This is a genomic window from Pseudomonas sp. dw_358 (assembly GCF_018449655.1).
Taxonomy (GTDB): Bacteria; Pseudomonadota; Gammaproteobacteria; order Pseudomonadales; family Pseudomonadaceae; genus Aquipseudomonas.
Window position 1 is genome coordinate 226,571 of the sequence record NZ_JAAVUX010000006.1, and the last position, 57,671, is coordinate 284,241.

The following is a 57,671-nucleotide window of genomic DNA, read 5'->3' on the forward strand; positions in this document are numbered from 1 at the left end:
TGCATCCTTTGCATGCTGCCATGCAACCGCTGCAGAACAGCTGGATGGGGCCCCAGGGCATCGTCCGCAAGAACCCCCACGCCGTCGGTTTCATCGGCCCCAACGGGGTCAAGCGCATCGACCGCAGTGGCGCCCAGCAGGGCGGTGCCGTCAAGCGCGGGGCCGCTGCCGAGGTGCAATTGCCCCTGCATGTGGTCGCGCAACCGGCGTTCATCATTGCCGTGGTGCCCGACATGGTCGGTGGCCGCCTGAGCAGCCACGACCGCGACCTGCTGGGCCTCGCCCATCGGCTTGCGGGCGGCGACGGCGCCGTGCTGGCCGTGGTGTTTGGCGAGCACAAGGAAAACGCCTTTGACACGGCTGGCGTGGACCGCTTGCTGGTGTTGCAGGGTAGCGAATTCGACGGTTATTCGCCGGAGCAGCGAATCCAGAGCCTGCGGGCTGTGGATAATCAATTCACCCCGCGTCATTGGTTGCTGCCCGACAGCCGCACCGGTGGTGGCGAGTTGGGGCGGCGCTTTGCCGCGGCCTCGGGCGAGCGCCCGGCGACCCGCGTCTGGCAAGTCAAGGACGGTCAGTGCGTCAGCCGCGCCGGCGCCGGTCAGCAAGACATCAGCCAGGCGTTGCCACGGCTGGTCCTGGCGGCCGCCGAATGCGCCGAGCCTGTGGATGAAACCCGGCATGAAGTGCTGCCGGTGGAGTTATCCACAGCGGCAGCGCGCAGCCTGCCACGGACAGAAGACCTGGGCGCGGTCGCGGTGGACCCGTCGGTGATCCCCATGGCCGAAGCGGAGTTCATTCTCTCCGGCGGCAACGGTGTCAAGGACTGGGCGCTGTTTCACGAGGCCGCACAGGCGCTGGGCGCCACCGAAGGCGGTTCGCGGGTGGCCGTGGACGATGGCTTCATGAGCCGCGACCGCCAGGTCGGTGCCAGCGGCACCTGGGTCACCGCGCGGGTCTATGTGGCCGTCGGTATTTCCGGGGCCATCCAGCACCTGCAAGGCATTGGCGCCTGCGACAAGGTGGTGGCGATCAACCTCGACCCGACCTGCGACATGATCAAGCGGGCCGACCTGTCGGTGATTGGCGAAAGCGCCGAGATCCTCTCGGCGTTGATCGCGGCCATCGCCGCCTACCGTAACCAGGCGCAGCGCGACGCTGCCTAGGGACTCACTATGAACACCCACGTCATCAGCCTGGTTTCCATCGGCGCCCACCCCACCTCGGGCCGTGCGCGCCGCGCCGAACAGGATTCGCGCGCCGTCGAGCTGGGCCTGCAACTGGCCGGCGAGCACCTGCAAGTGCTGCATGCCGGCGATGTCGCAGAGCCTGCCCTGCGCGCCTACCTGGGCATGGGGCTGGACCAGCTGCATGTGCTCGAACAACCCCAGGGCGCCGATGCATTGCCTGCGCTGGGTGATTACCTGCGTACTGCTGGCGCTCAGGTCGTATTGACCGGCAGTCAGGCAGAAACCGGCGAAGGCTCGGGCATGCTTCCCTTTCTCCTGGCCGAGCGTCTGGGCTGGCCGATCATCGTCGGCCTGGCCGAAGTAGAGTCGATCAAGGACGGCGTCGCCCAAGTGCTGCAAGCCCTGCCTCGCGGTCAGCGACGCCGCCTCAAGGTACGCCTGCCGATGCTCGCCACTGTGGACAACGCTGCACCCAAGCCGCGCCAGAGCGCGTTCGGCCCCGGCCGGCGCGGTGTACTGGACGTGGAACAGGTCGAAGTCATCAACGACGACTTATACACAAGCGCTGAATTACAACCAGCCAAGCCACGGCCCAAGCGTTTGAAAGTGATCAAGGCCAAAAGTGGCGCCGATCGCATGAAAGCCGCGACGGCCAAGGCCAGCGGTGGGTCGGGGCAGGTGTTGAAGGGTGTGAGTGCTGAAGAGGGCGCGCAGGCGATATTGAGATTGTTGGTGGAGGAAGGGGTGGTGCGTTGAGTTACACACAATCCCTGTGGGCGGGGCTGTGGATAAGATGTTTGTCCATTGGTGCAACCCCCGAGCCATAAGGCTTACATCGGGCTGATCACTATTTGATCAGCTTTTTTTATGGCTTTTCAACAGCTTGTAGCACCCCCGGTCGGTCCTGCAGGGTTAGCGATGAGGTAGAGGTTACACACAGTCTCTGTGCATCCGCCTGTGGATAAGGTGTTAGGTACCTGCTGTACCCTATATAAATCAAGCTCTCCCGCAGATTGGTCAAATACTGAACAGTCCGCCCATAGATACGGTCCCGCGCATAACCTTCTCAATTTCTTGAGTTTTTTTCTTTTTTCACACATTTACTGTGCGCCACCCTGTGGATAACATGTTGACGCAATGACAAAGGCCGCGCAGCTATTAGGCTGCGCGGCCTTCGGTTGTTTTTTGTACAGCTCAAGCGATTACTCGTGTACAGCCACACCTTTCAGATAAGCAGCCGGCTCTGCCCCCAGGTTGCTCAACATCCGCTCGCTGTACCAGTCGATGAAGTTGACCACGCCAAACTCATAGGTCTTGGAGTACGGACCTGGCTGGTAAGCCGTGGAGTTGATGCCTTTCTGGTTCTCTTCGGCCAGGCGACGGTCCTGGTCGTTGGTGGCGTCCCACACCTGGCGCATGCGGGCCACGTCATAGTCCACGCCTTCAACCGCATCCTTGTGCACCAGCCACTTGGTGGTGACCATGCTTTCCTGTGCGCTGATCGGCCATACAGTGAACACGATCACGTGGTCGCCCATGCAGTGGTTCCACGCGTGGGGCAGGTGCAGGATGCGCATCGAACCCAGGTCCGGGTTCTTGATGCGGCCCATGAGTTTTTTGCAGCCGACCTGGCCGTCGAGGGTCATGGACACGGTGCCCTTGAGCAGTGGCATGCGCACGATGCGGTTACGCAGGCCGAAGCTGGCGTGAGCGTAGGGGATCTTTTCGGCTTCCCAGGCAGCGGCAGAGGCAGCGACGTGGTCCTTGAACGCCTGGTCGGCGCGCGGATCGGTGACGTCATCCCATTCCAGCAGGGTTTTCAGCAATTCCGGATGGGAGCCGCCGCAGTGATAGCACTCGCGGTTGTTCTCCAGCACCAGCTTCCAGTTGGCTTTTTCGATCAAGGTGGTTTGCACCGCCACCTTGGTGTTTTCCATGTCGTACGGTTCCATGTAATGGTTCAGCGTACTGAGGAAGTTGTCGATTGCCGGCGGGTTGGCCGCCAGGCAGATCATGATGTAGCCACCGGAAACCTTGACGTTGACCGGCTTGAGGCCGTATTGCTTCATGTCGAAGTCGGCGCCCATTTCGGTGCCGGCGAACAGCAGGCGGCCGTCCAGTTCATAGGTCCACTGGTGGTAGCCGCACACCAGCTTGGCGACCTTGCCCTTTTCGGCGGTGCACAGACGCGAGCCACGGTGACGGCAGACGTTGTGGAAGGCATGCACGACGCCCTCGGCGCCGCGCACCACGATGATCGGGTTCTTGCCCACTTGCAGGGTCAGGAAATTGCCCTTGGCGGGGATTTCTGCCGTCATGCCGGCAATCAGCCACTCCTTGTGGAAGATTTCCTGCATGTCGATTTCGTGCAGGCGCTCATCGGTATAGAAGGGCTGCGGCAACGAAAACGTCCGTTCGCGACTCTGCAGCATCTCGGCCGTGGCCTTGCGTGCAGATTCCAGCGGGTCGCCCAGGCTCAGAGTGGTGGTGCTGTCCATCGTGTGTGTCCTCATGGCCATGCAGTGTGGCCGAGAAAAGTGGCTGATACGGTCGTAACGTAAAACAGTTGTAAGCATGAACTGATGGGTGCGAGTGTGCGACCCGGCGCGGGCAGATCCTTATCCATGGGCGACATGGCCCAATCCATTCCCGACGCGCCAGCCCTTGTCCGATGGGCTGGTCGCCATAAGCATGTGAATGTCGCTGATAGGTAAATGGCCCATCGCGCCCTTACGCAGAATCGCAGCCATTAGGGCCGACAGTCGGCCGCGGAGAACAGCATGTCCGAAAGTTACCTGATGCCGGTGAACACCCAGACCTGGGCCAACGGCCGCCACATCGTGCGGTGCGTCAAGGTCATCCAGGAAACCTGGGACGTGCGCACCTTCTGTTTCATGGCCGACCAGCCGATTCTGTTCTTCTTCAAGCCGGGGCAGTTCGTCACCCTGGAGCTGGAGATCGACGGCCAGCCGGTGATGCGCTCGTACACTATTTCCAGCTCGCCCTCAGTGCCCTATAGCTTCTCGATCACCATCAAGCGCGTGCCGGGCGGTCGCGTTTCCAACTGGCTGCACGACAACCTGCACGAAGGCCAGGAGCTGGCGGTGCATGGCCCGGTGGGTCTGTTCAACGCCATCGACGCGCCGAGCCCGAAGATTCTCTACCTCAGTGGCGGCGTCGGTATCACCCCGGTGATGTCCATGGCGCGCTGGTTCTACGACACCAACGCCAACGTCGACATGGTCTTTGTCCACAGTGCGCGGTCGCCCAAGGACATCATTTATCACCGCGAGCTGGAGCACATGGCCTCGCGGATCGATAACTTCAGTTTGCACATCATTTGCGAGAAGCACGGGTTGGGCGAGCCGTGGGCGGGCTATCGCGGTTACCTGAACCAGAAGTTGCTGGAGATCATCACGCCGGACTTCATGGAGCGCGAGGTGTTCTGCTGCGGCCCGACGCCTTACATGACGGCGGTCAAGCGTCTGCTGGAAGCCAACGGCTTCGACATGAGCCGCTACCACGAAGAATCTTTCGGGGCGACGCCGCCCGAAGCCCGGGCCGACGCCGTGGAACAGGCCGAACAGGCCGCTGACGCGCCGGAAGTGGACGCCAGCGAGCTCCACCAGGTGGAGTTTATCAATGCGGGCAAGAGCATACGCGTGGCGCCAGGCGAAACCGTGCACGCCGCCGCCGCCAAACTCGGGCTGATGATTCCCAAGGCCTGCGGTATGGGTATCTGCGGCACCTGCAAGGTGCTCAAGGTGGCCGGCGAGGTGGACATGGAGCACAACGGCGGCATCACCGAGGACGACGAGGCCGAGGGTTACATCCTTTCGTGCTGCAGCGTGCCCCGTGGGGATGTGCGGATCGAGTATTGATCTCCACACAACACACGCGGCGTAGGAGCCGACCTTGGTCGCGATGGGTTTGACGCGGTGCAACGGGTGCACCGCAATGCCTGCATCGCGAGCAAGCTCCGCTCCTACGCCGTTGTTTGTTGCCTGGTCACACCCGAAACTTCGCTACCATTGCGCTCAAATCCACCGCCAGGCGCGACAGCTCGCTGCTGGCCGCGCTGGTCTGGTGCGCTCCGGCGGCGGTCTGGGTCGACAGGTCGCGGATGTTCACCAGGTTGCGGTCCACTTCCCGGGCCACTTGAGCCTGTTCCTCGGCAGCACTGGCGATCACCAGGTTGCGCTCATTGATACCGACGATGGCGGTGTTGATAGTGTCCAGCGCGAGGCCTGCACCTTTGGCAATGTTCAACGTGGATGAAGCGCGGTCGGTGCTGTTGCGCATCGAATCGACGGCTTTTTCCGTGCCGCCTTGAATGCTGCCGATCATCCGCTCGATTTCACTGGTTGATTGCTGGGTGCGATGGGCCAGCGCGCGTACCTCATCGGCCACCACGGCAAAGCCACGGCCCGCTTCACCGGCACGGGCCGCTTCGATCGCGGCGTTCAGGGCCAGCAGGTTGGTCTGGTCGGCCAGGCCGCGAATCACGTCCAGCACCTTGCCGATGTCACGGGACTGGGTGGCCAGATCTCCCACCAGTTCGCCGGTGCTTTGCACGTCGAGGGTCATGCGCTCGATGGCCGCTACGGTTTCCTGCACCAGATCTCGACCGTCGCCCGCTGAACGGGTGGCTTCAATAGAGGCTTCGGAGGTGCTCACCGCATTGCGCGCCACTTCTTCCACCGCGCTGGTCATCTCGTTGACCGCCGTCGCGGCCTGTTCAATTTCGTTGTCTTGTTGCACGAGGCCGCGCGCGCTTTCTTCGGTGACGGCGTTCAGCTCTTCCGCCGCCGACGCCAACTGCGTGGCCGAGCCAGAGATGCGCTGCACGGTGTCGCGCAGGTTGTTCTGCATGCGGCTCATGGCTTCGAGCAGGCGCGTGGCTTCGTCGTTGCCGTCTACTTCGATGCGGTGGGTCAGGTTGTTGTCGGCAATGTTCTGGGCGGCCAGCACCGCTGAACTGATAGGCCGCGTGATGCTGCGGGTCAGCAGCCAGGCACACAGGCAGGTCAGCACACTCGCGATCACCAGCAGCGCCACGACCATCACAAAGGCGGAATGGTAGTTGTCTGCGGCTTCCTGATCGGAGACCACACTCTGGTCCTTGTTGATTTTGACCAGCTTGTCCAAGGCCACATTGAGGGCGTCAGAGGTGCTCGTCAGGTCGCTGTTGATCAGCGTGCGCATGGCATCCAGATCGTTGGCGCTGGACAACGATTTCAGCTGGGCCTCCAGTTGCGCGAACTGAGCCAGCAGGCGCTTGAAGTCTTCATAGGTGGATTTTTCTTCAGGGCTGTCGATCAGGGGTTCGTAGACAGTCTGGGTCTTGGCAATCAGGTCATGGCGCATGCCGAGCTTTTCGTTCACGGCGGCGAGGGAAGCCGGGCTGCGGTCCCCCAGCAACTGGAATTGCAAGACGCGCAGACGAATCGTCTGGATCTGCAACTGATCAATGCTCGAGATGCTCGGCAGGCTGTTTTCCGAGACGTCTTCGCCATTGGCACGAATGCTCTTCATCTGCATCAGCGAAAACACGCCGAGGATGATCATGAGTACGCCGATGCTGGCAAAGCCGAGCAGGGCCCTAGGCGCGATGTTCATGCTGCGTAATGACATGGGTAGTTACCAGATAGGTGACGGCGGCCGGCCGGGCAGAAAGTGAGGGTCTTGACCGGGCTAACGGCCCAATCGCCCCAGACTTGAGCGCGCGAGTTAAGGTCCGCGACGAACAGGTGGAACCGAAGGCTGAAAACGCAGTCCATGGGGGCCCGATAAGCCTGGCTTGCACGCGCGCTTTTCTTTATCGTGTGCGCCCTTCTTTTTCACCTCAAAACATCGAGAATTCAAAATGTTACAAGCATCCCTGAGTCAATTGGAGCAACTGGTCGGCGAACTGGTCGAGCGCAATCGCGCCCTGGCTGAAACCAATCAGCAACTGAGCGGCGACTTGACCCGTGCCCGCGAAGAAAATGACACGCTGCAACTGAGCCTGATGGAGCAGGAGGAGCTTCACGGCAGCACCGCAGCACGTATCCAGGCGATGGTCGAGCGTGCCAGCGCCGTTAGCGCATGAGTGACGCGTTGATCGAGCTTGTCTCGATTCTGGGGACGCCCTATTCGATCAAGGTGCCAGCGGGGCAAGAGCAGAAATTGCGCGACGCCAGCGCGTTGCTCAAGACGATTCTCAACGACACCAAGCGCCAGTTTCCCAACCTGATGGGCGACAAGTTGCTGGTGATCGCGGCACTCAATCTGTGTTCCCGGCAGCTGGATCAGCAGCGCGAACATCAGCTCCAGCTCGGCCGTTACCAAGAGCAAGTCAGCGCCACGGTCGAGCGCATCTCCCGAACCATCGCCGAAACCTGATCGGCGGGCCTCTTCCATTGGAAGGGGCTGCCGATAGGCAATCAAGACACAGCCATGTGTGACGTTTGCCTGTCAGGTTGTGTCGTATTGATTGTCTATTTGTATACAATCGGCATGACTGTTGCAGGTATCAGGCCTCAACACTTCGGGAGTTCACCATGCAGTTCTGGCGGCGCAGTATCCAATGGCAGTTGATCTTGAGCATGGGCACAGCCTTGCTGGTCAGTATCTTGATTGTGGTGGGCATCTACACGATGGTGGTCAATCGCCTCGCCCAACGTTATTTGCTGGAGACGGCCATGCCGGCCAGCATCGAGGCGACGCGTAACGATATCGAACGTATTCTGGTGCAGCCCTTGACGGCTGCGCGAGGGATAACCAGCAATACCTTGGTGCGCGATTGGTTGGCCAGTGGCGAAAACAGTGCGCAAGCGCCACAATTTGTCAGCTACCTGGGCGGTGTGCAGCAAGACCAGAAGGCCTTCAGTGCTTTCATCATTTCTTCGGCGACCAACAACTACTACACCCAGAAGGGCACCGAGCGCACCCTGAGCCGCAACGACCCCAAGGACAGCTGGTTCTATTCATTTCTGCAGAGCGGCCAGCAGCGCGCATTGGAAATTGACAATGACCTGACCACCGGCGACCTGACCCTGTTCATCGACATGCGCCTGGAGCAGAACGGCAAAGCCTTGGGCATCGCCGGCATGGGCTTGAGCATGACCGAGTTGTCGCAGTTGATTCATAACTACAGCTTCGGCGCGCGGGGCAAGGTCTATCTGGTACGCAACGACGGCTTGATCCAGGTGCACCCGGATTCGGCGCTCAGCGGCAAACAGCAGTTGGCGAGCGAGGTCGGGCCGACGGCAAGCGCCGCCATTTTGGGCCAGAGCAAACTGGCCACCGCGCGCTTCCAGCGCAACGGCGAGGATTTCCTGGCCCTGAGCCTGCCGCTGCGTGATCTGGGCTGGACCCTGGTGGCCGAGGTGCCCGAATCGCAGATCTATGCCGAAGCCGACAAGGCGCTGTGGATGTCCAGCCTGATCGGCCTGGCCGTGGCCTTGGTGTCGCTGTTCTTCGTGGTGTTACTGGCGCGGGGTCTGGTACGGCCGATCCGTCAGGTGACCACGGCGCTGGTGGCCATCGGCAGCGGTGGTGGCGACCTGACTCACCGCCTCAACGATGCCCGCGCCGATGAACTGGGCGATCTGGCCCGGGGTTTCAACCGTTTCCTGGGCAGTCAGCGCGATATGATCGCTGAAGTCTTGAGCACCAGCGAACGGTTGCGCACCAGTGTGGGCCATGTGGCCAAAGTGGTGGACAACACCGCCAATCGCGCGGTGCGTCAGCAGGAAATGACCGACATGGTGGCCACGGCGGTGCACGAAATGGGTTTGACCGTGCAGGAAATCGCACAGAACGCTGGCAACGCGGCGCTGGCCTCGCAATCGGCCAAGGATGAAGCGGCTGATGCACGCAAAGTCGTCACTCAATCCATCGCTCATATCGAAGGCATGTCCACCGAAATCGGCAATGCCGCCGACGCCGTGGGTGAGCTGGCAACCCAGGTAGGCAACATCGACCAAGTGCTGGCAGTGATCCGAGGCATCTCCGAGCAGACCAATCTGCTGGCCCTCAACGCCGCCATCGAAGCGGCCCGGGCCGGGGAGATGGGCCGTGGCTTTGCCGTCGTCGCCGACGAAGTGCGGACGCTGGCACGACGGACCCAGACCTCCACCGATGAAATCCAGGCGATGATCTTCAACCTCAAGTCCGGCGCACAGAACGCCGTGTCGTCGATGCACACCGGCCAGGCTGCCACCGGCACCGGGGTGCAGGCCAGCCAGCGCACCGGCGCCTCCCTGGCGACCATCACCGAACAGGTCGAGCGCATCAGCGATATGAACAACCAGGTGGCCACCGCGACTGAAGAGCAGTCGGCGGTGACCGAGGAGATCAACCGCAACGTGCAGGGGATTTCCGACCTGGCGCGGGATACTTCGGTGGAGACGCGTACGTGTCGGGATGATTGCTTGACGTTGACCGGGTTGGCCGATGATCTGGCGCGTCAGATGGGGGGGTTCAAGCTCTAGGCGTTTTTTGGGAGCCGTGTGCCTGGCATGGCACGGGATCTCCTCACGCTGCAACATCGGCCGCCCCTGCGGCCGGTGGTGGGTCTTGATGTGATGTCCCGCCAGACGCCCCTTACCCCATCACCACCCGAATATCCGCCGCCAACTCCCGCACCCGTGCCTCTTCGGTGTCCCACGAGCACATGAACCGCGCGCCGCCGCTGCCGATAAAGGTGTAAAACCGCCAGCCTCGGTTGCGCAGAGCCTCCAACGCCGGCTCCGACATCTGCAAGAACACCCCGTTTGCCTGCACCGGAAACATCAATTCCACCCCCGGAATATCCGCAACCAACTGACTGAGCAATTGTGCACAATGATTGGCGTGATGGGCGTGGCGCAACCAGGCGCCATCTTCCAGCAGCCCGACCCAGGGCGCGGACAGGAAGCGCATTTTCGAGGCCAATTGCCCAGCCTGTTTGCAGCGGTAGTCGAAGTCTTCCGCCAGCTTGTGGTTGAAGAACAGAATGGCTTCACCTACCGCCATGCCGTTCTTGGTGCCGCCGAAGCACAGCACGTCCACGCCGGATTTCCAGGTCAGTTCGGCGGGGGTGCAGCCGAGAAAGGCGCAGGCGTTGGCAAAGCGCGCGCCGTCCATGTGCAGGTGCAGGCCCAGTTCCTTGCAGGTGGCGCTGATCGCCCGCAGTTCGTCGGGGCGGTACACGCTGCCCACTTCGGTGGCCTGGGTCAGGGTGACCACTCGGGGTTTGGGGTAATGAATGTCCTGGCGCTTGAGGGCCACCTCGCGGATCGACTCGGTGGTCAGCTTGCCGTTTTCGCTGCGGGCGGTCAGCAGCTTGGAGCCGTTGGAGAAGAACTCCGGCGCGCCGCACTCGTCGGTTTCGACATGAGCGGTTTCCGAGCAGATGACGCTGTGGTAACTCTGGCACAGAGAGGACAGCGCCAGGGAGTTGGCCGCCGTACCGTTGAAGGCGAAGAACACTTCGCAGTCGGTTTCGAACAATTGGCGGAAATGATCGGCGGCGCGGGCGGTCCATTGATCGTCGCCATAGGCGCGTTCGTGGCCATGATTGGCCTCGGCCATGGCCGCCCAGGCTTCGGGACAGATCCCGGAATAGTTGTCACTGGCAAATTGCTGGCTTTGATCTGTCATGGCCGTTCCTTGTGATCGTAGTGCAAACGTCAGAGCGCGTGCCTGAGGTGCAAGTATGCAACCTGTTGTCCCAACCAACCAACATCGCGATCACGGCCTGGACCTGCTCAAATGGCTGGCGATGCTGAGCATGGTGCTGGACCACTTGCGTTATGTGGGCTGGTCGCTGGATTTTCTCTACATCCCCGGCCGCATGGCTTTCCCGTGGTTTTGCCTGGCAATCGCCGCCAATGTTGCGCGCCGACCCGATACACCGCTGCGTCTGGCTTATCTGGGCTGGCTGGTGATGTTCTCGGTGCTGGCCGAATGGCCCTATCGGCTGTTCGTCGGCCCCGATGAGCCACTGAATGTGTTGCCGACCCTGGCCCTTGGCCTGCTGGTGGCTTCGGCCTGGCAGACACGCCAGCCACGGGCGCTGTGGTTGGGCGCCGGCGCTTTGCTGGCGGGCGCCCTGGCCTGGGATCAGCTGATGTTTGGCCTGCCCGGTGTATTGCTGCCGACGGTCTTTCTGGTGGTACTTGAGCGTCGGCCGGGATGGTCGATCCTGCCCGGGCTGGTCTGTCTGTTTGCCAACGAGTGGTATGTGATCATTCCCGCCGCCCGGCAATACAACTGGGTTGCCGCAGGCGGTGTACTGGCGTGCCTGATTGCGCCGTGGCTGGGCATGTCGCTAATGCGCAAGTGTCAGGGCCTGAAAGTACCGCCCATGCGCCGCTGGGCGTACCTCATCTACCCAGTTCATTTCATCCTGTTGCTGGGCTTGCGCTCAGTCATTTAGGGGCCTGCAGGGCTTTTCCACGAGGTTGTTCCCGGTGCGACAGGCGGCCATGTCGTAAACGCACCTTTGTGAGGCGTCCATAGGCATCTGAGTCGAACGCGCCAGCCCTACCATCGCGTTCAAAGGAGCACCGTGCCCACGGCTGCTTTGACCAGACATGCACAGGCGCCACGCCGCCGCAGGGAGAACCGCGATGTTCAGCAAACAAGATCAGATTCAGGGTTACGACGATGCACTGATGGCGGCCATCAATGCTGAAGAGCAGCGTCAGGAAGACCACATCGAGCTGATCGCTTCGGAAAACTACACCAGCCAGCGCGTGATGCAGGCCCAGGGCACCGGCTTGACCAACAAGTACGCCGAAGGCTACCCGGGCAAGCGCTACTACGGTGGCTGCGAGCACGTAGACAAGGTCGAAGCCTTGGCCATCGAACGCGCCAAGCAGCTGTTCGGCGCCGACTACGCCAACGTGCAGCCACACTCCGGCAGCCAGGCCAACGCCGCTGTCTACCTGGCGCTGCTGTCGGCCGGTGACACTGTGTTGGGCATGAGCCTGGCCCACGGCGGTCACCTGACCCACGGCGCCAAGGTCAGCTTCTCCGGCAAGCTGTACAACGCCGTGCAGTACGGCATCGACAACGACACCGGCCTGATCGACTACGACGAAGTCGAGCGCCTGGCGGTCGAGCACCAGCCGAAAATGATCATTGCCGGGTTCTCGGCCTACTCCAAGACCCTGGATTTCCCGCGTTTTCGCGAAATTGCCGACAAAGTCGGCGCTTATCTGTTCGTCGACATGGCCCACGTCGCCGGTCTGGTGGCAGCTGGCCTGTATCCGAACCCGCTGCCTTACGCCGACGTGGTCACCACCACCACCCACAAGACCCTGCGCGGTCCTCGCGGCGGTCTGATCCTGGCCAAGGCCAACGAAGCGCTGGAAAAGAAACTCAACGCCGCTGTGTTCCCCGGTGGCCAAGGCGGCCCGCTGATGCACGTGATCGCCGCCAAGGCCGTGTGCTTCAAGGAAGCGCTGGAGCCAGGCTTCAAGACCTACCAGCAGCAAGTGATCGACAACGCCCAGGCCATGGCTGGCGTGTTCATCAAGCGCGGCTACGATGTAGTGTCCGGCGGCACCGATAACCATCTGTTCCTGGTCAGCATGATTCGTCAGGGCATCACCGGCAAAGACGCCGACGCCGCGCTGGGCCGCGCTCACATCACCGTCAACAAGAACGCCGTGCCCAACGACCCGCAGTCGCCGTTCGTGACCTCGGGCCTGCGCATCGGCACCCCGGCGGTCACCACCCGTGGCTTCAAGGTGAGCCAGTGCGAAACTCTGGCCGGATGGATCTGCGACATCCTCGACCATCTGGGCGATGCCGACGTGGAAGCCAAGGTGGCCACCGACGTGGCTGCACTGTGCGCCGATTTCCCGGTTTACCGCTGAGAGTGGAGTAACGACTATGCAACGCTATTCAGGCTTCGGCCTTCTCAAGCACTCCCTCAGCCATCACGAGAACTGGCAGCGCATGTGGCGCACGCCGACTCCGAAGAAGGTCTACGACGTGATCATCGTCGGCGGTGGCGGCCATGGCCTGGCCACTGCCTACTACCTGGCCAAGGAACACGGCATCACCAACGTGGCCGTGGTCGAGAAGGGCTGGTTGGGCGGCGGTAACACCGCGCGCAACACCACCATCGTGCGCTCCAACTACCTGTGGGACGAGTCGGCTCACCTGTACGAACACGCCATGAAACTGTGGGAAGGACTGTCCCAGGACCTGAACTACAACGTCATGTTCTCCCAGCGCGGTGTCTACAACCTGTGCCACACCCTGCAAGACATGCGTGACTCCGAACGCCGGGTCAGCGCCAACCGCCTCAATGGCGTGGACGGCGAGCTGCTCAACGGCCAGCAGGTAGCGGACGAGATCCCGTACCTGGACTGCAGCAAGAACACCCGTTACCCGATCATCGGTGCCACCGTACAACGTCGCGGCGGCGTGGCCCGTCACGACGCCGTGGCCTGGGGCTTTGCCCGCGCCGCCGACGCCTTGGGCGTGGACCTGATCCAGCAGACCGAAGTGATCGGTTTCCGCAAGGAAAACGGTGTGTGCATCGGTGTCGAGACCAATAAAGGCTTTATCGGCGCCAAGCGCGTCGGCGTGGTCACCGCCGGTAACTCCGGGCACATGGCCAAGCTGGCCGGCTTCCGCCTGCCGGTGGAATCCCACCCGTTGCAGGCATTGGTGTCCGAGCCGATCAAGCCGATCATCGACAGCGTGATCATGTCCAACGCCGTGCACGGTTACATCAGCCAGTCCGACAAGGGCGACCTGGTGATCGGCGCCGGTATCGACAGCTGGGTCGGTTACGGCCAGCGCGGTTCGTACCCGGTGATCGAGCACACCATCCAGGCCATCGTCGAGATGTTCCCGGTGCTCTCGCGGGTGCGCATGAACCGTCAGTGGGGCGGCATCGTCGACACCACGCCGGACGCCTGCCCGATCATCTCCAAGACCCCGGTCCCGAACATGTTCTTCAACTGCGGTTGGGGCACCGGTGGCTTCAAGGCTACGCCGGGTTCAGGCAACGTCTTCGCCGCCAGCCTCGCCAAGGGTGAAATGCACCCGTTGGCCAAGCCGTTTTCCATCGACCGTTTCCACAACGGCGCCCTGATCGACGAACACGGCGCCGCCGCTGTCGCCCACTAACAGGAGAAATTCCCCATGTTGCATATCTTCTGTCCCCATTGCGGCGAATTGCGCTCCGAGGAAGAGTTCCACTGCTCCGGCCAGGCTCACATCCCGCGTCCTCTGGACCCGGGTGCCTGCACCGACGAACAGTGGGGCGACTACATGTTCTTTCGCGACAACCCGCGCGGGATTCACCACGAGCTGTGGATTCACGCCGCCGGCTGCCGCCAGTATTTCAACGCGACCCGCGACACGGTCACCTATGAAATCTACGAAACCTATCCGATCGGCAGCAAACCGCAAGTGACCGCCAAACCCGCGGGAGAAAACGCATGAGCCAGGTCAATCGCCTGTCCAACGGTGGTCGTATCGACCGCAGCAAAGTCCTGACCTTCACCTTCAACGGCCAGAGTTACAAAGGCTATGAAGGCGACAGCCTGGCCTCGGCATTGCTGGCCAACGGCGTCGACATCGTCGGGCGCAGCTTCAAGTACTCGCGCCCCCGCGGCATCTTCGCTGCCGGCAGCGAAGAGCCGAACGCGGTGTTGCAGATCGGCGCCACCGAAGCCACCCAGATTCCTAACGTGCGGGCAACCCAGCAAGCGCTGTATTCGGGCCTGGTGGCTACCAGCACCAACGGCTGGCCAAGCGTCAACACCGACATGATGGGGATTCTCGGCAAGGTCGGCGGCAAGCTGATGCCGCCGGGCTTCTACTACAAGACCTTCATGTACCCGCAGTCCTTCTGGATGACCTACGAGAAGTACATCCGCAAGGCCGCCGGTCTGGGCCGTTCGCCGACCGAAGTCGACCCGGACAGCTATGACAACATGAACCACCACTGCGACGTGCTGGTGGTAGGCGCTGGCCCAGCCGGCCTGGCCGCTGCACTGGCCGCTGGCCGCAGCGGTGCCCGGGTGATCGTGGCCGATGAACAGGAAGAGTTCGGCGGCAGCCTGCTGGACACCCGCGAAAGCCTCGATGGCAAGCCGGCCACCGAATGGGTCGCTGCCGTCGTCGCCGAGCTCAAGGGCCTGGATAACGTGATCCTGTTGCCACGGGCTACCGTGAACGGTTATCACGACCACAACTTTCTGACCATTCACGAGCGTCTGACCGACCACCTGGGTGATCGCGCGCCGATCGGCGTAGTACGTCAGCGCCTGCACCGTGTCCGTGCTGCCCGTGTGGTCCTGGCTACCGGTACGCACGAGCGGCCGCTGGTTTATGGCAACAATGACGTGCCGGGCAATATGCTGGCCGGTGCCGTTTCCACCTATGTGCGCCGTTATGGCGTGGCGCCGGGCAAAAAGCTGGTGCTCTCGACCAACAACGATTTCGCCTACCGCGTTGCGCTGGACTGGCTCGACGCTAGCCAGCAAGTGGTGGCCATCGCCGACGCGCGCCACAACCCGCGCGGCGCCCTGGTAGAAGAAGCCCGCGCCAAAGGCATCCGCATTCTGACCGGCAGCGCCGTAATCGAAACCCGTGGCAGCAAGCACGTCACCGGCGCCCGCGTGGCCGCCATCGACGTCCAGGCGCACAAGATCAGCAGCCCCGGCGAATGGCTGGACTGCGACCTGGTGGCCAGCTCCGGCGGCTACAGCCCGATCGTTCACCTGGCCTCGCACCTGGGTGGCAAGCCGATCTGGCGTGAAGACATCCTTGGTTTCGTGCCGGGCGATGCGCCGCAGAAACGCGTTTGCGTAGGCGGCGTCAATGGCGTCTACGCCTTGGCCGACACCTTGGCCGACGGCTTTGAAGGGGGCGTGCGCGCCGCTTCCGAGGCCGGCTTCAAACCGGTGGAAGGCGTGCTGCCCAAAGCCTTGGTCCGTCAGGAAGAACCGACCCTGGCCCTGTTCCAGGTGCCCCACGACAAAGCCACAGCCCGTGCGCCGAAGCAATTCGTCGACCTGCAGAACGACGTGACCGCTGCCGCCATCGAGCTGGCCACCCGTGAAGGCTTCGAATCGGTCGAGCACGTCAAGCGCTATACCGCGCTGGGCTTCGGTACCGATCAGGGCAAGCTGGGCAACATCAACGGTCTGGCCATCGCGGCCCGCAGCCGTGGCATCTCGATCACCGAGATGGGCACTACCATGTTCCGCCCGAACTACACCCCGGTAACCTTCGGCGCCATTTCCGGCCGTCACGCCGGTCACTTGTTCGAGCCGGTGCGCTACACCGCGCTGCAGTCCTGGCACGTGAAGAACGGTGCCGAGTTCGAAGACGTCGGTCAGTGGAAGCGCCCGTGGTACTTCCCGAAAACCGGCGAAAGCCTGCACACCGCCGTGGCCCGCGAGTGCAAGGCTGTGCGTGACAGCGTCGGCCTGCTGGACGCCTCGACCCTGGGCAAGATCGACATCCAGGGCCCGGACGCGCGTGAATTCCTCAACCGCATCTACACCAACGCCTGGACCAAACTGGACGTGGGCAAGGCGCGTTATGGCCTGATGTGCAAGGAAGACGGCATGGTCTTCGACGACGGTGTCACTGCCTGTCTCGCTGACAACCACTTCCTGATGACCACCACCACCGGCGGCGCCGCCCGTGTATTGCAATGGCTGGAGATCTATCAGCAGACCGAATGGCCTGACCTGAAAGTGTTCTTCACCTCGGTCACCGACCACTGGGCCACCCTGACCCTGTCGGGCCCCAACAGCCGCAAGCTGCTCAGCGAAGTCACCGAGATCGACCTGGACCGCGATGCGTTCCCGTTCATGACTTGGAAAGAAGGCCTGGTGGCCGGCGTGCCAGCCCGGGTGTTCCGTATCTCGTTCACCGGCGAGCTGTCCTACGAGGTCAACATCCAGGCCGACTACGCCATGGGTGTGCTGGAGAAAATCGCCGAGGCCGGCAAGAAGTACAACCTGACCCCTTACGGCACCGAGACCATGCACGTGCTGCGGGCCGAGAAGGGCTTCATCATCGTCGGTCAGGACACCGACGGTTCCATGACCCCGGATGACCTCAACATGGGCTGGTGCGTTGGCCGGACCAAGCCGTTCTCCTGGATCGGCTGGCGCGGCATGAACCGTGAAGACTGCGTGCGTGACCAGCGCAAGCAGCTGGTGGGCCTCAAGCCGATCGACCCGAACAAGTGGTTGCCGGAAGGCGCGCAGTTGGTGTTCGACCCGAAACAGTCGATCCCGATGACCATGGTCGGCCACGTGACCTCCAGTTATGCCAGCAACTCCCTGGGCTATTCGTTCGCCATGGGTGTGGTCAAGGGCGGTCTCAAGCGCATGGGCGAGCGGGTGTTCTCACCGCAGGCCGATGGCAGCGTGATCGAGGCCGAAATCGTTTCGTCGGTGTTCTTCGACCCGAAAGGCGAGCGGCAGAACATCTAACTACCCTGCCCCTACGAGGGGCAGTGGCAGCTTCAAAAGCATTCATGACAGGTGTCCAGCATGACCACAGTCAACGTATACCAGCAACGCCCGACTACCGGGGCCAAGGCCCAGGAGCCGCTGTTCCACTCCGACCTGGCGAGCCTGGTCGGCAAAGGCCGCAAGAACGCCGGCGTCATCCTGCGTGACAAGAAACTTCTCGGCCACCTGACCATTCGTGGCCACGGTACCGACGCCGCGTTCGCCAGTGCCGTGCAGCAAGCCACCGGCCTTGAACTGCCCAAAGCCCTGACCGTGGTCAGCAATGGCGATACCTCGCTGCAGTGGCTCGGCCCCGACGAGTGGCTGTTGATCGTTCCTGGCGGCGAAGAGCTGGCGGCCGAGCAGCGCCTGCGCGCGGCCTTCGGTGACCAGCACGTCGCCGTGGTCAATGTCAGCGGTGGCCAGTCCATCCTAGAACTCAGCGGCCCGAACGTGCGCGACGTGCTGATGAAGTCCACCAGCTACGACGTGCACCCGAACAATTTTCCTGTGGGCAAAGCGGTCGGCACCGTGTTCGCCAAATCCCAACTGGTGATTCGCCGCACCGGTGAAGAGACCTGGGAATTGCTGGTGCGCCGCAGCTTCTCCGACTACTGGTGGTTGTGGCTGCAGGATGCCGCCGCCGAATACGGCCTGGAAGTGCGCGCATGAGCCGCGCGCCGGATACCTGGATTCTCACGGCCGACTGCCCCAGTGTGCTCGGTACTGTGGATGCGGTGACGCGCTACCTGTTCGAACAGGGTTGCTATGTCACCGAGCACCACTCGTTTGACGATCAGCTGTCGGCGCGCTTTTTCATCCGGGTCGAGTTTCGTCAGCCCGACGGTTTTGACGAACAGACTTTCCGCGACGGCCTGGCCGAGCGCGGGTCGTTGTTCGGCATGGTCTTTGAACTGACGCCGCCGCAGTATCGGCCCAAGGTGGTGATCATGGTCTCCAAGGCCGATCACTGCCTCAATGACTTGCTGTACCGCCAGCGCATCGGCCAATTGGCCATGGACGTGGTGGCGGTGATCTCAAACCACCCGGACCTGGAACCCTTGGCCCGCTGGCATGAGATCCCCTATTACCATTTCGCCCTGGACCCCAAGGACAAGCCTGCCCAGGAGCGCAAAGTGCTCAAGGTGATCGAAAAAACCGGTGCCGAGCTGGTGATTCTTGCGCGCTACATGCAAGTGCTGTCACCGGAACTGTGCCGCCAACTCGACGGCCGCGCGATCAACATCCATCATTCCCTGCTGCCCGGTTTCAAAGGCGCCAAGCCTTATCACCAGGCCTATGACAAGGGCGTGAAACTGGTGGGCGCCACCGCTCACTACATCAACAATGATCTCGACGAAGGTCCGATCATCACCCAGGGCGTGGAAGTGGTGGACCACAGCCACTACCCTGAAGACCTGATCGCCAAGGGCCGCGACATCGAGTGCCAGACCCTGGCGCGTGCGGTGGGCTACCATCTTGAGCGTCGTGTGTTCCTCAATTCCAGTCGGACGGTGGTGTTGTAACGCTCCCACAACACCCTCGCCAGGCCGCACAGAAAACCGCAACAAAGCAGTAACCAAAGCTCATAAGAATAATCAGCGAGGTGAAAGCAATGTCAGGTAATCGTGGAGTGGTGTATCTCGGCTCCGGCAAGGTCGAAGTACAAGGTATCGAATTTCCGAAAATGCAGGACCCCCGAGGGCGACGTATCGAACACGGCGTGATCCTGCGGGTGGTGTCCACCAACATCTGTGGCTCCGACCAGCACATGGTACGCGGCCGTACCACGGCTCAAGTGGGGCTGGTGCTGGGCCACGAAATCACCGGCGAGGTGATCGAGGCCGGGCGTGACGTGGAAAATCTCAAGATCGGCGACCTGGTTTCGGTGCCGTTCAACGTGGCGTGCGGCCGCTGCCGTTCCTGCAAGGAACAACACACCGGGGTCTGCCTGACCGTCAACCCGGCTCGTCCGGGCGGCGCCTATGGCTATGTCGACATGGGCGACTGGGTCGGCGGCCAGGCCGAGTACGTGCTCGTCCCCTATGCCGACTTCAACCTGCTGAAATTCCCTGACCGCGACCGCGCCATGGAAAAGATCCGCGACCTGACCTGCCTGTCGGACATTTTGCCGACCGGGTACCACGGTGCCGTTACAGCCGGTGTCGGCCCGGGTAGTACCGTGTATGTCGCCGGTGCAGGCCCCGTGGGGCTGGCCGCTGCGGCCTCGGCGCGACTGCTGGGCGCGGCGGTGGTCATCGTCGGCGACGTCAACCCGGTACGCCTGGCCCATGCCAAGGCTCAGGGCTTCGAAATTGCCGATCTGTCCACCGACACGCCGTTGCATGAGCAGATCGCCGCGCTGCTGGGCGAGCCAGAAGTGGATTGCGCCGTGGACGCCGTGGGCTTCGAAGCCCGCGGTCATGGCCATGCAGGGGCCAAGGAAGAAGCTCCGGCCACGGTGCTCAACTCTCTGATGGGGGTGGTGCGGGTGGCGGGCAAGATCGGCATTCCCGGCCTGTACGTCACTGATGATCCTGGCGCCGTAGACGCTGCGGCCAAGGTCGGTGCGCTGAGCATTCGCTTTGGTCTGGGCTGGGCCAAGTCCCACAGCTTCCACACCGGCCAGACGCCAGTGATGAAGTACAACCGCCAGCTCATGCAGGCGATCCTCTGGGACCGCATCAACATCGCCGAAGTGGTGGGGGTGCAGGTCATCAGCCTGGATCAGGCGCCGACCGGGTACAGCGAATTTGATGCCGGCGTGCCGAAGAAATTCGTGATCGACCCGCACAAGTTGTTCAGCCCGGCCTGACACGCCTTGTAGGACCGAGCTTGCTCGGGAACCGGCGTGCCTCGGTCTCCCGAGCAAGCTCGATCTTGCGAGCGTGATTGTTACCTCCTCCGCAACAGTGTTTCTCCCTCCCCATGAATGACAATTTGTCGCAGGTGCCCTGCGTCTTTGTTAAACTTCGTGAAACTAACTAACCAGTTAATACCTAATCCATTTGGCTAGCACTGCCCCTAGCGGTCGCTCCAATTGCGAATCCCTGCACTATTCTGAAATTTCCCAACCCGTTCATGCGTTATCAGGATCTGCCTAATCATGACTAAATCTCCGTCTTCGGCAGCCGTCACTCGCTGGCCTATCTGGCTCGCAGTGTTCGGCATGCTGGTATTTGGATTGCCGTTCGCCATCGGTGGTGGCTATCTGGTATCGCTGCACGGCAGCTGGTACTTCCTCCTCGCCGGTATCGGCCTGCTGGTCTGCGCCGTGCTGCTGTGCAAGCAACGTCTGGCCGGTGCCTGGCTGTTCGCCGCGATCATGGTCCTGACCCTCATCTGGGCCGTAGCCGATGCGGGCCTGAACTTCTGGCCGCTGGTGTCGCGTCTGTTCGCGCCGGGCGTGCTCGCCCTGGTCGTCGCACTGGTCTACCCGACCCTGCGCCGCAACAACGGCCTGTCCGGCAATGGCGGTTATGCGTTGGGCGGCGTACTCGCCGTGGCGCTGGTGGCCGGCGGCTGGGGTATGTTCATCCCCCACGATCCGATTTCGCCGACTGGCACTGGCCCCGGCCTGACCAAGGTCGACCCGGCCAACGCGCAGAAAAACTGGTCGCAGTACGGTAACGACACCGGTGGCAGCCGCTTTGCCGCTTTGGATCAGATCAATCGCGACAACGTCTCCAAGCTGGTACCCGTGTGGACCACCCACACCGGCGACGTCGCGATCAGTGACGGCAACGGTGCGGAAGACCAGAACACCCCGTTGCAGATCGGCGACAAGGTGTTTGTCTGCACCCCGCACAACAACATCCTGGCGCTGGATGCCGACACCGGCAAACAGATCTGGAAAGCTGACATCAATGCCAAGAGCAAGGTCTGGCAGCGCTGCCGTGGCCTGGCTTACTTCGATGCTACTGCGCCTGTCGCTCAGCCAACCGACGGCAGCACGCCGACCACTGCGGTCACTGTACCGGCCGGTGCCAACTGCCAACGTCGCCTGCTGACCAACACCATCGATGCTCGCCTGATTGCCGTCGACGCTGACACCGGCGCGCTGTGCCAGGGCTTCGGCACCAACGGCCAGGTCGATCTTAAAGCGGGCCTGGGCGATGTCCCGGACTCCTACTACCAACTGTCGTCGCCGCCCCTGATGGCCGGCACCACCGTCGTGGTCGGTGGCCGTGTGGCCGACAACGTCCAGACCGACATGCCGGGCGGCGTGATCCGTGGTTTTGACGTGGTGACTGGCGCCATGCGCTGGGCCTTCGACCCGGGCAACCCGCAGGACAAGCAAGCTCCCGCAGCTGGCAAGACCTATGTGCGCAGTACCCCGAACAGCTGGGCGCCGATGTCCTATGACCCGGCCATGAACACCGTGTTTCTGCCCATGGGCAGCCCGTCCACCGACATCTGGGGGGTTGAACGTACTCAGCTGAACCACAAATACGGTGCTTCGATTCTGGCGGTCAACGCCACCACCGGTGCCGAGAAGTGGGTCTACCAGACCGTTCACAACGACCTGTGGGACTTCGACCTGCCGATGCAGCCGACCCTCAGCGACTTCACCAAGGCTGACGGCACCCGAGTTCCGGCCGTGATCATCGGCACCAAGGCCGGCCAGATCTACGTGCTGGACCGCGCCACCGGCCAACCGCTGACTGAAGTCAAGGAAGTCCCGGTCAAGGCCGCCGACATCCCGAACGAACCGTACTCGCCGACCCAGCCGATGTCAGTGGGCATGCCACAAATCGGTGTGCCGCACTTCACCGAATCGGACATGTGGGGCGCGACCCCGTTCGACCAGTTGCTGTGCCGGATCTCGTTCAAGAAAATGCGTTATGACGGCCTGTATACCGCGCCGGGCACCGACGTGTCCCTGAGCTTCCCGGGTTCTTTGGGTGGCATGAACTGGGGCGGTATCTCCACCGACCCGGTGCACGGTTTCATCTTCGTCAACGACATGCGTCTGGGCCTGTGGAGCCAGATGGTGCCGCAACAACGTGATGCCAAGACCTCGTCGGGTGGCGAGTCGATCAACACCGGCATGGGCGCCGTACCGCTCAAAGGCACGCCGTACGCGGTAAACAAGAACCGCTTCCTGTCGGTGGCCGGCATCCCGTGCCAGGCACCGCCATTTGGCACGTTGACCGCCATCGACATGAAAACCCGGAAGATCGCCTGGCAGGTACCGGTCGGTACCGTCGAGGACACCGGTCCCATGGGCATCAAGATGCACCTGAAACTGCCGATTGGCATGCCCACCCTGGGTGGCACGCTGTCGACTCAAGGTGGCCTGGTCTTCATTGCCGGTACCCAGGACTACTACCTGCGTGCGTTCAACTCGGCCACCGGTCAGGAAGCATGGAAAGCCCGTCTGCCTGTGGGTAGCCAGGGCGGCCCGATGACTTATGTTTCGCCGAAAACCGGCAAGCAGTACATCATCATCACCGCCAGCGGTGCGCGTCAGTCGCCGGACCGCAGTGATCTGGTGATTGCTTACGCTTTGCCGGACAGCAAGTAACAGAAATACACGCCGCGGTCAGATCCACGACCGCGGTGTCTGCTTCTTTCTATACGACCGAGCTTGCTCGGGAACAACACTGCGCGCGATGATCGGCCTGTCGCGGCGTCTGGTTCCCGAGCGAGCTTGATCCTGCCGTTCAAACTCCCGCCAACACCCCTTTATACAAAACCGCCCCCGTCGGCTTGCCACTCGGTGACCCACCCTTGGGTTCCTGGGTGATCGCAATCGTCACCGCACTGCCCAACAGCGCCTGCTGGCGCTCATCCAGCAGCACTTTTCCCTTGCCCTGAGTCGGCACCACGCCCAGTGACACCGGCACCCCATTGGCCGGAATGACCCACAACTCCAGGCTGTGATCATCGGCCGTGGCGGCCAGATGCAGCGGTTCCAGCTGCAGGTGATCGTGGAATGCCTGTACCCGCAAGGCCGCCTGTTCGCCCGCGTCGGTCAAGATCACGCTGTACTGTGCCGGTTCCGGACGCAACAAGAGCCCCACACCGATCACCAGCACCACCCCGGCGGCCATGGCCAGCTGGCGCCAGCGCCGAGCCCGGGGCACCGTCAAGAGCGGCGGTTCGATGCGCGCCACGATGGCACGCCAGACATGGCTGGGCACCGGTTCTTCGGGCAGGTTTTCGGTCAGGCTCGCAAGGGCGATGTGCCATTGCGCGACTTCCGTGCGCAGGGCGGCGTCTGTCGCCAACAAGCGTTCGAAGCGGCGCCGTGCCGCCGGCGCCATCAGGCCGATGACATAATCACTGGCCAGCGCGCGACGTAATTCGGGACGTTGGTAGTTCATGATTCAAGGCACCTGCGTAAACGCTCCATGCCGCGACGAATCCAGGATTTGATCGAGCCCAGGGGCGCCGCCATGTTCAGCGCCAGATCAGCGTTGGACAGGCCATGGAAATAGGCCGTAAGAATGGCCTGGCGCTGCTGGCCTTCCAGCGTTTCCAGGCAACGGTTCAAGGCTGTGGTATCACGGGCCGTGTTCAGTTGCTCGAACGCCGAGGGACTGTCATCGGGAACCGATTGCAGTTGGTCATCGTCCATGGGCGCTTCCTGGCGCTTGCGCAACAGGTCGATGGCCAGGTGGCGGGTGATGTTGATCATCCAGGTCATGGGCGCCGACAGCTCGCTGTCAAAGCGCGCCGCATGGTGCCAGATGCGCACGAAGCTTTCCTGTACCACTTCCTCGGCCAGCTCGCGCCGACCGACACAGCGCAGTGCCACCCCGTGCAGGCGCGGCGCTACGTTGTGGTAGAGGCGCTCGAAGGCTCGGCGGTCACCCTGTGCACAGGCGCCGAGCAACTGCTGAAGTAAATCGTTTTCGCCGAGTCGAATCATCTATCAGCTCTTGGGCATGAGGACCTTGTCGATGACGTGGATCACGCCGTTGGACTGGTACACATCATAGGTGCTGATGTCGGCGGTCATGCCTTTTTCGTCCATCAGCACGATATTGTGCGGACCGTTCATTTTCACCCAGAGCTTGCCGCCCGCCACGGTGGTCAGCTCAGCCTTGCCGCCGCCCGCCTTGATGCGTTTTTCCAGTTCCATCATGTCCAGTTTGCCGGCCACTACGTGGTAGGTGAGGATGTGGGTCAGGGTCGCCTTGTTTTCGGGCTTGAGCAGGGTGTCCACGGTGCCGGCGGGCAGGGCGGCGAAGGCCGAGTTGACCGGGGCGAAGACGGTGAACGGGCCTTTGCCCTTGAGTGTCTCGACCAGGCCGGCGGCTTTCACGGCGGCGACCAGGGTGGTGTGGTCCGCCGAGTTGACCGCGTTATCGATGATGTCCTTCTGCGGCATCATGGCCTGCCCGCCCACCATCACTGAATTCATGGACATCTCGGCCGCTTGAGCGGGAAGTGCCATCAGGCCGCCGCAAAGGGCCAGGGTCAGAATGCTGCCGAGCATTGGAGCCTTGAGCGAAGTACGAATCATGGAAGTCTTCCTTATCGTTGGGCGGACAGATTTTTGTCCGTGATCGGTATACGCAGCGGCCCGGCAATTGGATGCACAGCATCTGAAATGTTTTTTCGGGAACATAATGGGCCGAGTTGGATCGAAACGACGATTTTGCCGTGCGCTCTGCCGAGCCGTGGCTTCACGCACAAGAGGGAAGGGAATGAAGATTTTTCAGGGTATGGCGCTGGTTTCGCTGATGGCTGTCGCGGCCAGTCCGGCGTGGGCGTTCAATCTCAACGATGCGGTCAATGCCGCGTCTACCCTCAATGGCAACAACAGCGGGGGCGCAGCGGCTGTGGGTTCGACCCCGCAGGCAGCCGGCCTGCTCAACAACCTGGGCAGCCAGCTCAAGGTGACCCCGCAGCAGGCCGTGGGCGGGACCGGCGCGATGCTCGGCCTGGCCAAGAACAAGCTGCAACCTTCGCAGTATTCCGAGCTGACTCAGAAAGTGCCGGGGTTGGACAGCCTGTCTGGCAGCAATGCCTTGGGCAGCCTGCTGGGCAACAGCAGTGGCAAGGAATCGGCGCTTAACAACACGCTGGGTAACGTGAAAAGCACCAGCGACATGAACAGTGCCTTCAGCGCCCTGGGCATGAAGAGCGGCATGGTCAGCCAGTTTGCGCCGGTGATTCTGCAGTATCTGGGGCAGCAGGGCGTCGGCGGTGGCGTGCTGAGCAGCCTGGGCAGCATCTGGGGAACGAAGTAACGGAGCGGCTGCTACGACGTTTTCAACGCTGCAATCCGCTCATCCTTGTCCCGCCACATCTGATTGACCCAGCCCTGCACGTGTTGGCGAAACACTGGGTCGTTTTCGTAATCCCCTTGCCACAGGCCGGGGTCGATGTCGCGCGCCTGGATATCGATGATGACCTTGGGCACCTTGCCGCAGCACAGGTCCCAGAAGCCCGGAATGCCGGCGCCGGGATAGACCACGGTGACGTCCAGCAAGCGGTCAAGCTGCTCGCCCATGGCCGCCAGCACGAAGGCCACGCCGCCGGCCTTGGGCTGTAACAGGTAGCGATAGGGTGACGCCTGTTTAGCGTGCTTGGCGGCGGTGAAGCGGGTGCCTTCCAGATAGTTGACCACGGTCACCGGCTGGCGCTTGAATAACTCGCAGGCGGCCTGGGTAATTTCAAGGTCGTGGCCCTTGAGCTCCGGGTGGCGTTCCACGAAGGCCTTGCTGTAGCGTTTCATGAACGGGTAGTCCAATGCCCACCAGGCCAGACCGAGAAAGGGTACCCAGATGAGCTCCCTCTTCAGGAAAAACTTGAAGAACGGTGCCTGGCGATTGAGCGCCTGGATCAACGCCGGAATATCGACCCAGGACTGATGATTGCAGACCACCAGATAGGACGTGTCTGTGCGCAGGCCCTCGGCGCCCCGTATTTCCCAACGGGTGGGAATGCACACCGCGAATATCAGCTTGTCGATCTCCGCCCAGGTCTCGGCGATCCACATCACCCCCGCCGACGCGTAGTCGCGCATGTAACCGGAGAACACCAGTTTCATCAGCGCGAACACCAGCAACGGCCCGATCAGTACCACGGTGTTGAGCAACAGCAGCAGGACCACCAGACAACCCTTGCAGAAACGACGCATGAACGACTCGTGAAGTGACGAAAAGGTCGGCAATCATAAGCACCTGGGCGGCCGGAGCCAAACTTAGATCGGCGGGCGGGAGTGTTCCATGGACGGCCGCTGCTCGACCACCGCGTACCAGGCAGCCAGCTGTGGATAACGCTGGCGCCAGCTCAGCTGCGGCTGACGGAAATCCAGATACCCCAGCACGCAGGCCACGCCGATACTGGCCAGGTCGAAACTCGCTTCCAGCTCGGCGAGGCATTCGCGCTCCAGATAGGCCAGCCCCCGTTCGATCTTCTCGCTCTGACCCTCCAGCCACAGCGCCCAATGTTTCTCTTCCGGGCGCAGGGCGTGCTCGTAGCGAATCAACAGGGCCGCATCGAGCATCCCATCGGCCAGCGAACCGAGGGTCAGGCGGCGCCACCGTGCAGCCCCGACCGCCGGTAGCAACGGGGCGGTGGAGTGTCGGGAATCGAGGTACTCGCAGATCACCCGGCTGTCATAAAGCACCTCTCCATTCGCCAGCACCAGGGCGGGCAGCTTGCCCAACGGGTTGGCTTGCACCAGTTCCGCTTCCGGCGTGACCGGGGTGGGTTGGATCGCTTTGAGGGTGACCTGATCCAACTGGCCGATTTCGTCGAGCAGCACGCGTACTTTGCGGGCGAAGGGTGAACCGGCGTTGAAGTAGAGGGTCATGCTGGGCACGGACATTGAGAAGCCTCGGCAGGGTTGAGCGGCTATTTATAGCACCGCTGGCGTTATCTGCCCTACAGGCCGGGCGCATTCTGACGCCGCCGCCATTGGCTCAGGTGCTCGGTCAGTTCCTCGACCGTGTGCAGTTCCTGGCGTCGGGCGTGGCTGAGCAACACCAGCATCAGTTCAGCCGTGACCATGGCATCGGCAGCAGCATGGTGGCGTTCTTCGGCCTGCAAGCCGAACACCCGTGCCCAGCCATCCAGGCCGGCTTCACGGGGCGCCTTGTCCGGAAGCAAGAGCGGCGCCAGCTCGGCGATGTCCAGTACTTCTGCGCGCCAGCGATAACCCAGGTGTCGCTTGATGGCACGGGCCAGCATGCGCTGGTCGAACGGTGCGTGAAACGCCAGCAGGCGGCAGCTGCCGACGAACTCGAGGAAGTCCAGCAGCGCCTCGGCCGGGTCGGTTCCGGCCGCCAGCTCGCTGGGCCCCAGGCCATGGATCAGCACGCTGGGCCCGGTGTGGGAGGCATGGTGCAGGAGCGTGCGTTCAAAGGGCTGGGAGAAGTCGATGGCGCCGTCCTCGATGACCACGGCGCCGATGGACAGTACCTCGTCACGCTGGACGTTGAGACCGGTGGTTTCGACATCCACCACTACCCAGCGCTGTTGGCGCAGCTCACCTTGGCCTGGCCGGTCACCGGCCGGCAGGGCGTCCAGACGCTGGCGCTGGGAAGCGCTCACGGTCATTTCGGATTTGCGCCACCAGTGCAGCAGGCTCACAACTGATACCGCAAGGTCAGGCTGGCTTGCAGTCGCTGGGCCTGGCGCAGGGATTCGCGCAGGATACGCCGGTCCAGGTGATTGAGGCTGTCAGGGTCCAGGCGGTTGGACCAAGGCAGATTCTCCCGGCTTTGCAACTGATGCTGTTGCATGCGGGTCTGCTGGATGAAGTGGTACGCCTCTTCGAAGGCGGCGCCGTCCTGAGGGTCGATCACCTGGCGCTTGACCAGCTCGCGCAGGCGTTCGAGGGTGTTGCCGACCTCGACACCGTTGGCCAGGGCCAGCAGCCTGGCGCCGTCGACAAATGGCATCAACCCTTGGGCTTTGAGGTCGAGAGTGGCGGTACGCTCGCTGCCTTTGCGGCTCAGGACAAAATCTCGGAAGCGTCCCACCGGTGGCTTCTGGCGCAAGGCATTTTCCGCCAGCAAACGCTGAAACAGGCGGTTGTCGGCCACCTGCCGGAGGATCTCGCCACGCAGCCGTTCGCAGCCCTGGGCATCACCCCAGACCACCCGCAGGTCGAAATAGATGCTCGAGCCCAGCAGGTTGTCCGGGGTCGCCTCGCGGATGAAAGTGGCAAAGCGCCGCGACCACTCGGCTTGGGACAGGCAGAGCTGCGGGTTGCCGGCCATGACATTGCCTTTGCACAGGGCGAAGCCGCATTGCGCCAGGCTCAGGTTGATCTGTTGAGCGATGGGCAGCAGCTTGCCGCGCAACTCGGCGGCATGGGCACTGTCGCGGGCGTCAAAGAGGATACCGTTGTCCTGATCGGTGAACAGCGTCTGCTCGCCCCGGCCCTCGCTGCCGAAGCACAGCCAGCTGAAGGGGATGCCGGGGTCGCCGTGGCTCTCCAGCACCAGCTCGATAACCCGTGACACCGTCTGGTCGTTGAGCAGGGTGATAATGCGGGTGATCTGGGTCGACGACGCGCCGTGGGCGAGCATGCGCTCCACCAACTGGCCGATCTCGCCGCGCACGGTGATCAAGGGGTCCAGATGCGCGGCGTTACGAATGGTCCGCGCCAGATGGACCAGGTCGACCCGTTGCAGCGAGAACAGGTCGCGCTCGGAGACCACACCGCAGAGGCGCCCGTCCCGTACCAGGCAAACATGGGCGATATGCCGCTCGGTCATGGCAATGGCGGCATCGAAGGCGCTGGCATCGGGGCTGAGGGAGAATGGCGTCTGGGTCATGCTGGCGGCAATAGGCCGTGTGAAATCGGGGCCACCGTCGGCCACCACCTGGCGCAGGTCGCGCAGGGTGAAGATGCCTTTGGGACGCTTGTCCGGGTCGACGATGACGATGCTGCCGACCTGCTGCTCATGCATGGCTCGCACGGCGTCGCGCAGCGGGGTTTCGGCGGTGCAGGTGATGGGGTGGCGCATGGCCAGTTCGCCCAGGCGCGTGTTCAGGGAGTACTGGTTGCCCAAGGTTTGCGCCGCTTGGCGCTGAACCTCGCGGTTGACCTGATCCAGCAGGCTGCTGACACCGCGCAGGGCGAAATCGCGAAACGGGCTGGACAAGCCCATGACCCTGATGAACGCCGGCTTGGGCAGTTGCAGGCAGAAGGTGTCCAGTGCGGCCAGATGTTCGGTCCGGGTGGCGCGCTCGCCGAGCAGGGCGGCCAGCGGAAAGCACTCGCCAGCGGCGATTTCAAAGGTGGTTTCATTACCGCGTCGGGCGCTGTGGGGCCGCTCGCCGACCACGCTGCCCTGTTTGACGACGTAGAAATGCTCTACAGGCCCATCCGCCGGCTTGATGATGCTGTCGCCGGCGACATAGAAACGCAGCTGGCACTGTTCCACCAGGTACGCCAGGTGTGCCTGTTCCATCTGATTGAACGGTGGGAATCGCTGCAGAAACCGCAGTGTGCCGTGGACGTTCTGCAGTACCGCCGTCTTGCCGGCGAGGGCAAAGGCGTCCGCTTTGTTCATGGGTGGCGTCCCGATCTATTGTTGTGTGCCCATGGTCGGCCGCTCTGGCGCGGGTGCCCATTGGACGTAAGTCTAAAAAAATACTTCTAGTGGCGTGCAATCAACCGCATCATGGACGGTCTAGAGCAAACGATCCGATGAAGTGCGCCGGGGCTACTCCCGACGCTTCGGATTTGATCAGGTGATGAAAGGCGCATGTCCGATCACAATATATTGAGCGAGGCCGAACTCGAGGCACTGAATGCCGCCATGGGCGTGGCCGATCAGCCGCCGCTGGCCGCGCTGGTGGTCGACGACCATGAGCAGACCCGAGAAACCCTCGCGGAAATCCTGTTTTTGCACGGCATCTCGTGCAGCACGGCGGCCAGTGCTGTCGAGGCGCTGGAACGCCTGCGCGGCGACAAAGGCATCGGCCTGCTGATCACTGACCTGCGCATGGCGCCGGACAGCGGCCTGGACCTGATCCGCGAGGTGCGCGACTCTGACCGCGCGGCCTTGCCGATCATCATCATGTCAGGGGATGCGGGGGTCAAAGACGCCATCGCGGCGATGCACCTGAGCGTCGTGGACTTTCTGCTCAAGCCGATCGATGCCAATCAGTTGGTGAAATTGGCGAAGCGGGAGTTGGGGGTGGCGTAAGGCGTTGAATCTTTGTGGGCCTTACCGCGGCCAAGGCCTGCTCCCACAGGTACTGCGCTGTATCTGTGGGAGCATGGCCGGCCATGTTCGCGGTTGCCCGCGAAGCGCGGTCTACAGACCGTGCTTGGCTTTGAACTCCCGACGCTTGCGGTGCAACACCGGCTCGGTGTACCCGTTCGGCTGCTTCGCCCCCTCGATCACCAACTCCACCGCCGCCTGAAAGGCGATGTTGCTGTCGAAGTCCGGTGCCAGAGGACGGTACAGCGGGTCGTTGGCGTTCTGACGGTCGACCACCGGGGCCATACGCTTGAGGCTTTGCAGGATCAGCTCCTCGCTGGCGATGCCGTGGCGCAGCCAGTTGGCCAGCAGCTGGCTGGAAATCCGCAGGGTGGCACGGTCTTCCATCAAGCCGATGTCGTGGATGTCCGGCACCTTCGAGCAGCCGACGCCCTGGTCGATCCAGCGCACCACATAACCGAGGATGCCCTGAGAGTTGTTATCCAGTTCGTTCTGGATTTCCTCGGCACTCCAGTTCGTATCCGCCGCCAGCGGCAGGGTCAGGATATCGTCCACCGAAGCGGGCGCACGCTTGGCCAGTTCGGCCTGACGGGCGAACACGTCGACCTTGTGGTAGTGCAGAGCATGCAACGCTGCGGCGGTCGGCGAAGGCACCCAGGCGGTGTTGGCACCGGCCAGCGGGTGGACGATCTTCTGTTCGAGCATGGCCGCCATGAGGTCGGGCATGGCCCACATGCCCTTGCCGATCTGCGCTCGACCTTGCAGGCCACTGGCCAGGCCGATATCGACATTGTTGTTCTCGTAGGCCGCAATCCACTTCTCGCTTTTCATGGCGCCCTTGCGCACCACGGCGCCGGCTTCCATGGAGGTGTGGATTTCATCACCAGTCCGATCGAGGAACCCAGTGTTGATGAACACCACGCGCTGGCGAGCGGCACTGATGCAGGCACGCAGGTTGACCGTGGTGCGACGCTCCTCGTCCATGATGCCGACCTTGAGGGTGTTCAACGGCAGGCCGAGGACTTTTTCGATGCGTTCGAACAGGGTGTTGGTGAACGCCACTTCGTCCGGGCCGTGCATCTTCGGCTTGACGATGTACACCGAACCGGTGCGGCTGTTCTTGCGGGTGTTCTTGCCGGTCAGGTTGTGGATCGCCGCGAGGCTGGTGATCAGCCCGTCGAGGATGCCTTCCGGGACTTCATGGCCATGGGCGTCGATAATCGCGTCGATGGTCATCAAATGGCCGACATTGCGCACGAACAGCAGCGAACGCCCGTGCAGGGTCACTTCACCGCCCAGGGGCGCGCTGTACGGGCGGTCCGGGTTCATGGTGCGGGTGAAGCTTTGGCCGCCTTTGCTGACCTCCTCGCTGAGGTCGCCCTTCATCAGGCCCAGCCAATTGCGGTAGATCACCACCTTGTCGTCGGCATCCACGGCGGCGACGGAGTCTTCGCAGTCCATGATGGTGGTCAGGGCGGCTTCCATCAGGATGTCCTTGACCCCGGCGGCGTCGGTCTGGCCGACGGGGGTGCTGGAGTCGATCTGGATCTCGAAGTGCAGGCCATTATGCTTGAACAGGATTGCGTGGGGTGCGGCGGCGTCGCCCTGATAGCCGATCAGCTGGCTGTCGTCGCGCAGGCCGGTGTTGGAACCGCCTTTGAGGCCGACGACCAGCTTGCCGTCGTGCAGCGCATAGCGGGTGGCTTCGACGTGGGACCCGGCAGCGAGGGGCGCGGCTTCATCAAGGAAGGCACGGGCGAAGGCGATGACCTTGTCGCCACGGACCTTGTTGTAGCCTTGGCCGCGTTCGGCGCCGCCTGCTTCGCTGATGGCATCGGTGCCATAGAGCGCGTCGTACAGCGAGCTCCAGCGGGCATTGGAGGCGTTCAGAGCGAAGCGTGCGTTCATCACCGGCACCACCAACTGAGGGCCGGCCATGCGGGCGATTTCGTCGTCGACGTTTTCGGTGGTGGCGTGGAACTCGTCGCCCGGCGGTAGCAGGTAGCCGATTTCCCGCAGGAACGCCTTGTAGGCATGGGCATCATGGGGCTGGTCGCGATGGGCCTGGTGCCAGCCATCGATCTGACGCTGCAAGGTGTCGCGCTTGCTCAGCAGGGCACGGTTCTTGGTGGCGAGGTCATTGATGAGATCTTCTGCGCCGGCCCAGAACTGTTCGGCCTTCAGGCCGGTGCCGGGGAGGGCTTCCTTGTTGACGAAATCCAGCAGAACCTTGGCGACCTTAAGGCCACCGACTTGAACGTGATCAGTCATTGCTTGCCTCACTCTGCGAGCTCTTCAGCTTGTCCAGACATCGATTCCAACGTTATGTAGTGCGCGAAAGCGGATACTACATGAAGCGCTGCGGTTGTGAAAATGAGACTCAAAGCGTCGTTCTGCGACCGGAATGGCTGCTGTGGTCACAGTACAGATTCAGGTGTTCTCAATAATTTGAGTAATTGTTCCATAAACAAGTGGAAACCGTACACAGCTTTCTGGTCGGCAACCGAGCCTATACTGGCGGTTCTGAACCATAAGGGGTTTGCCGTGAACGATTTAGTGTTGACTGTCATTGCAGCAGACAAGGCCGGACTGGTCGAGCGGATTGCCCAGTGCATTGCCGATCACCACGGTAACTGGCTGGAGAGCCGCATGTCACGGATGGCCGGGCAGTTCGCCGGGATCCTGCGGGTGGCGGTGCCCAGCGAATTCAATCTGGAACTGGTGCACGCCCTGCAAGGGCTCTCGGAGCACGGCATCCGCGTGGTGGTGGCCGAGAGTGGCGAGCAGTTGTCCAGTGCCTGGAAGCCGATAGCCATGGATCTGGTGGGCAACGACCGGCCCGGCATCGTGCGCGATATCACTCGGCTGTTGGCGGCCGAAGGGGTCAACGTCGAGCGCCTGACCACCGACGTGCGCCCGGCGCCCATGAGCAGCGAGACCTTGTTCCATGCCGAGGCGACGCTGGCGGTACCGCTGCACTTGTCGTTGGAGGTTTTGCAGGAGCGGCTGGAGACTTTGGCGGATGATTTGATGGTGGAGCTGACATTGCGTACGCAGTTGTGATCGCTGTTCCCGAGCAAGCTCGGTCCTACAGGGCGGCGCCTGTAGGACCGAGCTTGCTCGGGAACCAGACACCGCCGATTCAGCGTTTGCGCATCTGCTGCCAGATATCCACGCTGTACACCACCAACCCCCCCCAGATAAAACCGAACGCGGTCAAGGTCGCGGGCGCGAGCTTTTCATGGAACACGCCCACGGCCAGTATCAACACCAGGGTCGGGGCGATGTACTGCAAGAAGCCCAGGGTCGTGTATGGAAGGTGCCGCGCGGCGGCGTTGAAGCACAGCAGCGGCACCAGGGTAATGGGCCCGGCGGCCACCAGCCAGAGCATTTGGCTGCTGGCGATAAAGGTCGGCTGCAGGGTCCCGGCGTCGGGATGCAAGAGCAGCCAGCCCAGGGCCAGCGGCACCAGCAGCCAGGTCTCGATCACCAGCCCTGGCAAGGCGGCGACGGGCGCGCGCTTGCGGATCAAACCATAGAAACCGAAGGTCAACGCCAAGGTCAGGGATACCCAGGGCAGGCTGCCCACCTGCCAGACCTGCTGCGCCACCCCGACCGCCGCCAGCGCTACGGCCAGCCATTGCAGGCGGCGCAGGCGCTCGCCCAGCGCCAGCAGCCCCAGCAGCACGTTGATCAGTGGATTGATGTAGTAGCCCAAGCTGGCTTCGAGCATGCGGCCATTGTTCACCGCCCAGACGTAGATCAGCCAGTTGCAGGCGATCAGGCTGCCGCTCAGGGCCAGCACTGCCAGGCGCCGTGGGTTTTCACGCAGCTCGAGCCACCAGCCCGGATGCTTCCACACCAGCAGCAGTGCCGTGCCCAACAGCGCAGCCCAGAGCACCCGGTGAATGATGATTTCCACCGGTGACACGCTTTGCACGGCTTTGAAGAACAGCGGGAGAAACCCCCACATGAAGTAGGCGCTGAGGCCAAGGATATAGCCCCTGCGGGGGTTTACGGCGGTGTGCATCGAACGTCCTTTTAGCATTGTGGGTGGATCAGAACAGTTTCAGCGGTTCCTCGTTGAGCGCCGACAGTTGCTCACGCAAGGCCAGCACCTGGTCGCCCCAATAACGCTCGGTGCCGAACCAGGGAAAGCTGCGGGGGAACGCCGGATCGTCCCAGCGCTTGGCCAGCCAGGCGCTGTAGTTCATCAGGCGCAGGGCGCGCAGGGGCTCGATCAGGGCCAGTTCCCGGGGGTCGAAATCGTTGAACTCGTTGTAGCCATCCATCAGCTCTGAAAGCTGGGACAGGCATTCATGGCGATCGCCCGCCAGCATCATCCAGATGTCCTGCACCGCCGGACCCATGCGACAGTCATCAAGGTCGACGATATGGAACATCTCGTCACGACACATCATGTTGCCGGGGTGGCAGTCGCCGTGCATGCGGATGTTTTTGTGTGGAGTCTCGCGGTACACCTGTTCGACGCGCTTGAGCAGGTCGCGGGCCACGGATTCATAGGCCGGCAGCAGGCTGCGCGGCACGTAGTTGCCTTCCAGCAGGGTGGTCAACGAATCGTGGCCAAAGTTCTGCACCCCGAGGGCTTCGCGGTGCTCGAACGGCCGGGTCGCGCCCACGGCATGCAGGCGGCCGAGCAATTGTCCGAGGCGGTACAGCTGGTCCAGATTGCCTGGCTCCGGTGCTCTGCCGCCGCGACGTGGGAACAAGGTGAAGCGAAAGCCGGCGTGCTCGAACAGGGTCGCGCCGTTGTGGGACATGGGCGCCACCACCGGCACATCGCAATCGGCGAGTTCGGCGGTGAAACTGTGCTCCTCGAGAATCGCTTGGGTGGTCCAGCGGTCCGGGCGGTAGAACTTGGCGATCAGCGGGACGGAGTCTTCGATGCCGACCTGATAGACCCGGTTCTCGTAGCTGTTGAGGGCCATGACCCGGGCATCGCTGAGAAAACCGATGCTTTCGACGGCATCGAGGACCAGATCAGGCGTGAGTGTTTCGAAGGGATGGGACATGCGAGCTCCTGCGCACGGCCGGTTGCCGCGTAGACGGTGCATGGTAACTCAAGTGTGATATCGCCATGACCCTGCAGGACCGGAACCTTCACACTGGCGTGGCAATCAGTACGAAGGTCGGCGCAAAACCCACCACGGCCTCATCCCCTTCCTTGAGGCCCTGCAACCGCGAGGGCTCGACCAGCGCGCACAACGTCTGCCCGTTCACGAGGCGCAAACGCAGTTCCGCCGGACCCTCTTCTTCATCGAGCACCTGTTCGACACGACCCTTGAACAGGTTATAGCCTTCCGGGGCCTGGTCGACGCTGTGCAGCAGCTCGATCCAGCCGGCCTTGATCAATGCGAACACTTCGCTGCCCGCCGCCAGCTCTAGCGCCAAGGTGCTTTCATGGGTGATCTGCGCGTCGAGGAATAAACCCGCGCCGAGGTCCAGTTCGATCCGGTCGTTGCGCCCCATCGCCACCACTTGCCCGATGCGCCCATGCAGCTGGTTGCGCGCGCTGGTACGCAGCATCATGCGCCCCAGCAGATCGAGATCGCTGGCATGCTCGGCGGCCTCCAGTACCTGCGCCTGAAGCACTTGCAGCCGTTGATAGAGTTGCAGCACCCGCAAGCCTTCTTCGGACAAGCGCGCGCCGCCACCGCCCTTGCCTCCCACTGCACGCTCCACCAAGGGCGATGCAGCAAGGTTGTTGAGCTCGTCGATGGCGTCCCAGGCGGCCTTGTAGCTCATGCCCGCGCTTTTTGCGGCGCGGGTGATCGAGCCTTGTTCGACGATGTGTTGCAACAGCGCGATACGTTGTGGGCGACGTACAATGTGCTGGGTCAGCAGGCTGGGCAGTGGCATGGGCTCTGGGCTACGCAAGGCTTGGAATGCCCCGGACGTTGCCCCTGCTGCCAGCGCAAGTCAAGCATGGCCCGGTTTGGCGGTGCGGGCCAGGCAGTAAATGTCGACCCGCCGGGCACCGGCATCGCGCAGGCAGCGGGCAATCACCTGCGCTGTAGCCCCGGTTGTCAGTACATCGTCGACCACCGCGATGTGCAGGCCTTCCACGGCGGTGGGCACTTGGACATGGAAGGCCTGGCGCAGATTGCGTTGCCGGGCGCGTGCACCCAGATCTTGCTGGGCTCGGGTCTCGTGACGGCGCACGAGGCTGCGGGTATCACAGGCAATGCCGAGGCTCTTCGCCAGCCAGGCCGCCAGCATTTGCGCCTGATTGAACCCGCGCAGGCGCAGGCGCCGGCTGCCCAAGGGCACCGCGATGAGCCGGTCCGGACGTGCGAGGCCGTCCTCGAAACGCTGCTGCAGCCACTGCCCGAGCAATTCGCCCAGCAAACGGCCCAGCGGCCAGCATGCCTTATGTTTGAAGCGGGTGATCAGGCCATCCACGGGAAACCGGTACTCCCAAGGCGCTTCTACCCGGGCAAAAGCCGGCCGCCGACGACTGCACTGACCGCACACCAGCCCTTCCATGGCCAAGGGCAGGGCGCATAAGCGACAGCGCTCGCGCAGCCACGGCAGCTCTTGGGTGCAGGGCTCGCAGAGGGCAGTGGGCGAGTGGCAGGGCTCATCGCAAAGCAGACAGAGCTGGTTGTTTAATAACCACTTGTAAACCAGTAAGGCGCGATATGGTTGACAGCGCATGGCACTTCCTTAAATATGCCGGCTATCACTTGAATAGCCGTGTGGCGTCTGTGGGTATCCGTACTCCACGCCCAGCATAAGGAAGGAATCGCCGATGAGCGCCAGCACAACTGCAACCTTGCGTCACGACTGGTCCCTGGCCGAGGTCAAGGCGCTGTTCGTCCAGCCCTTCAACGACCTGCTGTTCCAGGCGCAGACCGTGCACCGCGCCCATTTCGACGCCAACCGCGTGCAGGTTTCCACGCTGCTGTCGATCAAGACCGGTGCCTGCCCGGAAGACTGCAAATACTGCCCGCAGTCCGGCCACTACAACACCGGGCTGGAAAAAGAAAAGCTGATGGAAGTGCAGAAAGTCCTCGAAGAGGCGGCACGGGCCAAGTCCATCGGCTCGACCCGTTTCTGCATGGGTGCGGCGTGGAAACACCCTTCGGCAAAGGACATGCCCTATGTGTTGCAGATGGTTGCCGGCGTCAAGGCCATGGGCCTGGAAACCTGCATGACCCTGGGCAAGCTGGACCAGGAGCAGACTGCAGCGCTGGCCGACGCCGGCCTGGACTACTACAACCACAACCTCGACACCTCGCCGGAGTTCTACGGCAGCATCATCACCACCCGTACGTACGGCGAGCGTCTGCAGACCCTGGCCTACGTGCGCGATGCCGGCATGAAGATCTGCTCCGGCGGCATCCTCGGCATGGGCGAGTCGCTGGATGACCGCGCCGGCTTGCTGATCCAGTTGGCCAACCTGCCGGAACATCCGGAGTCGGTGCCGATCAACATGCTGGTCAAGGTCGCCGGTACGCCGCTGGCCAACGCCGAAGACATCGACCCGTTCGACTTCATCCGCATGTTGGCCGTGGCCCGGATCCTGATGCCCGAGTCCCACGTGCGTCTGTCGGCCGGCCGCGAAGCCATGAACGATCAGATGCAGGCCTTGGCATTCTTTGCCGGCGCCAACTCGATCTTCTACGGCGACAAGCTGCTGACCACCGCCAACCCGCAATCCGACAAGGACATGCTGCTGTTCTCGCGCCTGGGCATCCAGCCCGAAGCCGGTTATGAGCACGCCGACGAAGTGCATCAAGCGGCCATCGAGCAAGCGCTGGTCGAGCAGAAGAGCAGCGAAATGTTCTACGACGCTGCCTCCGCCTGACGACGAGACCGCCATGCCCTTCGACCTGAGCGCGCGGCTGGCTGAACGCCGCGCCGCTGACCTTTACCGCCAGCGGCCGTTGCTGGAAACCCCGCAAGGGCCGCTGGTGCGCGTGGACGGCCAGCCGCTACTGGCGTTTTGTAACAACGACTACCTCGGCCTGGCCAATCACCCCGAGGTGATCAAGGCCTGGCGCGACGGCGCCGAGCGTTGGGGTGTCGGTGGCGGTGCGTCGCACTTGGTCGTGGGCCACAGCACACCGCACCATGCCCTCGAAGAAGCCTTGGCCGACCTCACCGGGCGTCCGCGGGCACTGTTGTTTTCCACTGGCTACATGGCCAACCTTGGCGCGGTCACCGCGCTGGTGGGGCAGGGCGATACCGTCCTCCAGGACCGCCTCAACCATGCCTCGCTGCTGGACGCGGGCCTGCTCAGCGGAGCGCGCTTCAACCGCTATCTGCACAATGACTCGACCAGCCTCGCCCAGCGCCTGGACAAGGCCGTCGGCGACACCCTGGTGGTGACCGACGGGGTGTTCAGCATGGACGGTGATATTGCCGATCTGCCGGCACTGGCGGCCACGGCGCGGGCCAAGGGCGCCTGGCTGATGGTGGACGATGCCCACGGCTTTGGCCCGTTGGGCGCCAACGGCGGCGGTATCGTCGAGCATTTCGGCCTGGGCGTGGACGATGTCCCGGTGCTGGTCGGCACCTTGGGCAAGGCGTTCGGCACGGCGGGGGCCTTTGTCGCGGGCAGCGAAGAGCTGATCGAGACCCTGGTGCAATTCGCCCGGCCTTATATCTACACCACCAGTCAGCCACCTGCGCTGGCCTGCGCCACGTTGCGCAGCCTCGAACTGCTGCGCAGTGAAGGCTGGCGGCGGACCCATCTGCAAGCCTTGATCAGCCAGTTCCGTCGCGGCGCCGAGGCGCTCGGGTTGCAGTTGATGGACAGCTTCACGCCCATACAGCCGATTCTGATCGGCAGCAGCGAACGTGCCCTGCGCCTGTCGCAATTGTTGCGCGAGCGCGGCGTGCTGGTGACGGCCATTCGTCCGCCCACGGTGCCGGCGGGCAGTGCGAGGCTGCGCGTGACGCTGTCTGCCGCCCACAGCGAGACGCAAGTGCAGCTATTGTTGCAAGCACTGGCCGATTGCTATCCGCTGTTGGAGCCGATCAATGCGTGACCGTCTGATTCTGTTGCCGGGCTGGGGCATGGGGGTATCGGCCCTTGAGCCGCTGGCGGCAGCCCTGCGTGGCCTGAACGAAAACCTGCGGGTCGACATTGAGCCCCTGCCGGACTTGGCCAGCAGCACTGTCGAAGAATGGCTGGACGAGCTCGACGCCCACCTGCCGGACAACACCTGGCTGGGGGGCTGGTCGCTGGGCGGCATGTTGGCTGCCGAACTGGCCGGGCGACGCGGCGAGGGTTGCTGCGGTCTGCTGACCTTGGCGAGCAATACCTGTTTCGTCGCCCGGGATGACTGGCCCAGCGCCATGGCCCCGGAGACCTTCGCCGCTTTTCTGGCGGGTTGCCGGGCCGATCCGGCAACCACCCTCAAGCGCTTCAGCCTGCTGTGCGCTCAAGGCGCCGCAGATGCGCGCGGCCTGGCTCGCTTGCTGGCCAGCGCGGCGCCCGCTCCGCATGGGCTGCATCACGGTCTGGAATTGCTGGCCAAGCTGGACACCCGCGCCGCCTTGCAGGGCTACAACGGCCCGCAATTGCACGTCTTCGCGGGTCAGGATGCGCTGGTACCTGCCGAAGTGGCCGGTGAGCTGCTGGCCCTGTTGCCGGATGTCGAAGTCGGGCTGATCGAGCAGGCCAGCCATGCCTTCCTGCTGGAAGATCCCCACAGCCTGGGGGCCGCCATACACGCCTTTTTCCATGAGTCGGACCATGACTGATCTGTCCCAACCGCGCCTCGACCCTGCGCCAGCCGGCCACTTGCCTGACAAGCGTCAGGTCGCAGCGTCCTTCTCCCGCGCTGCCGCGACCTATGACAGCGTCGCCGAACTGCAAAGGGATGTTGGCCATCAACTGCTGGCGCGTCTGCCCGCAGGCCTGTCGCCGGTCTCGCGCTGGCTGGATCTGGGGAGTGGTACCGGCTATTTCAGCCATCTGCTTGCTCGGCGTTTCGAGTACAGCCAGGGCATCGACGTGGACATTGCCGAAGGCATGCTGCGCCACGCCCGCACCCAGGGCGCCGGGACCTTTCACATCGCTGGGGATGCCGAGCGGCTGCCGTTGCGTTCCGCGACTTGCGCATTGGTCTTTTCCAGCCTGGCAGTGCAGTGGTGCGCGAACTTCGCTGCGGTGCTCGCCGAGGCGCTACGGGTGTTGCAGCCGGGTGGCGTGTTCGCGTTCGCCAGCCTTTGTACCGGCACCTTGCACGAGCTGCAGGAAAGCTGGCGGGCGGTGGATGGCCAGGTCCACGTCAACCGCTTCAGGGCATTGGACGACTACCAGGGTCTTTGTGGCGCCAGCGGTTTCGAGGTGATCGGTCTGGAGTGCCGGCCCCATGTGCTGCATTACCCCGATGTGCGCAGCCTGACCCATGAACTCAAGGCTCTGGGCGCACACAATCTCAACCCCGGCCGGCCGGGCGGCCTGACCGGGCGTGCGCGGCTGCTGGGCATGTTGCAGGCCTACGAGGTTTTTCGTCAGGAGGCCGGCCTGCCGGCCAGTTATCAGGTGGTATACGCCATCTTGCGCAAGCCGGAGGGCGCATGAGCGCAGGTTATTTCATTGCCGGAACCGACACCGATGTCGGCAAGACCACCATCGCCGCCGGACTGCTCCATGCGGCGCGGCTGAGCGGCCTGAGCACTTTGGCGGGCAAGCCCGTGGCATCGGGTTGTGAAGTCACCGTCGACGGCTTGCGCAACAGTGATGCGCTGGCGCTGATGGCGCAGAGCTCTATCGTGCTGCCCTACGAACAGATCAATCCGCTGGCCTTTGAACCGGCCATTGCGCCGCACCTGGCCGCCCGGGAAACCGGCGTGGTGTTGAGCGTCGATCGCTTGCTGGCGCCGATGCAGGCGTTACTGGCCAAACAGGCCGATTTCACCCTGATCGAAGGGGCGGGTGGCTGGCGTGTGCCCTTGTCCGGGCGCGCGAGCCTGTCCGACCTGGCCATTGCCCTGGGCCTGCCGGTTATTCTGGTGGTGGGCGTGCGCCTGGGTTGCATCAACCATGCGTTGCTCAGCGCCGAAGCGATAGCCCGGGATGGCTTGCCGCTGGCGGGCTGGGTGGCCAATGTGATCGATGGCAAGACCTCGCGCCTGGAAGAAAACCTTGCCACCCTCGCCGAGTGCCTGCCAGCGCCCTGCCTGGGTCGAGTGCCGCGCATGAAGGTGCCAAGTGCCGAAGCGGTGGCCGCTCATCTGCAAATAGACCTGATGGAAGGGTGACGCTCGTCGGATGTTTTTTTGGCGGCCCTTTTTTGGCGTGCTTTTGTATCGGGTTATTGCTTAAATAGTGGCATTGAGCCAATACCTCTCGGAGGTTATCGTGCAAGTCACTTCAAATGCCGCGTACTACTCGGGCTTGAGCGCCATTCAGGCCGGCCTGAACCTGGTGGACAAGGCCGCTTCGTCAGTGGCCGCGCAGAACACTGCCTCGTCCATCACCAGCCAGTCCACCACCCAGCAGGCCGAGCGCCTGTATTCGGTGGATCAGAGCCAGCAGGAAGATGCCGCCACCGGCGTGGTCCAAATGATCCAGGGCAAGTTGCAGGCCGATACGGGCGCCGCCCTGTTGGGTAGCCTGGTCAATACGTTTGCCTGATTGATTGCCGTTTTTTACAGGGCAGCCCCATGTGGGCTGCCTTTTTTTTGCCCGCCGGAAAGTGGCGCCCGGTTGAACCGCAAGGCGGACGCCCCCTTGACAACAAATAGGCGTAAACGTATGTTTCAAACATCTGTTTGACCCAAGCCCGCCCATACTCAAGGGTGACCAGGGTCGCCCCCCCCCACCCGTATTGTTCAGCAGAGGTTATCGCTATGCCTGACTACAAGGCCCCCTTGCGTGATATTCGTTTCGTACGTGACGAACTGCTCGGCTACGAAGCCCACTATCAGAGCCTGCCAGCGTGCCAGGAAGCCACCCCGGACATGGTCGACGCCATTCTCGAGGAAGGCGCCAAGTTCTGTGAGCAGGTGCTGTCGCCGCTGAACCGCGTGGGTGACCTTGAAGGCTGCACCTGGAGCGAGTCGGGCGTAAAGACCCCCACCGGGTTCAAAGAGGCGTATCAGCAGTTCGTCGAAGGTGGCTGGCCAAGCCTGGCCCACGACGTCGCCCACGGTGGACAGGGCCTGCCCGAGTCGCTGGGCCTGGCAGTGAGCGAAATGGTTGGCGGGGCCAACTGGTCGTGGGGCATGTACCCCGGTCTGTCCCACGGCGCCATGAATACGATTTCCGAGCACGGCACCCCCGAGCAGCAGGAGGCTTACCTGACCAAACTGGTGTCCGGCGAGTGGACCGGCACCATGTGCTTGACCGAGTCGCATTGCGGCACCGACCTGGGCATGTTGCGCACCAAGGCCGAGCCCCAGGCCGACGGTACCTACAAGGTCAGCGGCACCAAGATCTTCATTTCTGCCGGTGAGCACGACATGGCCGAGAACATCGTCCATATCGTGTTGGCAAGGCTGCCCGACGCTCCGGCCGGCACCAAGGGGATTTCCCTGTTCATCGTGCCGAAATTCCTGCCCACCGCCGACGGCGCGGTTGGCGAGCGCAACGCGGTCAGCTGCGGTTCGCTGGAACACAAGATGGGCATTCACGGCAACGCGACCTGCGTGATGAACTTCGATGGGGCCACCGGCTTTCTGATCGGCCCGCCGAACAAGGGCCTCAACTGCATGTTCACCTTCATGAACACCGCGCGCCTGGGCACCGCATTGCAAGGCCTGGCCCACGCCGAAGTGGCGTTTCAGGGCGGTTTGAAATACGCCCGCGACCGCTTGCAGATGCGCTCGCTGACCGGGCCCAAAGCGCCGGAAAAGGCGGCCGACCCGATCATCGTGCACCCCGATGTGCGGCGCATGCTGCTGACCATGAAGGCCTTCAGCGAAGGCACCCGCGCCATGGTGTACTTCACCGCCAAGCAGGTCGACATCGTCAAGTACGCCGAAGACGAAGCGGCGCGCAAGCAGGCTGATGCCCTGCTGGCGTTCATGACCCCGATCGCCAAGGCGTTCATGACTGAAGTCGGCTTCGAATCCGCCAACCACGGCGTCCAGATCTACGGTGGCCACGGCTTCATCGCCGAGTGGGGCATGGAGCAGAACGTGCGCGACAGCCGTATCTCCATGCTGTACGAAGGCACCACCGGTATCCAGGCGCTGGACTTGCTGGGCCGCAAAGTGCTGATGACCCAGGGCGAGGCCCTCAAGGGTTTCACCAAGATCGTCCACAAGTTCTGCCAGGCCCATGAAGGCAACACCGCTGTCACCGAGTTCGTCACGCCGCTGGCCCAGCTCAACAAGGAGTGGGGCGAGCTGACGATGAAGGTCGGCATGGCCGCCATGAAGGATCGCGAAGAAGTGGGCGCGGCCTCGGTGGACTACCTGATGTACTCGGGCTATGCCTGTCTGGCGTATTTCTGGGCCGACATGGCACGCCTGGCAGCCGAGAAACTGGCCGCCGGTACGGGCGATGCCGCGTTCTACACCGCCAAGCTGCAAACCGCGCGGTTCTACTTCCAACGCATCCTGCCGCGTACTCGCAGCCATGTGGCGACCATGTTGTCGGGCGCCGGTAACTTGATGGACATGAAGGAAGAGGATTTCGGCCTGGCGTACTGAGTCTGTGTAATGGCGCCGCAGGCAAGCCTTGGGGCTTGCCTGCGATGAGGCCATCACAGATTGAGTAAAATTCGAATCTTGCGCTAATCCTTTGCGCATCACCGCCGATACAATAGAGGCACATTGCCATAAACCCGCCATCAGTCGGGTTGGAGCCCTCTACTTGTCGCGACTGTCGGCCCTGCGCCCAAGTCATTTTTTGCCCTCCTTGCTGCTTTTGCTGGCAGGACTGGCTGCGGCTTACGTACGCGACCTCAATGTGTTTTTCACCTCGCTGTTCAACGTCCTGCCCACCTTGGTGCTCCTTCTGGGCGGCGCCTACTGCGCGGTCTACCGGCGCCAACGCGAACTGTTTCTGATGGTGACGGTGTACATCGTCTACTACCTGCTCGACACCCAGACCGACTTCTATCGCGACACCGGCAAGGTGCGCGATGATGCGGCGGTGGTGTTTCATCTGTGTTGCCTGTTGCTGCCGTTGCTCTACGGGTTGTTCGGGGTGTGGGAGGAGCGCACGCATCTGTTCCAGGATCTGGTCGCGCGATTCGCTGTGTTGCTGGCCGTGGGAGGTGTCGCGCTGGCACTGGAACAGAGTTTTCCTGCCGCATTGCTCGATGCCCTGGCGCAGATTCACTGGCCGATGCTGCATGGTCACTGGATGAGTCTGATCCAGCTGGCCTACCCGATGTTCTTCATCGCTTTCGTTGCCCTCATCGTGCAATACGTGCGCAGGCCGCGGCCCTTGCATGCGGCGCAGTTGGTGGGGCTGATCGGACTGTTCTGGATGTTGCCGAAAACCTTCATCCTGCCCTTTACGCTCAACATCCTCTGCAGCCAGGTGATGCTGATGATTGCGGCGGCGGTGGCCCATGAGGCCTATCAAATGGCGTTTCGTGATGAACTGACGGGGCTGCCGGGGCGTCGCGCCTTGAACGAGCGCATGCAGCGGTTGGGTCGCAACTATGTCCTGGCCATGACCGACGTCGATCACTTCAAGAAATTCAACGACACCCACGGCCACGATGTCGGTGATCAGGTCTTGCGCCTGGTCGCCAGCAAGCTGTCCAAGGTCACCGGGGGCGGGCGCGCCTATCGCTATGGCGGCGAGGAGTTTGCGGTGGTGTTTGCCGGCAAGACCTTGGACGAATGTCAGCCGCATCTGGACATGATTCGCGAGCTCATCGCCAACTACAAAATTCAGCTGCGCGACCCTGAGCGTCCCCGTGACGATCAGCAAGGCCGCATGCGTCGGGCCGGCGCGGGGGCTTCCCATGTGTCAGTGACGGTCAGCATCGGCGTGGCAGAGCGGCTGATCGACCACCGCACGGCCGAAGAAGTGCTGAAGTCTGCCGACCAGGCGCTGTACAACGCCAAGGGCGCCGGACGTAACTGCGTCGTGGCCTTTGCGCCGAACCGCCGAGGGGCGATACGCAACAAAGCCAGCGCATGACCACCTAGAACCTGACGGTCACAAAGCGACCCTATGTGTCCCAAAAGTTGTTGGGCTACACTGGCGCATCTGAACGCTCTGTTTATTTTGCGAGGTAGCCATGGCTGACTATAAAGCGCCCCTGCGCGATATGCGCTTTGTCCTCAACGAAGTCTTCGATGTCGCCAGCCTGTGGGCGCAGCTGCCTGGCCTGGCCGAGGTGGTGGATGCCGAAACCGTGGACGCCATCCTCGAGGAGGCCGGCAAGGTCACCGCCAAAAGCATCGCTCCCTTGAACCGCGCCGCGGATGAAGAGGGCTGCCGTTGGGAGGCCGGGGTGGTGACCACGCCCGTCGGTTTTATCCAGGCCTACCAGCAATACGCCGAGGGCGGTTGGGTCGGCGTGGGCGGTGACCCACTGCACGGCGGCATGGGCATGCCCAAGGTGGTCTCGGCCCAGGTCGAGGAAATGGTCAACTCGTCGAGCCTGGCCTTCGGACTTTACCCGATGCTGACGGCCGGTGCCTGCCTGTCCATCAATGCTCATGCCAGCGAAGCGCTCAAGACGGCTTACCTGCCGAACATGTACGCCGGCGTCTGGGCCGGCTCGATGTGCCTGACCGAGCCCCATGCCGGTACCGATCTGGGGATCATCCGTACCAAGGCCGAACCTCAGGCCGACGGCAGCTACAAGGTCAGCGGCACGAAGATTTTCATTACCGGTGGCGAGCACGATCTGACCGAAAACATCATTCACCTGGTGCTGGCCAAACTGCCGGACGCGCCTGCGGGTCCGAAAGGGATCTCGTTGTTCCTGGTGCCCAAGTTCCTGGTCAACGCCGATGGCAGCCTGGGCGAGCGCAACACCTTGGGTTGCGGCTCCATCGAGCACAAGATGGGCATTCAGGCCTCGGCCACCTGCGTGATGAACTTCGACCAGGCGGTGGGCTACATTGTCGGCGAGCCTAACAAGGGCCTGGCAGCGATGTTCACCATGATGAATTACGAGCGCCTGGGTGTGGGCATCCAGGGGCTGGCTTCTGCCGAACGTTCCTACCAGAACGCCATCGAATACGCCCGTGATCGCCTGCAAAGCCGTTCACCCACTGGCCCCAAGGCACGGGACAAGGTGGCCGATCCGATCATCGTGCACCCGGACGTGCGGCGCATGCTCTTGACGATGAAAGCTTGCAACGAAGGCGGCCGGGCATTTTCCACCTACGTCGCGATGCAGCTGGATACCGCCAAGTTCAGTGAAGAGCCCGCCACCCGCAAGCGCGCCGAAGACCTGGTGGCCCTGCTGACGCCGGTCGCCAAGGCGTTTCTGACCGATCTGGGCCTGGAAACCACGGTTCATGGCCAACAGGTCTTCGGTGGTCACGGCTACATCCGCGAATGGGGTCAGGAACAACTGGTGCGCGATGTGCGCATTACCCAGATCTACGAAGGCACCAACGGTATCCAGGCGCTGGATCTGGTGGGCCGCAAGGTGGTGGGCACCGGTGGCGCCTACTATCAGTTGTTCAGCGACGAGATCCGCCACTTCCTCGCCACGGCGGCGACGCAGCTGAGCGAATTCACCCAGCCGTTGGGCGAGGCCCTGGACAACCTCGACGACCTGACCAACTGGCTGCTGGACAGCGCCAAAAACGATCCCAACGAGATCGGTGCGGCGTCCGTCGAGTATCTGCACGCCTTCGGCTATACCGCCTATGCCTACATGTGGGCGCTCATGGCCAAGGCAGCGCTGGGCAAGGAAAGCCAGGACAGCTTCTACGCCAGCAAGCTGGCCACCGCGCGGTTCTACTTTGCTCGCCTGTTGCCACGGATTCATTCTCTGACCGCATCGGTGAAGGCCGGCAGCGAGTCGCTGTACCTGATGGAAGCCGAGCAATTCTGACGGGGTGACAGTGTGTAAGCTTTGGCTTACACCACGTGGTGGCGTTCAGCTATTTCCCTGGCTTGGATCCAGCAGTATTCTTTGCTCCAGGGACGTCGCGCAGGAAGCGCCTAGTAAAGAACAGGGACACGTAAGGAACCTCGCCAGGACGGTGAGCAGAAATGGATATCACGGGAAACAGTATGAAAGACCCCGCCTCGGCGGGGTTTTCTTTTGCCTGCGATTTGATGCGTTGATAGCCACTTGATATCGAAGCACTGAACCCTGCCGAGCCGGGCAGGTCAATCAAGCATCAATCAAGGAGCTGTACCATGGATCTCATTCGCATCATCTTCGCCATCATCCTGCCGCCCGTGGGCGTTTTTCTTCAGGTCGGTTTCGGCGGCGCTTTCTGGCTGAATATTCTGCTGACCTTGTGCGGTTACATTCCCGGGATTGTTCATGCGGTTTATGTGATTGCCAAAAACAAGTAACGGCCCGATTCATTGTTCTGCAGGACCGAGCTCGCTTGAGAAGAAGGTATCGCACTTGTTCCCGAGCAAGCTCGGTCCTACGGGGACACTGGCCGTCCACAGCGCCTGGCCCTGGACTCACCCCTCCATCACCCGCCGATAAAACAACCACTCCTGCTCAAGCGCATGGGCCAGATTGGCCGCCTGGCGGAAGCCATGGCGTTCTTGCGAGTAGAAGTGGCCTTCGGCGGCGATGCCGTTCTGTTCCAGCGCGGCCAGCATCGAGCGGGTCTGCTCGGGTACCACGACTGCGTCCAGTTCGCCCTGGAAGAAAATCACCGGCACCTTGATCTGCTGTGCGTGCAGCAGTGGCGTGCGGTCTTCGTAGCGTTGCAGGTCACGCACCGGGTCGCCGATCAGCCAGTCCAGGTAGTCCCCTTCGAACTTGTGGGTGGCCTTGCCCAGGGCGATGGGGTCGCTGACGCCGTACAAGCTGGCGCCGGCCCGAAAGACCCCGTGGAAGGCCAGGGCGCAGAGGGTGGTGTAGCCCCCGGCGCTGCCGCCGCGAATGAACGCCTGGTCCGGGTCGATCATGTCGAGCTCGGCGAGGTGCGCGACCACGGCGCAGGCATCCTCGACATCGGCCTTGCCCCATTGCAGGTGCAGGGCCTGGCGGTAATCGCGGCCGTAGCTGCTGCTGCCACGGTAGTTGAGGTCGGCCACGGCAAAGCCGCGTTGGGTCCAGTACTGGATGCGCGGGTCGAACACCGGGTAGCAGGCCGACGTCGGGCCGCCGTGGATAAACACCACCAGCGGCGGCACGGCATCAGCGTGAGCCGGATAGAAAAAGCCGTAGGCTTCGCCGTCGCCGCTGGGGTAGCGCAGCGATTGCGGCTGGCTGATCTGCTCCAGAGGCAACGGCGAACTGCCCCCCGCCAGCAAGGTGCATTGATGGCTGTGATGGTCGATGGCCACCACGGCGCCCGGCTGGGTGGGCGAAGCCACGATGGCATAGAGGTTGCGGTCGTCGATGCCCAGCGAGCGAAAGCGCGTAAAGGGTCCGGTGTAATCGTCACTGGGGCCGTCAGCGGCCATCACGCCTAACCGGGAGAAACCCTGCTCGAACCAGCTGGCCAGGTAACCGCCATCGTCCAGCGGCAGCCAGGTGCAAGCGCCGAGCTGCCATGGCGCGCCGGCATGATCGGCCGCAACGGCGGGCAACGGCGCCCAGCCCTCGGCGGTTTCCCCCCAGGGCTGCCAGAAGCCGGCCTGATCGCTCAGGCACAGCAAGCGCCCGGCGCCATCGAAGCGGGGTTGCTGCAGGCTGGCGCCTTCGGCAATGCAGCGGGCGGGTAGCTCACCGTCACGGCACATCAGGCGGGTCAGGGTCCAGGGTTGGTCCGGGCGTTGCCATTCGATCCAGGCCAGACGCTGGCCGTCCGGGCTGGCAACAGGGGAGGCATAGAAATCGGCGCCTTCGGCCAGCACGCCGAGTTCACCGCTGGACAGGTCGAGGCGGACCAGCCGGTGCTCGCGGGCTTGTTCTTCCACGGCCAGCACGCCACCGGCTGCGTATTCGAGGCCGCCGAAGCGGCGGCTGCCCTGAGTCAGAGCAACCGGTTCGCCGCCGTCCAGAGGTTGACGGTAGAGCTGCTGGTCGGTCTCGTTGACGAACACCAGCGAGTGCTCGGCGATGCAAAACGAGCCGCCGCCGTATTCATAGACGCGACTGCGCACGCTGAAACCGTCGGGGGTCAGCCGCAGGGCCTGGCCGTCACGCCACTGCCAGAGTCGACAGGCACCGTCCTGGGGGCGAAATTCATTCCAGAAAACCCCGGCAGGACCGACTTTGAGTTCGGCAAAGTCAGTGCCGGCGGCGACGGCCTGGGCGGCGGTGAAGAGGTCACCCTTTGGCGATGAGGCGCGAGTTTCGTTCATTGCGGAAGGCCAATTGTTCGATGGTCTTGGTGGCATGCTCGGCTTCTTCACGAGCTTGCAGTATCAGACCATGATGCGCCGATTTGCTGCAAACGGGGTCGGCATTTGCCGCATCACCGGTGAGCATGAACGCCTGGCAGCGACAGCCGCCGAAGTCCTTCTCCTTCTCGTCACAGGAGCGGCAGGGTTCCGGCATCCAGTCATAACCGCGAAAACGGTTGAAGCCGAACGAGTCATACCAGATGTGCTGCATGCTGTGCTCGCGCACATTGGGGAACTGCACCGGCATCTGGCGCGCGCCGTGGCAAGGCAGGGCAGTGCCGTCCGGGGTGACGGTGAGGAAGATGTTGCCCCAGCCGTTCATGCAGGCTTTGGGCCGTTCCTCGTAGTAGTCCGGGGTGACGAAGATCAGCTTGCAAGGGTTGCCTTCGGCCGCCAGCTTTTCCCGATACTCATTGGTGACCCGCTCGGCCCTGACCAGTTGCTCGCGGGTAGGCAGCAGGCCGACGCGGTTGAGCTCGGCCCAGCCGTAGAACTGGCAGGTGGCCAACTCGACGAAATCGGCTTCAAGCGCCACGCACAGCTCGATGATGCGGTCAGTGCGATCAATGTTATGCCGGTGGGTGACGAAGTTCAGCACCATCGGATAGCCATGGGCCTTGACCGCCTTGGCCATTTCCAGCTTTTGTGCAAAGGCCTTTTTCGAGCCGGCCAGCAGGTTGTTGACCTGCTCGTCGCTGGCCTGGAAGCTGATCTGGATATGGTCCAGACCGGCATCCTTGAAGTCGGCGATCTTTTGCTCGGTCAAGCCGATGCCGGACGTGATCAAGTTCGTGTAGAAGCCCAGCCGCCGCGCCTCGCGGATCAGCTCGGCAAGGTCCTGGCGCACCAGCGGTTCGCCCCCGGAGAAACCGATCTGGGCGGCGCCCATCTCCCGCGCCTCGGCCATCACCTTGAACCACTCCGCGGTGGTCAGTTCCTTGCCTTGGGCCGCGAAATCCAAAGGGTTGGAGCAATAGGGACATTGCAGCGGGCAGCGGTAAGTCAGCTCGGCGAGCAGCCACAGCGGCAGGCCGACTTCAGGCTTGGGCGGGATCACCCGCCCAGGCTGCTCAGACGAGTTCGATCCAATGCTCTGCACGGGCGACCTCCATGAATTGCACGATGTCTTCAGCCAACTCCGGCACGCCGGGGAACTGGCTGTCCAGCGCGGCAATGATGGCCTGGACGCTGCGTTGACCGTCGATCAGGCCGCCAATGGCGCTGGCGCTCTCGTTGAGCTTGATCATGCCCTCGGGGTACAGCAGGACATGGCCTTTCTGGGCCGGTTCGTACTGGAAACGATAGCCGTTGCGCCACTGGGGCGTCAGGTTTTGATCGAGGCTCACAGGGCAATCCCCTTATGCCAGGCACGCTGGTCGGTGACGCTATGGTAGGGCGGGCGGTTCAGCTCGTAAGCCATGGTCATGGCGTCGAGCATGCTCCACAGAATATCGAGCTTGAACTGAAGGATCTCCAACATGCGCTGCTGGCCTTCAGCAGTGGTGTAGTGCTGCAGGGTGATGGCCAGGCCATGTTCCACATCTCGCCGAGCCTGACCCAGGCGGGTACGGAAGTATTCGTAGCCGGCCGGGTCGATCCACGGGTAATGCTGCGGCCAACTGTCCAGGCGCGACTGGTGGATCTGCGGCGCGAACAGTTCGGTCAGCGAGCTGCTCGCGGCTTCCTGCCAACTGGCGCGGCGGGCGAAGTTGACGTAGGCATCGACGGCAAAGCGCACGCCGGGCAGTACCAGTTCCTGGGAGCGCAGCTGGTCCGGGTCCAGGCCCACAGCCTGGCCCAGGCGCAACCAGGCTTCGATCCCGCCGTCTTCACCCGGGGCGCCGTCGTGGTCCAGCAGGCGCTGAATCCATTCGCGGCGGATTTCCCGGTCCGGGCAATTGGCCAGGATCGCAGCATCCTTCATCGGGATGTTGACCTGATAGTAAAAGCGGTTGGCGACCCAGCCCTGGATCTGCTCGCGGCTGGCGCGCCCTTCGTACATCGCCACGTGGTAGGGATGGTAAATGTGGTAATACGCGCCCTTGGCACGCAGCGCCTGCTCGAATTCGGCAGGGGACATAGGCTCGCTCATGATCGCTCCTGGGCGCATTGGCAGCTGAGGGACTACAACTCGATACTCATGCCATCGAAGGCGACTTCGACATTGCGGCGGGCCAGTTCGGCGCGCTCGACGGAGTCTTCATCGAGAATCGGGTTGGTGTTGTTGATGTGGATAAGCACCTTGCGCTGCTCGGGCAGCTTCTCCAGCACTTCCAGCATACCGCCAGGGCCGTGCTGGGCCAGGTGACCCATCTCACGACCGGTGCGGGTGCCGACGCCACGGCGCTGCATTTCATCGTCATGCCACAGCGTGCCATCCACCAGCAGCACGTCGGCGTTAGCCATGCGTTGTAGCAGGGCGTCGTCCACCTGACCCAGGCCGGGGGCGTAGAACAGCGTACCGCCGGTGCGCAGGTCTTCGACGATCAGGCCGATGTTGTCCCCGGGGTGCGGATCGAAGCGGTGCGGCGAATAGGGCGGCGCGGCACTGCGCAGCGGCAACGGGGTAAAGCGCAGGTTGGGGCAGGCCGGGATGACAAAGCTGCCCTCAAGCTCGATGCGGTTCCACGCCAGGCCACCGTTCCAGTGGGTCAGCATGGTGAACAGCGGAAAGCCGCTGGTCAGGTCTTGATGAACCATGTCAGTGCACCACACCTGATGCGGACAGCCTTCGCGCAGCATCAGCAGGCCCGTGGTGTGGTCGATCTGGCTGTCGAGCAAGACGATGGCCTGGATGCCGGTGTCGCGCAGGGCACGGCCCGGTTGCATGGGGGCGAAGCCTTGCAACTGCGCGCGGATATCCGGCGAGGCGTTGCACAGCACCCAGTTCACGCCGTCATCGGAAAGGGCGATGGAGGACTGGCTGCGGGCGTGGGCACGCAGGCTGCCATCACGAAAGCCCGCGCAGTTGGCGCAGTTGCAGTTCCACTGAGGGAAGCCGCCACCGGCGGCGGAACCGAGAATCTGGACGTGCATGACGATCCTGTTGAGTGTGCCAAAACGATGTGACGCTGGAATAAAAACGCCCCGGCGAACCGAGGCGTTGCGAAGCCATTACAAATCAGCGGCTTGCGAAGTACATGGTGACTTCAAAGCCGATGCGCAGGTCGGTGTAAGCAGGTTTGGTCCACATAGGAATTTCCTCGCGAGTGAGAGACAGTTTGACTACTACACATTTAGTCCACCTCCCGAAGGAGATGTTCAGATGTTCAGGGGGTCATGTTACTAAATTTATATGTACCAAATGGTTAAATCTGTATGAAAGGCCTTTGCAGGATCTGTAACGATCAGGGCGCATCGGCCACCTGCCAGCGGTGATCAGCCTCACGGGTGTTGGCCAGCAGACGCCGCGGGGTGTCGACACCGCCCAGGGCGCGGCTGGCTGCCAGGAGCGCTGCCTGATCAACGGCCACCAAGGCCTGGCGCAGAAGCAGCAAATAATCGCTGCCATGGCCAGCCAGCCGGGCCTGCCAGAGCCATTCGCCGGCCTTGGCGGGGTCAAGGTGCTGCGGGGTGAAGCGCGCGGCCAGATCCTCGGCCTGGGCGCGCAGGTCCTCGGCGGCCAGGCCGGCGATGAGCGCGGGCAAATCCCGGATAAAGGTTTCCATGTGCGCCAGCAAGGCGGGCACCGGCGTGGCCGGCGATTGCACGCCGAAGAGCAATCCGCCTCTTCCGGCGAACTGCCGCCAGTCACTGAACACCGCATAGCCCAGTTGTAGCTCGACCCGCAGGCGTTGGTAGAAGGGTGCCTGAGCCACCTGGGCCAGCAGCCGCCACGCGGCCTCGTCGGCCAGGGTCGTGCCCACTACCGGGCAGAACAGCAGGACCGCGTGTTCGCTCGACGGCGTAGCCAGACTGTGCCACTGCCAGCCCGACAACCGCGCCGGTGGCGTGCTCAAGTGCGGCACAGGGGTACCGGGCACGCTGTGCAGGACCTCGTTGAACGCCTCGCGCTCGGCAGCTTGCAGGCCCAAGGCCAGACCGTCCCAGCGGGCTCGGGCCCAACACTGTTGCAGGGCCGCAGGGCCGACGTTTTCTTCATCGACCCTGACCGCTGCATCACCCAAGGTGACTTCGGGCAGGCGCGCAAGCAGCTCGCGGATAGGGATCTGCGCCGCGGCAGCGGGCGGGGAATGCGACCAGCAGGCGGAATCCGGCTGGCGCAGTGTCGCCAGCGCCTGGCCGAGCACAGGGGCAATGGCCGTGGCGACACCGACACAGTTTAAAAACCAGTCCGCGCCGAGGCGGGAAAAAACCAGCTTGACCCCCGCTTGTTCGGCCTCGCTGACGATTTTCTGCAGTGCGCCTTCCAGGGTTTGCCATAGCTGTGGATGTTGGCGTGCGTTCACGCGCCAACGCAGCCGGACCCAGGCTTGCGGATGGCTATCGGTCGAGCCGGCTTCATAGGTGATGGCAGGGCTGTCCGGGATGTCGTGCAGTGGGCGGCGACTCGCCCGCAGGAAGCGGTTGCGCAGGGGCAGCCGCCAGCTGGGGGCTGCGATCACCACGTCGGGGGCTTGCCCGGCATGAATCAATTGCTCGCGGCGCATCTGGCCCAGCAACGCCCGCAAGGCGACGGTGAAATCCGCCGGGGCCGATGGGTCGATGAAGTGCCGAGCCAGCTCCAGTGCGCTGCCCACCAGCAGGCGACGCTCCTGCAGGAGCTTGAACTCTTCACGCAGGCCTTCCCAGTCATCGTGGGCCTGGAATGACTCCAGCCAGTCCAGACAGTAGGCGGCCACGGCGGCGCGGTGGGATCGGCCCTTGTCGCTCAGGCGCACTTCCAGATCAACCAGCGCCTGGCCGGCATGGCGGTAAAGGGCCTTGAGCTGCAGCGATTGCGCCCAGCCCAGCCGCCGTAGTTCGCTGAGCAGGCCGCCGGTGTGGGTGCTGGTTATCCATGTGGCCAGAAAGTGTGTGGCTGGCAGGTCGCCGTCGGGCAGCTGCTCACAGGCGAAGACCAGGTTGAGGCGCGATTCGTCGGGGGGCGGATCACCGGGCGCTGGCGCGGTGAGAAGCGGCGGCGGGGCACTCTGGGCGCAGCCAAGGCCAGGTCGCAGCAAGCCGCTGGCCTGTTGCGCCAGGGCGCGCAGTTCCGACAAGGGCTGGGGGCCGACCAGGCAGAGGGTCATTTGCGCAGTCTGGTAGTGGTGCTGGTAGAAGTCCAGCAGGGCTTGCTGAAACGCCCGGCGAGGCACCGGCAGACTGTAGCGGTTGCCGGCGTGAAAGGCGCGCAGAGGATGGGCCGGGTTCAGCGGTGCGGTCAGCCATTGTTCATGACGCGCCTGCGGGTCACGGCTCCAGGCAATGAACTCGGCATGAATCACTTCGCGCTCGCGCCGTTGCTCGGCGGCGCCTAGTCGCGGCTGGCCGAGCATCTCGCAGAGCCGCTCCAACCCGCCGGCAAACGACGGGGTGGGCAGCTCGAAGAAGAAGTCGGTGGTGCGCTCCCGGGTCGTGGCGTTGAGCTGGCCGCCGCGCCGCTGCACAAAAGGCATCAGCGCCTGATCGCCGTTGAAGCGCTCAGTGCCGAGGAAGAACAGGTGTTCGAGAAAGTGCGCGAGGCCCGGCCACGCCGACGGGACGTCGTGACTCCCGGCACTGACCCGCAGCCAGGCAGCGGCTTGCTTGAGGTGGGGATGGTGGTGCAGCTGCACCCGCAGGCCATGGGCCAAGGCTTCTGTTTGTTGCACGGGGTGCATCGGGGGTTACCACCGCGTGGGGATCGTCTGGGTGGTTAGCGTAGCACCGCTATCGCCGCAGAAGCATGAGCCCGTGATCAGTGTGAGGCTGATCGCGGGCTCCCGCGGCGGGGGGGCCGATGGATCAGAATGCGTTCTTGTTAACGAAGCCTTTGAACAGGGTCATGATGATGATCTTGATGTCCATCCAAACCGACCAGTGCTCGATGTACTCAAGGTCGAACTCGATGCGTTTCTGCATCTTGTCCAGCGTGTCGGTCTCGCCGCGCCAGCCGTTGACCTGGGCCCAGCCGGTGATCCCTGGCTTGACCTTGTGGCGCAGCATGTAGCCGTTCACCTGGGTGCGGTATTGCTCGTTGTGGGCCACGGCGTGGGGGCGCGGGCCGACGATCGACATATCGCCCTTGAGCACGTTGAAGAACTGCGGCAGCTCGTCCAGCGAGGTCTTGCGCAGGACTGCGCCCAGCGGGGTGATGCGCGAGTCGTTGCGGCTGGCCTGGGTCACGGTGGCGCCGTTTTCCTGCACGCTCATGCTGCGGAATTTCCACACCATGATCGGCCGGCCATCCAGGCCGTAGCGGGTCTGGCGAAACAGCACCGGGCCCTTGGACGTCATCTTGATGGCAACGGCGATCACCAGCAGCGGGATGGCGATGATCGCGAGGATCATGCTCGACACCACGATGTCCTCCAGGCGCTTGATCAGCGCGCTGGAGCCGTCCATCGGGCTGTCCACCAGGCTGATGCTGGTCAGGCCGTTGATGGTTTCGGCGCGCGCGTGCAGCAGGTCGAACATGAACACGTCAGGGATCAGGTACACCGACACCGTGGTGTCGCTCAGGCCGCGGACCAGTTCCAGAATCGCCGGCTCATGGGTCATCGACAGGGTGATGTAGACCTTGTCCAGACGCCCTGCGCGAGCATCCACCACCAGGCGCGCCAGGCCGCCGATGACCGGTACCCGCGAGTCCAGATCGGAGAGGTCCATTTGCTGTGGGTGATCGTCGTAGAAACCCATCAGGTGCAGGCCCATCCACGGCGCGGCGGAGATCGACTGAGCCAGACGCTCGCCCACCTGGCCGGTGCCGACGATGGCCACGTTGCGGGTGTTGTAGCCACGGCGGCGCATCACTTGCAGCACGCTGCGGAACACCACGCGATAGAGGCACAGCACCACCAGCACGGAGACGAACCAGGTGAGTTTCTCCTGGTTGGGCGGGGTGTTGGGGTGCAGCAGCAGGTAGTCCACCAGCATCACGCAGACGAAGGTCACGGCCCAGTAGTTGAACACCCGCATCAGTTCGCGCTGGACGCGCTCGCCACGCCAGGAGTGGTACATCTTGTTGTATTCGGCCAGCCAGTGAAAGATCACCACGGCCAACACGACCATGGTCGCCGTGTCGCTGCCTTCGGTGCCGCCCAGCCAGTTGGCCCACCAGCTGCACAGGACGATGACCGCCATGTCCAGCAAGCGGTGGGCAACGGCAAGCACGGAATGGTGGGCGTTCAAAATACCCTTGGGTTTGGTTGACATGGCATCTCCCTGTTGGCCTGAGGCCCAGCGAAAGTGTGAAGTTGCAAGATTCCGAATACGTTGTATGTCGCGCGCTGAGTGACGCTAAGACCGCTGAGCGGCGCGAATGATCCGTAAAGTGTGGCAGAAAGCTATTAAATATTTCCCGGTGTTTCTATGCCAGCGCTGA

51 protein-coding genes (1 of these 51 cut by a window edge) are annotated in these 57,671 nt (G+C 62.9%); 28 read left to right on the forward strand and 23 right to left on the reverse strand.

The window, feature by feature from the left end; genetic code table 11:
* Positions 1–1,166, forward strand: the 3' portion of a protein-coding gene (locus tag HB675_RS11985) for an electron transfer flavoprotein subunit alpha/FixB family protein (protein WP_213878526.1). The gene continues 55 nt to the left of window position 1, outside the view; only the last 1,166 of its 1,221 coding nucleotides appear in the window; its start codon lies beyond the left edge, outside the window; it ends in the stop codon at positions 1,164–1,166.
* A 9-nt stretch (positions 1,167–1,175) separates the two neighbouring features.
* Positions 1,176–1,946 carry an electron transfer flavoprotein subunit beta gene (locus HB675_RS11990; protein WP_213878527.1) on the forward strand — a complete coding sequence of 257 codons (771 nt, stop codon included), beginning with the start codon at positions 1,176–1,178 and terminating at the stop codon, positions 1,944–1,946.
* A 446-nt stretch (positions 1,947–2,392) separates the two neighbouring features.
* Here HB675_RS11990 and gbcA read toward each other — a convergent pair whose 3' ends face one another.
* Positions 2,393–3,688 (reverse strand): aromatic ring-hydroxylating dioxygenase subunit alpha, encoded by a 1,296-nt coding sequence (gbcA, locus tag HB675_RS11995; RefSeq protein WP_213878528.1) that lies wholly within the window; start codon positions 3,686–3,688, stop codon positions 2,393–2,395.
* A 282-nt stretch (positions 3,689–3,970) separates the two neighbouring features.
* Here gbcA and gbcB point away from each other — a divergent pair, with 282 nt between their 5' ends.
* Entirely contained in the window at positions 3,971–5,071 is a 1,101-nt protein-coding gene (gene gbcB / locus HB675_RS12000; protein ID WP_213878529.1) for a hybrid-cluster NAD(P)-dependent oxidoreductase, read from the forward strand.
* Between the two features lie 127 nt (positions 5,072–5,198).
* On the opposite strand, the gene HB675_RS12005 is transcribed toward gbcB, so the two are convergent.
* On the reverse strand, positions 5,199–6,824 hold the full coding sequence (locus HB675_RS12005) for a methyl-accepting chemotaxis protein (protein ID WP_213878530.1): 1,626 nt from the start codon (positions 6,822–6,824) through the stop codon (positions 5,199–5,201).
* A 232-nt stretch (positions 6,825–7,056) separates the two neighbouring features.
* On the opposite strand from HB675_RS12005, the gene HB675_RS12010 reads away from it, so the two are divergent.
* From HB675_RS12010 to HB675_RS12020, 3 genes are all read left to right on the forward strand, one after another.
* A complete protein-coding gene (locus HB675_RS12010) occupies positions 7,057–7,281 on the forward strand; it encodes a hypothetical protein (RefSeq protein WP_213878531.1) in 225 nt (74 codons plus the stop codon).
* Positions 7,278–7,574 (forward strand): cell division protein ZapA, encoded by a 297-nt coding sequence (locus HB675_RS12015; RefSeq protein WP_213878532.1) that lies wholly within the window; start codon positions 7,278–7,280, stop codon positions 7,572–7,574. The genes HB675_RS12010 and HB675_RS12015 overlap by 4 nt, the downstream gene beginning before the upstream one ends.
* Positions 7,575–7,732: 158 nt before the next feature.
* On the forward strand, positions 7,733–9,667 hold the full coding sequence (locus HB675_RS12020; RefSeq protein ID WP_213878533.1) for a methyl-accepting chemotaxis protein: 1,935 nt from the start codon (positions 7,733–7,735) through the stop codon (positions 9,665–9,667).
* Positions 9,668–9,779: 112 nt separating this feature from the next.
* Here HB675_RS12020 and HB675_RS12025 read toward each other — a convergent pair whose 3' ends face one another.
* On the reverse strand, positions 9,780–10,817 hold the full coding sequence (locus HB675_RS12025) for a low specificity L-threonine aldolase (protein WP_213878534.1): 1,038 nt from the start codon (positions 10,815–10,817) through the stop codon (positions 9,780–9,782).
* A gap of 55 nt (positions 10,818–10,872) precedes the next feature.
* On the opposite strand from HB675_RS12025, the gene HB675_RS12030 reads away from it, so the two are divergent.
* From HB675_RS12030 to HB675_RS12070, 9 genes are all read left to right on the forward strand, one after another.
* A complete protein-coding gene (locus HB675_RS12030) occupies positions 10,873–11,595 on the forward strand; it encodes a TraX family protein (RefSeq protein WP_213878535.1) in 723 nt (240 codons plus the stop codon).
* 193 nt (positions 11,596–11,788) lie between these two features.
* A complete protein-coding gene (glyA, locus tag HB675_RS12035) occupies positions 11,789–13,042 on the forward strand; it encodes a serine hydroxymethyltransferase (protein ID WP_213878536.1) in 1,254 nt (417 codons plus the stop codon).
* 16 nt (positions 13,043–13,058) lie between these two features.
* Positions 13,059–14,309 (forward strand): sarcosine oxidase subunit beta, encoded by a 1,251-nt coding sequence (locus HB675_RS12040; protein WP_213878537.1) that lies wholly within the window; start codon positions 13,059–13,061, stop codon positions 14,307–14,309.
* Between the two features lie 15 nt (positions 14,310–14,324).
* Entirely contained in the window at positions 14,325–14,627 is a 303-nt protein-coding gene (locus HB675_RS12045; protein WP_213878538.1) for a sarcosine oxidase subunit delta, read from the forward strand.
* Positions 14,624–17,641, forward strand: coding sequence for a sarcosine oxidase subunit alpha (locus HB675_RS12050; RefSeq protein ID WP_213878539.1), 3,018 nt, complete (start codon positions 14,624–14,626; stop codon positions 17,639–17,641). The genes HB675_RS12045 and HB675_RS12050 overlap by 4 nt, the downstream gene beginning before the upstream one ends.
* Before the next feature lie 60 nt (positions 17,642–17,701).
* The gene (gene soxG / locus HB675_RS12055) at positions 17,702–18,334 is read left to right on the forward strand and encodes a sarcosine oxidase subunit gamma family protein (protein WP_213878540.1); all 633 of its coding nucleotides are present in this window, start codon (positions 17,702–17,704) and stop codon (positions 18,332–18,334) included.
* Positions 18,331–19,188 (forward strand): formyltetrahydrofolate deformylase, encoded by an 858-nt coding sequence (gene purU / locus HB675_RS12060; RefSeq protein ID WP_213878541.1) that lies wholly within the window; start codon positions 18,331–18,333, stop codon positions 19,186–19,188. The genes soxG and purU overlap by 4 nt, the downstream gene beginning before the upstream one ends.
* A gap of 89 nt (positions 19,189–19,277) precedes the next feature.
* The gene (fdhA, locus tag HB675_RS12065; protein ID WP_213878542.1) at positions 19,278–20,477 is read left to right on the forward strand and encodes a formaldehyde dehydrogenase, glutathione-independent; all 1,200 of its coding nucleotides are present in this window, start codon (positions 19,278–19,280) and stop codon (positions 20,475–20,477) included.
* Positions 20,478–20,768: 291 nt separating this feature from the next.
* The gene (locus HB675_RS12070) at positions 20,769–23,189 is read left to right on the forward strand and encodes a glucose/quinate/shikimate family membrane-bound PQQ-dependent dehydrogenase (protein WP_213878543.1); all 2,421 of its coding nucleotides are present in this window, start codon (positions 20,769–20,771) and stop codon (positions 23,187–23,189) included.
* A gap of 139 nt (positions 23,190–23,328) precedes the next feature.
* Here HB675_RS12070 and HB675_RS12075 read toward each other — a convergent pair whose 3' ends face one another.
* Genes HB675_RS12075 through HB675_RS12085 form a run of 3 tightly spaced genes read right to left on the reverse strand, consistent with a single transcriptional unit; the run spans position 23,329 to position 25,136 of the window.
* Positions 23,329–23,991, reverse strand: coding sequence for an anti-sigma factor (locus HB675_RS12075; protein ID WP_213878544.1), 663 nt, complete (start codon positions 23,989–23,991; stop codon positions 23,329–23,331).
* On the reverse strand, positions 23,988–24,539 hold the full coding sequence (locus HB675_RS12080) for a sigma-70 family RNA polymerase sigma factor (RefSeq protein WP_213878545.1): 552 nt from the start codon (positions 24,537–24,539) through the stop codon (positions 23,988–23,990). Before HB675_RS12080 ends, HB675_RS12075 begins: the two co-directional genes overlap by 4 nt.
* Before the next feature lie 3 nt (positions 24,540–24,542).
* Positions 24,543–25,136, reverse strand: a complete 594-nt coding sequence (locus tag HB675_RS12085) for a fasciclin domain-containing protein (protein WP_213878546.1) — start codon at positions 25,134–25,136, stop codon at positions 24,543–24,545.
* Between the two features lie 184 nt (positions 25,137–25,320).
* Between HB675_RS12085 and HB675_RS12090 the strand changes: the two genes are divergently transcribed.
* Positions 25,321–25,866 carry a DUF2780 domain-containing protein gene (locus HB675_RS12090; protein ID WP_213878547.1) on the forward strand — a complete coding sequence of 182 codons (546 nt, stop codon included), beginning with the start codon at positions 25,321–25,323 and terminating at the stop codon, positions 25,864–25,866.
* Positions 25,867–25,877: 11 nt separating this feature from the next.
* On the opposite strand, the gene HB675_RS12095 is transcribed toward HB675_RS12090, so the two are convergent.
* The 4 genes from HB675_RS12095 to HB675_RS12110 form a co-directional block, all read right to left on the reverse strand.
* Complete coding sequence (locus HB675_RS12095) at positions 25,878–26,759, reverse strand: acyltransferase (protein ID WP_213878548.1); 882 nt, start codon at positions 26,757–26,759, stop codon at positions 25,878–25,880.
* 63 nt (positions 26,760–26,822) lie between these two features.
* Positions 26,823–27,452: a glutathione S-transferase gene (locus tag HB675_RS12100; protein ID WP_213878549.1), complete on the reverse strand. Its 630-nt coding sequence runs from the start codon at positions 27,450–27,452 to the stop codon at positions 26,823–26,825.
* A 56-nt stretch (positions 27,453–27,508) separates the two neighbouring features.
* Positions 27,509–28,216 (reverse strand): exonuclease domain-containing protein, encoded by a 708-nt coding sequence (locus tag HB675_RS12105; RefSeq protein ID WP_213878550.1) that lies wholly within the window; start codon positions 28,214–28,216, stop codon positions 27,509–27,511.
* Complete coding sequence (locus HB675_RS12110; RefSeq protein ID WP_213878551.1) at positions 28,213–30,150, reverse strand: putative nucleotidyltransferase substrate binding domain-containing protein; 1,938 nt, start codon at positions 30,148–30,150, stop codon at positions 28,213–28,215. The genes HB675_RS12105 and HB675_RS12110 overlap by 4 nt, the downstream gene beginning before the upstream one ends.
* Before the next feature lie 195 nt (positions 30,151–30,345).
* Here HB675_RS12110 and HB675_RS12115 point away from each other — a divergent pair, with 195 nt between their 5' ends.
* Complete coding sequence (locus HB675_RS12115; RefSeq protein ID WP_213878552.1) at positions 30,346–30,789, forward strand: response regulator; 444 nt, start codon at positions 30,346–30,348, stop codon at positions 30,787–30,789.
* A gap of 111 nt (positions 30,790–30,900) precedes the next feature.
* Here the strand turns inward: HB675_RS12115 and HB675_RS12120 are convergent, their stop codons facing one another.
* A complete protein-coding gene (locus HB675_RS12120) occupies positions 30,901–33,078 on the reverse strand; it encodes a malate synthase G (RefSeq protein ID WP_213878553.1) in 2,178 nt (725 codons plus the stop codon).
* 273 nt (positions 33,079–33,351) lie between these two features.
* On the opposite strand from HB675_RS12120, the gene HB675_RS12125 reads away from it, so the two are divergent.
* Positions 33,352–33,870, forward strand: a complete 519-nt coding sequence (locus HB675_RS12125) for an ACT domain-containing protein (protein ID WP_213878554.1) — start codon at positions 33,352–33,354, stop codon at positions 33,868–33,870.
* Between the two features lie 79 nt (positions 33,871–33,949).
* On the opposite strand, the gene rarD is transcribed toward HB675_RS12125, so the two are convergent.
* From rarD to HB675_RS12145, 4 genes are all read right to left on the reverse strand, one after another.
* On the reverse strand, positions 33,950–34,837 hold the full coding sequence (gene rarD / locus HB675_RS12130; RefSeq protein ID WP_213878555.1) for an EamA family transporter RarD: 888 nt from the start codon (positions 34,835–34,837) through the stop codon (positions 33,950–33,952).
* Between the two features lie 28 nt (positions 34,838–34,865).
* Positions 34,866–35,840, reverse strand: coding sequence for a serine/threonine protein kinase (locus HB675_RS12135; RefSeq protein ID WP_213878556.1), 975 nt, complete (start codon positions 35,838–35,840; stop codon positions 34,866–34,868).
* Positions 35,841–35,928: 88 nt separating this feature from the next.
* Complete coding sequence (locus HB675_RS12140; RefSeq protein ID WP_213878557.1) at positions 35,929–36,687, reverse strand: TOBE domain-containing protein; 759 nt, start codon at positions 36,685–36,687, stop codon at positions 35,929–35,931.
* A gap of 60 nt (positions 36,688–36,747) precedes the next feature.
* Entirely contained in the window at positions 36,748–37,485 is a 738-nt protein-coding gene (locus HB675_RS12145; RefSeq protein WP_213878558.1) for a double zinc ribbon domain-containing protein, read from the reverse strand.
* Between the two features lie 94 nt (positions 37,486–37,579).
* Here HB675_RS12145 and bioB point away from each other — a divergent pair, with 94 nt between their 5' ends.
* The 10 genes from bioB to HB675_RS12195 all read left to right on the forward strand — a co-directional run bounded on the left by bioB (position 37,580) and on the right by HB675_RS12195 (position 48,247).
* Complete coding sequence (gene bioB / locus HB675_RS12150) at positions 37,580–38,638, forward strand: biotin synthase BioB (RefSeq protein ID WP_213878559.1); 1,059 nt, start codon at positions 37,580–37,582, stop codon at positions 38,636–38,638.
* Positions 38,639–38,651: 13 nt separating this feature from the next.
* Complete coding sequence (gene bioF / locus HB675_RS12155) at positions 38,652–39,824, forward strand: 8-amino-7-oxononanoate synthase (protein ID WP_213878560.1); 1,173 nt, start codon at positions 38,652–38,654, stop codon at positions 39,822–39,824.
* Positions 39,817–40,542 carry an alpha/beta fold hydrolase gene (locus HB675_RS12160; protein WP_213878561.1) on the forward strand — a complete coding sequence of 242 codons (726 nt, stop codon included), beginning with the start codon at positions 39,817–39,819 and terminating at the stop codon, positions 40,540–40,542. Before bioF ends, HB675_RS12160 begins: the two co-directional genes overlap by 8 nt.
* Positions 40,535–41,368 (forward strand): malonyl-ACP O-methyltransferase BioC, encoded by an 834-nt coding sequence (gene bioC, locus HB675_RS12165; protein ID WP_213878562.1) that lies wholly within the window; start codon positions 40,535–40,537, stop codon positions 41,366–41,368. The genes HB675_RS12160 and bioC overlap by 8 nt, the downstream gene beginning before the upstream one ends.
* Positions 41,365–42,048, forward strand: a complete 684-nt coding sequence (gene bioD, locus HB675_RS12170; protein WP_213878563.1) for a dethiobiotin synthase — start codon at positions 41,365–41,367, stop codon at positions 42,046–42,048. The genes bioC and bioD overlap by 4 nt, the downstream gene beginning before the upstream one ends.
* 100 nt (positions 42,049–42,148) lie before the next feature.
* Entirely contained in the window at positions 42,149–42,424 is a 276-nt protein-coding gene (locus HB675_RS12175; RefSeq protein ID WP_213878564.1) for a pyrroloquinoline quinone biosynthesis protein PqqE, read from the forward strand.
* A gap of 215 nt (positions 42,425–42,639) precedes the next feature.
* On the forward strand, positions 42,640–44,445 hold the full coding sequence (locus HB675_RS12180) for an acyl-CoA dehydrogenase C-terminal domain-containing protein (RefSeq protein ID WP_213878565.1): 1,806 nt from the start codon (positions 42,640–42,642) through the stop codon (positions 44,443–44,445).
* 163 nt (positions 44,446–44,608) lie between these two features.
* On the forward strand, positions 44,609–45,895 hold the full coding sequence (locus HB675_RS12185) for a GGDEF domain-containing protein (RefSeq protein ID WP_213878566.1): 1,287 nt from the start codon (positions 44,609–44,611) through the stop codon (positions 45,893–45,895).
* 100 nt (positions 45,896–45,995) lie between these two features.
* Positions 45,996–47,774 (forward strand): acyl-CoA dehydrogenase C-terminal domain-containing protein, encoded by a 1,779-nt coding sequence (locus HB675_RS12190; RefSeq protein WP_213878567.1) that lies wholly within the window; start codon positions 45,996–45,998, stop codon positions 47,772–47,774.
* Positions 47,775–48,085: 311 nt separating this feature from the next.
* Positions 48,086–48,247, forward strand: coding sequence for a YqaE/Pmp3 family membrane protein (locus HB675_RS12195; protein WP_213878568.1), 162 nt, complete (start codon positions 48,086–48,088; stop codon positions 48,245–48,247).
* Positions 48,248–48,364: 117 nt separating this feature from the next.
* On the opposite strand, the gene HB675_RS12200 is transcribed toward HB675_RS12195, so the two are convergent.
* From HB675_RS12200 to HB675_RS12235, 8 genes are all read right to left on the reverse strand, one after another.
* Entirely contained in the window at positions 48,365–50,164 is a 1,800-nt protein-coding gene (locus HB675_RS12200) for a S9 family peptidase (protein ID WP_213878569.1), read from the reverse strand.
* A complete protein-coding gene (gene pqqE, locus HB675_RS12205; RefSeq protein WP_213878598.1) occupies positions 50,130–51,263 on the reverse strand; it encodes a pyrroloquinoline quinone biosynthesis protein PqqE in 1,134 nt (377 codons plus the stop codon). Before pqqE ends, HB675_RS12200 begins: the two co-directional genes overlap by 35 nt.
* Positions 51,264–51,276: 13 nt before the next feature.
* Positions 51,277–51,552, reverse strand: coding sequence for a pyrroloquinoline quinone biosynthesis peptide chaperone PqqD (pqqD, locus tag HB675_RS12210; RefSeq protein ID WP_213878570.1), 276 nt, complete (start codon positions 51,550–51,552; stop codon positions 51,277–51,279).
* Positions 51,549–52,298, reverse strand: coding sequence for a pyrroloquinoline-quinone synthase PqqC (gene pqqC, locus HB675_RS12215; protein ID WP_213878571.1), 750 nt, complete (start codon positions 52,296–52,298; stop codon positions 51,549–51,551). The genes pqqD and pqqC overlap by 4 nt, the downstream gene beginning before the upstream one ends.
* Before the next feature lie 32 nt (positions 52,299–52,330).
* Positions 52,331–53,242, reverse strand: coding sequence for a pyrroloquinoline quinone biosynthesis protein PqqB (pqqB, locus tag HB675_RS12220; protein WP_213878572.1), 912 nt, complete (start codon positions 53,240–53,242; stop codon positions 52,331–52,333).
* An 85-nt stretch (positions 53,243–53,327) separates the two neighbouring features.
* Positions 53,328–53,399 carry a pyrroloquinoline quinone precursor peptide PqqA gene (gene pqqA, locus HB675_RS12225; protein ID WP_008365141.1) on the reverse strand — a complete coding sequence of 24 codons (72 nt, stop codon included), beginning with the start codon at positions 53,397–53,399 and terminating at the stop codon, positions 53,328–53,330.
* 154 nt (positions 53,400–53,553) lie between these two features.
* Positions 53,554–55,959 (reverse strand): pyrroloquinoline quinone biosynthesis protein PqqF, encoded by a 2,406-nt coding sequence (gene pqqF, locus HB675_RS12230; protein WP_213878573.1) that lies wholly within the window; start codon positions 55,957–55,959, stop codon positions 53,554–53,556.
* Between the two features lie 133 nt (positions 55,960–56,092).
* Entirely contained in the window at positions 56,093–57,502 is a 1,410-nt protein-coding gene (locus tag HB675_RS12235; protein ID WP_213878574.1) for an undecaprenyl-phosphate glucose phosphotransferase, read from the reverse strand.
* Between the last annotated feature and the right edge of the window lie 169 nt (positions 57,503–57,671).

Excerpts from the sequence above, each read along its gene's own strand:
- HB675_RS11990 (WP_213878527.1), top strand. The coding sequence starts at position 1,176 with ATGAACACCCACGTCATCAGCCTGGTTTCCATCGGCGCCCACCCCACC.
- gbcA (WP_213878528.1), bottom strand. The coding sequence starts at position 3,688 with ATGGACAGCACCACCACTCTGAGCCTGGGCGACCCGCTGGAATCTGCA.
- gbcB (WP_213878529.1), top strand. The coding sequence starts at position 3,971 with ATGTCCGAAAGTTACCTGATGCCGGTGAACACCCAGACCTGGGCCAAC.
- HB675_RS12005 (WP_213878530.1), bottom strand. The coding sequence starts at position 6,824 with ATGTCATTACGCAGCATGAACATCGCGCCTAGGGCCCTGCTCGGCTTT.
- HB675_RS12010 (WP_213878531.1), top strand. The coding sequence starts at position 7,057 with ATGTTACAAGCATCCCTGAGTCAATTGGAGCAACTGGTCGGCGAACTG.
- HB675_RS12015 (WP_213878532.1), top strand. The coding sequence starts at position 7,278 with ATGAGTGACGCGTTGATCGAGCTTGTCTCGATTCTGGGGACGCCCTAT.
- HB675_RS12020 (WP_213878533.1), top strand. The coding sequence starts at position 7,733 with ATGCAGTTCTGGCGGCGCAGTATCCAATGGCAGTTGATCTTGAGCATG.
- HB675_RS12025 (WP_213878534.1), bottom strand. The coding sequence starts at position 10,817 with ATGACAGATCAAAGCCAGCAATTTGCCAGTGACAACTATTCCGGGATC.
- HB675_RS12030 (WP_213878535.1), top strand. The coding sequence starts at position 10,873 with ATGCAACCTGTTGTCCCAACCAACCAACATCGCGATCACGGCCTGGAC.
- glyA (WP_213878536.1), top strand. The coding sequence starts at position 11,789 with ATGTTCAGCAAACAAGATCAGATTCAGGGTTACGACGATGCACTGATG.
- HB675_RS12040 (WP_213878537.1), top strand. The coding sequence starts at position 13,059 with ATGCAACGCTATTCAGGCTTCGGCCTTCTCAAGCACTCCCTCAGCCAT.
- HB675_RS12045 (WP_213878538.1), top strand. The coding sequence starts at position 14,325 with ATGTTGCATATCTTCTGTCCCCATTGCGGCGAATTGCGCTCCGAGGAA.
- HB675_RS12050 (WP_213878539.1), top strand. The coding sequence starts at position 14,624 with ATGAGCCAGGTCAATCGCCTGTCCAACGGTGGTCGTATCGACCGCAGC.
- soxG (WP_213878540.1), top strand. The coding sequence starts at position 17,702 with ATGACCACAGTCAACGTATACCAGCAACGCCCGACTACCGGGGCCAAG.
- purU (WP_213878541.1), top strand. The coding sequence starts at position 18,331 with ATGAGCCGCGCGCCGGATACCTGGATTCTCACGGCCGACTGCCCCAGT.
- fdhA (WP_213878542.1), top strand. The coding sequence starts at position 19,278 with ATGTCAGGTAATCGTGGAGTGGTGTATCTCGGCTCCGGCAAGGTCGAA.
- HB675_RS12070 (WP_213878543.1), top strand. The coding sequence starts at position 20,769 with ATGACTAAATCTCCGTCTTCGGCAGCCGTCACTCGCTGGCCTATCTGG.
- HB675_RS12075 (WP_213878544.1), bottom strand. The coding sequence starts at position 23,991 with ATGAACTACCAACGTCCCGAATTACGTCGCGCGCTGGCCAGTGATTAT.
- HB675_RS12080 (WP_213878545.1), bottom strand. The coding sequence starts at position 24,539 with ATGATTCGACTCGGCGAAAACGATTTACTTCAGCAGTTGCTCGGCGCC.
- HB675_RS12085 (WP_213878546.1), bottom strand. The coding sequence starts at position 25,136 with ATGATTCGTACTTCGCTCAAGGCTCCAATGCTCGGCAGCATTCTGACC.
- HB675_RS12090 (WP_213878547.1), top strand. The coding sequence starts at position 25,321 with ATGAAGATTTTTCAGGGTATGGCGCTGGTTTCGCTGATGGCTGTCGCG.
- HB675_RS12095 (WP_213878548.1), bottom strand. The coding sequence starts at position 26,759 with ATGCGTCGTTTCTGCAAGGGTTGTCTGGTGGTCCTGCTGCTGTTGCTC.
- HB675_RS12100 (WP_213878549.1), bottom strand. The coding sequence starts at position 27,452 with ATGTCCGTGCCCAGCATGACCCTCTACTTCAACGCCGGTTCACCCTTC.
- HB675_RS12110 (WP_213878551.1), bottom strand. The coding sequence starts at position 30,150 with ATGAACAAAGCGGACGCCTTTGCCCTCGCCGGCAAGACGGCGGTACTG.
- HB675_RS12115 (WP_213878552.1), top strand. The coding sequence starts at position 30,346 with ATGTCCGATCACAATATATTGAGCGAGGCCGAACTCGAGGCACTGAAT.
- HB675_RS12120 (WP_213878553.1), bottom strand. The coding sequence starts at position 33,078 with ATGACTGATCACGTTCAAGTCGGTGGCCTTAAGGTCGCCAAGGTTCTG.
- rarD (WP_213878555.1), bottom strand. The coding sequence starts at position 34,837 with ATGCACACCGCCGTAAACCCCCGCAGGGGCTATATCCTTGGCCTCAGC.
- HB675_RS12135 (WP_213878556.1), bottom strand. The coding sequence starts at position 35,840 with ATGTCCCATCCCTTCGAAACACTCACGCCTGATCTGGTCCTCGATGCC.
- HB675_RS12140 (WP_213878557.1), bottom strand. The coding sequence starts at position 36,687 with ATGCCACTGCCCAGCCTGCTGACCCAGCACATTGTACGTCGCCCACAA.
- HB675_RS12145 (WP_213878558.1), bottom strand. The coding sequence starts at position 37,485 with ATGCGCTGTCAACCATATCGCGCCTTACTGGTTTACAAGTGGTTATTA.
- bioB (WP_213878559.1), top strand. The coding sequence starts at position 37,580 with ATGAGCGCCAGCACAACTGCAACCTTGCGTCACGACTGGTCCCTGGCC.
- bioF (WP_213878560.1), top strand. The coding sequence starts at position 38,652 with ATGCCCTTCGACCTGAGCGCGCGGCTGGCTGAACGCCGCGCCGCTGAC.
- HB675_RS12160 (WP_213878561.1), top strand. The coding sequence starts at position 39,817 with ATGCGTGACCGTCTGATTCTGTTGCCGGGCTGGGGCATGGGGGTATCG.
- bioC (WP_213878562.1), top strand. The coding sequence starts at position 40,535 with ATGACTGATCTGTCCCAACCGCGCCTCGACCCTGCGCCAGCCGGCCAC.
- bioD (WP_213878563.1), top strand. The coding sequence starts at position 41,365 with ATGAGCGCAGGTTATTTCATTGCCGGAACCGACACCGATGTCGGCAAG.
- HB675_RS12180 (WP_213878565.1), top strand. The coding sequence starts at position 42,640 with ATGCCTGACTACAAGGCCCCCTTGCGTGATATTCGTTTCGTACGTGAC.
- HB675_RS12190 (WP_213878567.1), top strand. The coding sequence starts at position 45,996 with ATGGCTGACTATAAAGCGCCCCTGCGCGATATGCGCTTTGTCCTCAAC.
- HB675_RS12195 (WP_213878568.1), top strand. The coding sequence starts at position 48,086 with ATGGATCTCATTCGCATCATCTTCGCCATCATCCTGCCGCCCGTGGGC.
- HB675_RS12200 (WP_213878569.1), bottom strand. The coding sequence starts at position 50,164 with ATGAACGAAACTCGCGCCTCATCGCCAAAGGGTGACCTCTTCACCGCC.
- pqqC (WP_213878571.1), bottom strand. The coding sequence starts at position 52,298 with ATGAGCGAGCCTATGTCCCCTGCCGAATTCGAGCAGGCGCTGCGTGCC.
- pqqB (WP_213878572.1), bottom strand. The coding sequence starts at position 53,242 with ATGCACGTCCAGATTCTCGGTTCCGCCGCCGGTGGCGGCTTCCCTCAG.
- HB675_RS12235 (WP_213878574.1), bottom strand. The coding sequence starts at position 57,502 with ATGTCAACCAAACCCAAGGGTATTTTGAACGCCCACCATTCCGTGCTT.